The sequence below is a fragment of the Francisella sp. 19S2-4 genome (assembly GCF_036281795.1).
Classification (GTDB): domain Bacteria; phylum Pseudomonadota; class Gammaproteobacteria; order Francisellales; family Francisellaceae; genus Francisella.
Genome location: NZ_JAWUZH010000008.1, coordinates 1 through 56,463, shown reverse-complemented (window position 1 = coordinate 56,463; position 56,463 = coordinate 1). Strand labels below are relative to the sequence as shown.

Below are 56,463 nucleotides of genomic sequence, written 5' to 3'. Positions count from 1 at the left end.
AAATCAACTTTATCTGCTTGACCACTATAATAATCATAATAAGCTTGTAGCTCTTTTAACAATACATCTGTCGACCAGCCATCAAAAGCTATATGATGGATACTAATTAATAATCGATACTCTCCAGCCACATTGTAAATAACTACTCTTAAAGGATACTCTTCTCTTAAATTAAATATATTTTTAACATATTGATTAACTACTACTTTGAAGTGTTCTTCTTGAATTTCTTTTACTTGAATTAATAATTCATCATCTTTGACTACTTGAATCTCTTTATCCTGAGAGTATACAAATACACTCCTTAATATCTCATGTCTTTGAACTATTGCCTTTAAAGATCTCTTAAGTATTTCTATATCTACATCTCTAGTCAAAGACAATAATACTGGCCTATGATATCCATTACGTCCTTGTTCATACTGCTCTATAAACCACAATCTTTCTTGAGCATAAGATAACTGGTAGCTATCCAGACTATATTTAGGTATAAGTATTTGAGATATGTTAATATTAATAATATAATTTGATATTGATAATACGTTTTTATAACTAAAAATGTCCGCCAAACCAACGTTAACATTAAGTTCTTTACTTATCTTCTGAGATAACTTAATAGCCAATATACTGTTTCCACCTATCCTAAAGAAATTATCTTTCACTCCTACTCTATTTAGACTCAACACTTCTTGCCATATATTACATAACTTTGTTTCAAGCTCTGTAGTAGGTGCTTGATATGTATCTTCATTAACAAACTCAGGATCAGGTAATGCCTTACGATCTAACTTACCATTAGCTGTAAGTGGGAAACTCTCTAACTCAATTAGAGCATTAGGGATCATATATTCAGGCAATATTTTGGATAACGTTTCAAGCAAATCCTCTTCATTAAGAGTATTCAATATTTCTGCTATATAATAGCCTATTAAGTATTGCGATTTATTTTTTTTATTTTCTTTAGCTAATACTATAGACTGTCTAATTCCTTTGAGCTTATTAACTTGGGACTCGATCTCTTTTAGTTCTACCCTATACCCATTAACTTTAACCTGAAAATCATTTCTTTCTAAATACTCAATTTCGCCATTTCCCAACAGTCGTACTATATCACCCGTTTTATACATTTTGGAAAAACCATTTTCTATATCTTTCTTATCTGCAAAAGGATTAGGTATAAATTTCTCAGATGTCAATTGAGCATTACCAATATAGCCTTTTGCAAGACAAGGACCACTAATAAATAATTCTCCAGCTATTCCTTGAATACAAGGTTGTAAGTTTTTATTTAGTATAAACAGATGTATATTAGGCAATGCTGTCCCAATTGTAATTTTTTTTGTTTTTCCTAAGTCCGCATATGTAGCCCAAATAGTTGCTTCTGTAGGACCATACATATTTAATATTTTTGCTGATGTTGTTTTATGGATTTGCTGAAGCAAATATGATGGCATAGGTTCTCCACCAACTAAGACTTTTTCTAAACTTTTTATATTACTTAATTCTTGACTATTAAAGATCAAACTAGCTAGAGAAGGTGTACATTGTAAGTGTGTTACCTCATGCTTTTTAATAAGTTCTAATAGTGTTATATCCGTGTTTTCATTAGCAACTGCCAATTTACGCAGTTCATTTAAATGTTCCAGATTATTTATTACAATATCATCATCTATACCAAAATCAATAAGACAAGCAATCTCCGTAACACCAATACCTTTAAGCTTATCAATAAACTCAATAGAAGACTCTGGTGTTCCAAACAAACCATTCTCATAATAGTATCTTTGAAAAGCAATTTCTAGAAGTTCTTCTCTTTCTTCTTGACTAATATTATTTAAATCTTCATTTTTGATTTGTTTTAACAAGTTAATTGAACTAGAAAGATACTCTTTAAATGGACCTTTTACCTTAGATAATGAATATTTCTCATCATCTGAAATAAATGTATGTAACATAAGAGCAACTTTAAAATCTTTTTTATCATATCCCGAAGATTCTAATCCTTGGTAATATAATTCTATTCTCTCACTTAACTGCTCTAAAGATTGTCCAAGTAGATGTGTTAATATGTGAGCACCTTGTTCTCCTGCTTTACGAAAAGACTCAGGATTAAAAGCAACTGTTAACCATATTGGCAAATCTTTTTGTATTGGTCGAGGTAAGGTAGATATAGGTAAATATTCTCCATCAACCCCAGGAAACTCAATACTTTCCCCTCTCCATAATTTTTTAACAATATCTATTTTTTCTTCCAATATTTCTTTTCTATTATCAAAATTTTCTGGAGCTAATACAAAGTCATTTTTATTCCATCCAGTTGCAAATGATAATTCAACACGACCTTGAGAGATATTATCAATTATCGCCCAATCTTCCGCCACTCTAATTGGATCATGTAAAGGAAGTACACAGCTTCCTGTACGTATTTTAATATTAGAAGTTATTGATGATACAGCAGCACTGGTAATTGCTGGATTTGGATAAAGGCCACCAAATGCTCCAAAATGTCTTTCAGGAGTCCAAATAGCCGAAAAATTATTGTCATCAGCATATTTAGCTCCCTCTAGCAATAATCGATACTTATTTATATATTGATTATCTCTATCAGCATTATGATTCCCAAAATAGAATAAACTAAAGTCTATCTCCTTATTTGCATTCATAAGCTTATTATTTTTTCTGGCTCTTTTCCCTATTGATGGAGCAATTATTAGTTTAAATCCATTTACTAACGCACCAAAAATTTCTAAGATAGATATATCAAATGTTATATTAGTTACAGCTAACCAAGTTCCTTTCTTGCTAAATATATTTTCGATCCCAAATAAAAAATTAACTAGACTAGCATGTTCAATCATTACTCCTTTAGGTAAACCTGAAGTACCAGATGTATAAATAATATAAGCAAGCTGATCATCAGAAATTTTAACATTTAAGTTTCGTGGATCTTGATGACTATAATAATGAGAATCAATATTTAAATAATCTTTTTTTTCTAAAAAGAGACTACTATTAAAGGTATTATCAATAATTAACAAATCTATCTGAGCATCTCTTCGTATATGGTTTATTCTATCTTGAGGAAATGATGGATCCATTGGCACATATACAGCACCAATTTTAAAGGTAGCTAGCATACTTATAACCATATTCATTCCTCGGTCTAAGCAAATGCCAATTATTGGTTTACGACTACCTTTATAATTATAAGTTTTATTTTCAGAAAGTTTATCTAAAATAGCTCTTGCTAGCTGATTTGACTTATAATTTAAATCATGATAAGTTAAATTTTCTTCTTGATAGACTATTGCTATTTCCTCAGAAGAATTTATAACCTGCTCTTCAAACATATCTATGATAGTCTTAGACATAGGTTTCTTTAGTGGTGATGGATTTAATAGTTTTATCGACTTTTTCTGACTCTCACTTATTGATAAAAGTATATCTTTAAATGAGCAATATTCTTTTGAAATTACTTTCTGAAGAATATAATTAAAACTTTCAAAAAAGTCTTGTATCATATTTTCTGTGTAAAAACGCTCGCTAAACTCTATATGTGCAAATAATTTTTTGCTAATTTGTGTAACTGTTACTGAAAGAGGATACTTAACTTTTAGTGATTTAAATTTATCTGTAACTGGTAACTCATCATAGATATTGTTAGGAAGATTATGCATTGTAAAAGCAAAATCTTGTAAAATAATACGTTTATCTTCATCAACATATGCTAAAACATCATCAAATGAAATAGATGATAACGCTAACATATCATTAAGAATTCTCTGGTTTAAAGAAAGAAAATCAGAGATATTTATTTCTCTAACACCACATTCAAAAGGGAATGGTAACACATTTATAAATGGTCCTACCGATTCCATTACTTGAGGTACTCTTGTTGAGAGAGTGGTTGAAATAAAAATTCTATTTTTAGCATATATTTTAGATAACGTTAAAGCATAAATAGAAATTAATAAGTTAAATTCAGTAATATTAAAATTTCTGCTAAATTCTTTAATACCTTTAATTAATTTATCATCAAACTCAAAAACTACAGATTTTCCAGATACTACATTTATATTATTATCTAATTCTATTTTTACACTATCTTCTTCAAAAGCTAGTGCTTGTTGAATTCTAGAGTAGTATTCTGATGGATCACAATAAGACTTTTTAACTTGTTCATATAATACATAATCGTAATAGTGTATATTCTTATTTGATTGCTCTTCTACTTCTAAGATATCTTCCTCTGACGTATATTCTTTTACTTTTTTCTTAATGATGCTTAAAGATAAGACATCTTCAATAATATGATGATGCATAAAGCTAACATAAGTCTCATCTAATTTTTCACAATATCCTGCTTTAAAGGAAATAAGTTGATTATTCAATAAATCTAACTTTTCTGTCTCACACTTTTGCTTCCAGACTTCAATATCATTAAGCTTAATTTCTGAATAATCAATATTAAAACTCTTTATGGAAAAAAAAGACAATTCCATTGCTTCGTTAATACAACTACGAAGTATAGGAAAACTAGCTACAATATATTGAATAAAATGCTGCAACCGATGTAACTCTACCTTACCTTTAAAGGTAAACCACAATGGAATATTATATGTTGAACTATCTTGAAGTTTTACCACATGAGCAAAAATAGATTTTTGAATGTCTGACAGTTGATATTTAGATTCAGATAAACATATAAATAATTTCAATACTTCACTTTTGCTTAGATTATTCAAATTCAACAAATATTTTATTGCTTCGCTATTTTGTTTAACTTCTTCAAAAAAAATTTTTGAATTTTCTCCTCTTAAACCCAAGCGATTATCTTTCAAAAAAATTTGTCCACCAGATAATCTGACTTGATAAATTATTTTCGCTGCTTTTATTATATCCATAGAATATCCTCATTCTCATCGATGCTAATTTCTTTAAAACTAAAATTATCAACTAAACTAGCAATTGATTGATATGTAAATAGATCTGAAACCTGTATACTGACATTATAACTAGATTTTATTTGATTTATTAATCTAATACTTGTAAAAGAATTACCTCCAAGTTTAAGAAAACTATCACGTATCCCAACCTGCTTGAGTTCGAGGACTTCTTCCCATATTTGACAAAGCTGTTTTTCTAGCTCTGTTGTAGGTGAAACATAATTATCTTGATTTATCAATTCTGCTTTAGGTAACTTCTTATAGTTTACTTTTCCATTAGTAGTTAAAGGTAAATGATCTATAGTCAAATAAGTTTCAGGTATCATATATTTTGGAAGATAATTCTTAAGTTTTTTACTTATAAATTTTTCTAAATAAATTCGATCCGTATTAACTTCACTTAGTTGCTTTTGCTCTTGTGAAATACCACCTATAGCTACCATATACACTGACGAATCAGTTAAATTAAAACCTAATACTGTACTGCCTATATTTTGCTGATAGAGATTAGTAGTTATCTCTTGAGCCATATAACCTGCCTGTATATATGACTCTAGATTCTTATCTGCTTCAAATATTAGTATTCCACTTGAGTTTGTAAGAATACTACCTAACTCAGATATCTGTAACATTATCGGTTGAAAATTTAAATCATAACTATCGAACTTGTTACCATCATTAGCTACCTTTTTAATATTTAATTTGTTGGCCATACATTGTTGACCTAAAGTTACTTTAACAAGTTTATGATAATCTCCTTCTTGTCTATCTTGTATTTCATAAGCTACTGGATATTTCTCATTTAATAGCTGTAATATATGACCTAGTTCTAGATAAGCTAGCCTCAATGTCTCATCTTTATATAGAGGCTTCATCGCATTAATATATAAGTTAAATTTTATTGAAAAACCTTTAACCTTTCTTTTTCTATAAAGCTGTAAAGCATGTTCTATTGGATGATAATAATATACACCCTCATCTATACCTTCTATATATCCTTTAGGTATATTTACAAATGCTCTTATAGCATATGCACTTCCTCCTGATGGATATAGATATTTAGGTAATATTCTATCTTCTAATTGAATACCATTAAGCGGTGACAATAATTCTGTTAATTGCTCATGAGTAAGGGTTGTTGGTATTGATCTTTGATTACATTTCTTTTGTATTTGTATATCTAAACTACTAATATCAATTTTATGATCAAATTTACGATAACTCTTACGTAGTTTATATCTATCAATATTTATAATTGGATTTAACTTATATATAGTTTTTAAACCTCTAAGAATACCTTTCTGTTCTAATTTAAATGCTTGATAATCTATTTCATTATCTTTCTTTTTAAATTTCTCTGAAACTAAATACCCTACAAGTTGATTATCTTGTATTGTTACTAAAGCATTTTCTACTCCAGGTAACTTGGCTAGCTTTGATGATATCTCATCTAACTCAACCCTATAGCCATTTAGCTTAACCTGACCATCTTTCCTACCCTCAAATACTATATAGCTATCCCTATTCCACTTACCAAGATCTCCTGTCTTATATAGCCTTCCAAGTTCGGGGTGATCTATAAAGCTTGCTTTAGTCTTTTGTTCATCGTGCCAGTAACCTAATGCTACTCCTTGCCCTCCTATATAAATCTCTCCTATAACTCCTATAGGATTATGTTCTCCAAATTCATTTAATACATACATCTTCTGATTCGGCATAGATTGGCCATATGGGATAGATTTCCAACCTTGATCTATATTTTTGATCTCATACCATATACTCCATATACTTCCTTCTGTTGCCCCACCTAAACTCATTACTGTTATATTTGGGCATACTTCTTTTATCTGTTTAGGAAGATTTAATGGTATCCAATCACCACTCATTAATGTAACTTTCAATGAAGGTAATTGTTTATTACTATCTCTTACATAATCAACTAATAAGCTCATTAACTGTGGTACAGTATTCCATATAGTTATATTATGCTTGTCTATTAATTCATACCAATGGCTAGGATCTTTAGTCTTCTTCTGATCTGGGAACACTATTGTTCCACCAGCAGCTAATAAACCAAAGATATCATATACTGACAGATCAAAGCTTAACTCTGATAAAGCAAATATCTTACTTCTACTATAAATATTAAACTTCTCATTAACTGCTAATATAGTATTAACAGCTCCTCTATGAGATATGGTTACACCTTTAGGCTTACCTGTACTTCCTGAAGTAAATATCACATATGCTATATCATCTAGACTAGGTTTAGATAAGTTCTCTAGCTTAGTATTAGATTTATAATTGATAATATCTTCTATTATTAACCAATTATATTTAACCTCTATATCACTTCCTTTAATACAACCATTAAATTCAGTGTTAGACAATAATACTGTTTCTACATTACCCTCTGACAATACTTCATCACATCTACCTCTTGGCCAATCTACATGTAATGGTAAATAAGCCGAACCACTTTGCATAATTCCTAATGTAGAAACTACTTGCTGATAGCCTTTCTCACTTAATACTCCTATTAACCTACCTGACTCACATAATCCATGATCATATAGATATAAACTAATAGCATTTGTATATTCAGATATAGTCTTATAGTTATATTCCCCATCACAATCCACCACAGCTATAAATGATGGAGAAGCTTTTAATGAATCTGTAAATAGTCTTACTAAAGTAGACTCAACTTCTGGCTGAATATAACGGTTAGCTTGCTCTATTACTGACTTATCTAATTTAGGTAATTCTATCTTTGGCAAACTATCATTCCAGTCTGCCTCAGCTAAGCACTCTATTAAATCACAATAAGATTTGTGCATATATGAAATAACTTCAGGATCAAATAATTGTTCTACGTAATACCAATCAATAGAAATACCTTGTTTAGTTTCTCTAGCAATATTATCGATAATGCATTGAGACGTTTGAGCTGATTCATAATTTATACCTTCAAATTTATCATCAAGAAAATTATCCGGAAACATCTTATGACCTAATGCACTTGTAAATACATAAGGAGCAATTAGCTCATTAGGAGATAAACCACGATGCTTTCTAATATCTCTTATGACTTCGATACCTGAATAGCTACGATAATCTAGATCTTCCCACAGACTATTATGCACTTCTAATAAAATATTTTTTAATTTAGTTTCATTATCCAAAGAAAATCTAAAAAGCTCTAAAGTTGTGAAATCTCCAACAACTTTATCTATATCTTTATGAAAATACTCTCGATTAAATAATGTTAAATTTATTAAACAATCATTTTGCCCAGAAAATCTAGATAAAATAAAACTATAACAAAATAGTAAAACACTTGTAGCACTTATATTTAATTCTGCAGCCTTATTAGTCAAATTTAAAAAAATATCTTTTGAAATTTCTCTATTAAGATTAATAAAATTAATCTTTTTAATGTTATTGGGGTGATTTAATAATGGTAATTGAGGATATTTTGGTAAATCAGGTATTTTTTTTGCCCAATATTCTTTAGCATCATTATAGTATTTTGTATTTTTAAATTTAGAACAGAAATCTATATGGTTATCAAATGAAACTCCTAGTTCAGGAAGCTTACTACCATTATAAAAACTGTTTAAGTCATTAAATAGAATAGATAAACTATAAACATCCGTTATTATAGCATCAAAACCACAGTGTAAAATATATTTTCCAGATTCAGCTAAGCTATATTTGAAGTCAAACAAAGGATACTTACTAATATTAAAAACTTGGTGAGACATTTCCTCTCTTATAGTCAATGTACTTCCCTTATCAAGATGAAAAACAGGTACATCAAATAAAATTGACTGAGTACTCTCATTAATATTTATTACTGTTCTTAATTGTTGATGTCTATTAATAAGTTTATTTATTGCAAACTCAAGCCTTCTTACATCTATCTCATCAAAAGATAGTTCCATATATATATGAGTGGATATATTTCCTAAAGTTAATCCATCTACCCTTCCTAATAAATATGCACTCTGCACATCTGTAAGGGCAAAAGGTCTAGTATTTTTATCTTTTTCTGGTTTAAAATCAAAATCTTTCTTATTTAATTCTAGATTATCTCTCACATGTTGAGATAATTGCCCTAAAGTCACATGTTTAAACAAATCACTAGCCTTTAAAAATATCCCATATTTATTATTTATAGAAGAGACTATTTTAGTTACTAGTAATGAATTACCTCCAAGACTTAAGAAGTTACTATAACTATTTAGAATCTCAGGTTTTATTGGTAAAATTTTTAACCATATATCTCCTATGAACTTTTCAATCTTGTCATATGGATTAAACGTCGTATGATAAACAGAGTTAACTGTTACATTTAACAATTTTTCTCTATCCAACTTACCATTAGTTGTAAATGGAAAACACTCCATCTCGACCAATTCACTGGGTAACATATAATTTGGTAACGTATTTGATAATTGAGATAATATTTGTTCTTGTGTTAACCTACTCACTTTATCAGACACATAATAACCAACTAAGTATTTGGTTTCATTCTTATCTTTAGCTAATACACAGCTTTGTTTAATTCCTTCTATGCTAGATAATTGATTCTCTATCTCCTTCAACTCTATTCTATAGCCACGTATCTTAACCTGAAAATCGTTACGTCCTATATACTCAATATTTCCATCTGGAAACCACCTTACTAAATCTCCAGTCTTATATAACCGCGTATATCCATTCAACTTATCTTTTTCCGTAGCAAATGGATTAACAATAAATTTCTCAGCTGTCAACCCCGGACGGTTAAGATACCCTCTAGCCAATCCAGCTCCACCTATATATAACTCGCCTATTACTCCTATAGCAACAGGTTGCTTATTTGAATCTAAAATATATAGTTTTGTATTTGATAAAGCTTTACCTATTTGTTCAACCTCATTTAATTCTATAGTTTTATGAGATGCATATATAGTTACCTCTGTAGGACCATATATGTTATGTAATCTAACCTTATTAGACCAGTAATTCGCAACAGCTTTACTTAATGGTTCACCTGCATAAATAAAAGACTTTAACTTTGGGTAATCTTCTTGTGGTAATTGTGATAACAGTATCGGTGGCAAATAACAATAATTTATTTCATTATTGATAAGGTAATCTGATAGGTTATTAACGTTATTTATTGTTTCTTTTGATAATATATGTAACGTAGATCCTTGTATTAAGCTAATAAAAATCTCTGAAATAGATACGTCAAATACATATGAAGTAAATTGCGTTACTTTATCTTCTTTATTTAGTACATAAACTTCTTTCAAATATTCTAATACAGCATTAACTCCTTTATGTTCCAACATCACTCCTTTAGGTAGTCCAGTAGTCCCAGATGTATATATAACATATGCCAAATCTGTTGGATTGCTTTGTGGTAATAGATTTACTTTATCATCCTGACTATATACATAAACCTCTTCTTGAGCCTTAGCATTTACAACTAGATCAATTGATATAAAATCTATATTCCTATCTAACTCTACAGCTAACAGTCTTAATTTATCCTCTAGGTGAGACTGCGTAATAATTAAACTAGCATTTGTATCTATAAGGATATGTTTAAACCTTTCATCTGGATAATTCGGATCCATTGGAACATAAGCCCCTCCAGACTTCATTACTCCTAATATGCCTATAACCATATCCAAACTTCTCTCTAAACAAAGCGGAATCAGCGTATCCGGCTTAAGCTCATGGTTCGTAAACTCCTTATACTGCTTCCTTATATATCTAGCTAACTGATTCGCTCTTTCATTTAACTTCCCATAAGTTAGCTCTTCTCCCTCAAACATTAATGCTATATTATCCGGATTCTTTTCTACCTGCTCTTCAAATAACTGATAAACTGTCTTATCTTTTGGATAATATTTGTCGGTAGCATTCCAATCATAGATTAATTTCTTATATTCATTATCAGAGAGAGTAACTTTGAAATATTTATCTAAATTTACTGAATCATATTTAGATATATCCAAATCTTGAGATATTAATATCAAACTATCAATTATATCATCTATACTATGCCCTACCGATAATTTAAAACTATCTTTAGACCCTTGGTTAATATAAACACCTTGGTCTGATACTAATAAGAAATTATCTACTTTTTTTGATAAAATAGTTTTTGCTTTTAATAAAAATCTATAATTAAAATATATTGCCACATCGACCTTCTGATCATTCATGGACTCAATAACAGTATGTCCAAAATCAATGATCTCTACTTTTAGCTCTTCATAATATTGATTGTTTTTATCAATGAATATAGATAGTTCTCTCATAATATTTTATATCCAATTCCTTTGTTTAAATCCCTCAGACGTATAATCATCTATAACTTCTGTTTTATGTAATATAGTTAGGATATTCTTTAACATAGGATGCTCTTTATTTAGTTTAAAGCTTGCATAAGTATCTTTAATTGCTTCCTCTATCTCTTGATCAGTCAAATTAATTGATTTTAATATTTTCCTATCAAATTCAACTTGTACATCCAAGTCAAGATATAACTCTATAAATTCTGCTAATACTTCACCTATGTTTTGTTTAAATTCTTCATTTAAATTAGACCATACATAACAAAGTAATTTAAAGAATATTCCTGAGTGACGAGTTTCATCTAATAAATGATCTTTTATTATCTTCTGAAAATATGGATGCGTTTCTTCTTTATCAGTCATAGTGACTATTTCTTTAGTTAATGTGTTTTCAGCTAAACAAACACATATGAACTCAAAAACACTATGATATTTTATATCTAACTTTTTCTTTATAGCAGAAATTGCTTTCTCTATTTCTATTGTCTGAGGTAAAGGAAGTGGGTTAATTCCTGTCTCCTCTCTAATTTGAATTATAGAGTCAAATGCTACATAAGCATGATAAGCTTCATCAACCATAATAGTATATAAATTAATTTTTTGTTCTTCATCAAAACTAACTCCTTCTATTTTATCTGATATAGCTTTCAATATAGTTTCATTAACTACTCTTGTTTCTATAGAAGCAATATCATTTGAGTACTTATATAAGGATTGAATTAATAAAAATTCAATTGCTTTCTCTCCCTTTAATATAATACTAGGGTGTATAGCCAAAGGTGCTCTTGATAATGGATAATAGTAACCTGTAGCAACTTTGTCATAAACTACCCTTGGACGGCTTCTAACTGTAGCTCTTCTTTCCCATTTCTCCTGTAATAAATTCATTATATTAAACCTCTCATTTAAAAAATTGAACATATAACAAAAAAGCAGCTAATAAAGCCGATATTCCTGCTGATATTAATATTATTGATTCATACGTTAAGGCTAGGTATCCAATAAAAAATGATGATAAAAACCACATCATCGAATATATTTGCCCTAGGACGCCCATTGCTTTACCCTGTTCTTTTTTAACTATACACTCTGAATAAATAGATGTATATCCAGTAGTAGCAAATGGCATAAATATATGAAGCACTAATGACGATATCCATATTACAGGCTTAACATTTATACTTATAAAAGCATCTATATAGACTGATACTCCTTGTATAATTAGCATGATTGCAATTATTGATATACTTGTTATAATTAATTTACTGATTTTCATATATTTAGATAATAATGGTTGTATAACTAACACATTCAATGCCAACCCGATACACATCACACTAAAGAATATTCCAATATCGCTAATATTATACCTAAATGTATAAGCTAGAAACAATGATATCGATTGTATAAAAAGTCCTATAGAAAATTGAAATAAACTATAGCTTATAGTCAGTAAGTTTAAAGATTTATTAATAAAAATATAGTTTATAGCTCTGAACAGCTCTTTAAATACCTTTCTCTCTTTTTGATTAGTTGAATATATCTCATTAAATGATATATACATAAAAATTAGATTAAAAAGAGATAAACACAAAGCTATCGCAAAAGGAATGGTTAAAGACAGTAACCCTACTAAGATTGTAGAACTACTTCCAATTATTGGACCTAACACAAATCCAGATATAAAAGCTAATATAGGCCATCTAAAATTATTCATTTTTGATTTAATACCACAACTCAAATCAGCTATTACAGCATTTGCTATTACATAAGTACCTGAACAAAACCCCATTACCAACCTAGATAATAAAAATATATATGGATCTCTTACCAATATAGCTAAACATGATAATAGGTCGCTTATACATATACCCGCCAAACCTAATATCATTATTTTTTTTCTACCATACTGATCAGATAATGATCCCAATAATGGCATACCAAAAAAACTAGCTAATGGAAATAATCCAAAAGATAAACCATAGAGCATATTACCTGATAGAAAACTATCTTCTTTAACTAGTCCATACTGAGTATTAAAAAATAATTCTGGCATTATTGGAAATATTAAACCTGCTCCTATAGCATCTACGAATATTAACAAACATAAAATAAAAAGAAGTTTTTTATTCATAAAATTTCTTAATAGTAAGTATATTTAAGGTTATTTTATAATTATTACTGGATTGATAAGTAAATTTAGAAATCACAATAAAATAAAAAAATAATAAAGTAATAATTATTAGTTTATTATTTTTTATAATCGAAATACAGAATTAAATATATTAGATTATGACAAACTCAAACCAACTCCAAACATTATCAGTCAGATTAAACTGACGTTTCTGTCCATTAGTCGAAACGGTTGCAGATTTTATTGATTTTATAGCTTTTTCAACCATTTGAGCTTTAGCTTGATCTGGCATTACATATCTAACTTTGCTTATCTGATTAGCTTTTATCATTTTTAGATATTGCACAATTATCTGCTGATAGCGATATTTACTTTTTATAGTTCGCTCAGCCTCTATAGCTATCTTTTGATTATCTTGTGTAATGATAATAGCATCTGGTCGTTTGACATTTTTACCACCAAACCATTCATCAGTTAGCCATCTACCACTGATATATTTATGGTTTTGTTTAATAGCTTGTAAATGTATCTGCTGACATAGAAATTTATGCAATAACTGACTATGTTTAAGTTTGCTTATTTCAAAACCTCTTCTATCAAGATGATTAGCTTCAGCCATACCTTGTGAAGTTATACCGACTATCTTATAGGTTTTATTAGGTTCTTCTACACTTGGTAGATTTATCTCTCTAGCAAAACCTAGTTTTTCTAGTCTTTTGATAAATCCACCAATACCTTGAGATGAAGTAATTCCAGAGACTTCTTTTAGGATTTGTCTATTGGTATACACTTCATCAGCTAAGAAATCTAAAGCTAGCATTACTCTGATTTGCCCTTGCTCAATCAGATCTTTTCTTCCTCTAGTCTCAATCATAAAGCCCCCATAATATCATTACTCTCTTCTTGAATAGGTCTAGAATTACTTGAGCTATAAGGCTCTGCTTGTATAAGAGTAGGATATTCAGTATCATTTGGATATCTAAGTACATCTGTTTGTACTAGTTTAGCTTCCCCTTGTCCAATAAAAATACCGACTTTAGCAGGTAGGTTTTCTAAAAGAGTTGAACTAAATACACTAGTCTTTTGTGAGGTTTGAATAGTTTCAGCTATTTGATCTAACTCTTTTAAGGCTTCATTTCTTTTTATATGCTGTCTTTCAACTTTGATGATTTTTTCACCAGTCATTTTACTAGCTTTAGCTGATATTTCTTCATGTGGCTGTTGGTAAATAAGCTTTAATGAGTTTATCTTAACAGCCGTCATAACTGCTTTACCATTAACATCAGAATCTATATCTTCTAGAGATTCGAAACTGGTCATATTCATTAGCATAGTACAACCTTTCTTCCTTATTTGTTCTATAGCCGATTTAACAGATTTATTTACAAATTCTGCGAACTCATCCACAAACAAAAAGACATGTTTAGAATTATTTGGATCTCTATTTTTAATTATCTGTAGAATCCTTATAAAGAAAGCTTTACATAAATAAGTTATTTCATCATCTGCTGACATTTCTGGGCATGATATATAAATAACATCTCCATCCTCAATAGCATCAGCTATTGATAGGCTATTTTGAACCTTAAACATTTCAATGTTAGCAAAGTTAAGAAATTCTTTTACAAACTGCGGTAAATTACCATTATCATCTTTTAAAGCTTCTTCGCCATACTTATCAAATACTTTTTTGTGCAAATCATACATACAGCTAACACCATCTAGCTCTTTCTCATAGTAGTTTTGTCTAGCATCTCTAGAGAATTGAGCATAATAGTTACCATCTGTATCCTTAATTTTTAAAGAAGGAAACAGCAAGTTAGTTAGCTCTTTAAACTCATACGGACTACAACCTTGTAATAGGTCTATTTGTGGTCTGTTATAGTCCTTAAAATTAATCCAGTGAAATCTTTTACCCATTTTTTCAGCGTTATGCTTTAGATTTTTCATAACATGCTCATCATTGTTAGGATCAAAAGCTATTACTGGATAACCTTTATTAATCATTTGCACCAAAAAAGACTGCGAGAATACACCTTTGCCTGACGAACTAGCTCCTACCACCGAAAAATGTGGTAATTCTCTATCAATGATTTTTCTATCATCGATATAAATTGGCTTAGCTTTATTATCTATATCTCTAGCTATAAAAGTACGATGATTTTGGAAATACTTACTTGGATCAAAGCTTTTAAGATTATCAAGCTTATAATTTAATTCATCAAGCTCATCTTTTGAGCTGGTTAATCCTTCACTCCTTTTATTACTAGAAGCTATATTAGAGATATAATCACTAAATACTGGCTCAATCTTTCTAGGATATACAGTTTTAGATAAAACTATATGAACTATTGCAACTATAGCTAGTGTCATATAGAAATATACTAAGTTAGCCCATATATAATCCTCTAGCAAAGAGTAAGCTTTTATATATGGATATTGATTTGTTAAAGTAGCAACTCTATCAAATATATTTCCGTAGAAATTCATAAAATTCATTACTTTAGAGATATAAACAGCTATTACCCAGCCAACTCCAATCAAAAAGCATGAAAAGACAAATATAAATAATGCTTTGATGCTTAATCTTAAACTTTGAACTCCAAAGGTTTGTTGCTGAGATTTAAGCATTGTATAGCCAATGTAATATGCAACGCTTAAAAATGGGAAAAATATTACCGCTCGCCAAAGCCAACCATAGTCGGAGTGAAATCCAAAGCATCCTGATACTCTCTCCAAAATTGCAAATAACCCTTGTAAGTTTTGACTGCTTGCTGATATTAAAATCGCTATAGCTGAAATTACTGGTAATAAAATCAGCATGAATGGTAATAGCTGTATATTGATACTATTTTTGTTTGTACTTTTATATGTATGTTGTTTCATTTTTTTAACTCCTAATCTGAAACGCTAGTAGATTTAGATGACCGCTGGGTTTTTACATTAGCGTTTCTAAGTATTAAATTATGCGAAGCATTACGCCTTGCCCACCGTCGGCCCGATAGGGTTGACCAACGTGTTTTGCCAGCTTCAGCGTGATGGAACTTAGACTAGCAAACTTGTTACTGTGCCCTTAGCCTGCGACAGGGTGCTTTGCTCGGCTTTAGTCCATCGTGTGAAACTCGTTGGTCAAGCGTAGCGCAGACGGTGGGCTGAGCATTCCCCAAATTGTTGGGGAAGCGGCGAAGAGTTAATCAATTATCGGCTCTGTCTAACGCCCAGCAATGCTTGTATAAGCATAAAGGGCGGACGATATTGAGAAACTCTAGCCTTTGGGGTTTATTTAATAGCTTGATAAATTAGCTTGATTATTTACTTACTTTGACAAAAGTAATAAGTCATCTAAAAACTCACCCAAAGTTAATGCTTTGCCGTTGTGTTTTATTTCTGATTTATCTAGCTATTTCGGCTCAAATACCTATTAAATGCATCTTCAAAATCTGAACGCTTATAACCTTTTTTTCGGTTATAATCTCGTCTAAGAGTAGAAGAGTAAATCTCAAATCCTGCTAGCATTTTAGCAAGAGCATTTGCATTTATAGGTTTACCATGGAGCCAACTAGCCCAAGGTCTTTCTTCCATTTGTATGAGATGTGAAATTAGTTCAGCTGTAAAAATACGCGCGTAATTTGTGACTTCAAATATTTCTGCTATATCTTCGAGTAGCTGTATTTGATTAGTCTTCTCATCTCGATTAAATGTAATGACCTTGTAAGCCTTGATACATTTATCAAGCCAATCACTATTTAAATTCTCCGCAATACAAAATAGTGGATGCCAATTATCCATAGCACGATCATTTTCAATACGCGGTAAAGATACTTTGGTAAAGCGAATATCATCTTGATGATCAGTTCCCCACTTTAAAAGTTTAGAGCGAATTTCTAAACATTGATCCTTAAAGTTTACTGGTAAACGATCTACAATTTCGTGGATAGTTTTTCTACGAAGTCGTACCTCAATAGATCTATCCATAACTGTCCCTTGTAATGGTTTTATAGATGCAAAAACCTTAGGTGACCATGTAGAAAATTTCTTAGAATCATAATTATCACCAACGGTTCGAATAATTACAGCTCTATTTTTTGCATGACCAGAGTTAATAATTCCTATCATGTCATCGTTCCTACCAGATACAAAAGTATCAGCTTCATCAATAAGTAAAGTTGGTTGATATTTTTCTATTAGTCGAAAAATAGCTGCTGGCGTAATGTTGCTAGTTAATAGTGACTTATTAGCTAGTGCCTCAATTAGATCAAGAGTTGAGCTTTTGCCACATCTGCGTTCTGGACTTGTAATAGACAAATTCGGAAATATTCTAAATGAATTGAATACATAGGTTCCCATTATCCATAAAGTAATAGCTGTATTACCACCTTCAGGTAAAAATACATATCTATCAAATATACTCTCAATTTGATCAGCTAGCTCAACTCCACAGACAGATCCATCAAAACAATCAATACTCTCAACAATATCATCATTTTCTTTTCTTGCTAATGTTTTGATTTTTTCTACTTGTTTAGTTACAAAAGAAGGCTTCACATTGAGTTCCTTTGCTTTCTCTTCATATATTCGCTCATACTGAAGGTCATCAAGCTTAGCTAACTCTTCAAATATAATCTGAGCATCTTTAATATTAGTTATCATATTAAGCATCGTCTCTTTGTTTAATCTTTTCATCGAGCCACTCAACTACTTCAGACTCAAGCCAAGCTACTGAGTTCTCTCCAAGCCTTATCTGTTTTGGAAACATGCCTCTAGACATATAATCGTAAATCGTAGATCGTGATAATCTTGTTAATTCTATTACAGCTCGTAATTTTATTATTTTCTTCATTTAATGGTTTTGTCACATAAGTTAGAATAATGTGTATACCGACATGTATCGATGAATTAAGGCTTGTCACGGTGTCACGCTTTTAAAGTGATAAAATTGCACTCATATATTTTTTAGAAAAATATTCCTTATCTGTAATATTTAAGGATAAATATATGAAAAATATATATAATAATACCGTACGGTAATAAATATTATCTTTCTTGAGTTTATAATATAGATTCTTACCGATAGGGAATATGATATGCAAAAAAATATATTTGATAGTAAAGACTTAGGTTTATTAATCAGGAAAGCTAGAAAAGAGCAAGGTTTAACTCAAACTGATCTTGCTGGTATTTCTGGATTAGGGACTAGATTTATAGGTGAAGTTGAAAATGGTAAAAGTACGGCTCATATTGGAAAAGTTATACAACTTGCTAGTAGTTTAGGCTTGGTAATTTCTGTTGGATGTGATTGGATGGAGGATTGATAATGTCTAACCAACTAAATGTATTTTTAAAAGACATACATATTGGATATCTAAAAAAACAAGATTCAAAACTAAGCTTTAGCTATTCAAAAGAATATTTAGATTTAGAAAATGCTCAACCTATATCCATAAGTATTCCTTTATCCGTAAACGAGTATAAGCATGATGTAGTTCACCCATTTTTTTCTGGATTATTACCTGATGAGCCTGCTAGATCAAGATTAGCAAAATATTTACATATCTCTAATAAAAATACTTTTGAGCTTCTCAAAGCTATTGGTGGCGAGTGTGCTGGCGCTATATCAGTATATGATGAACATCCATCAGTTGATAACCATACAGATAATGATTATCGTATTTTAAAGGATGATGAAGCTTATAGGCTTTTTAATGAACTTAAAGTTCGTCCTTTGCTTATTGGTGAAGATGATTTTAGAATCTCTGGGGCTGGTGCTCAAGATAAAATGATGATTGCTTTCGTAGAGAATCAAGTTGCTATTCCTTTACACAATACTCCATCTACTCATATTATTAAACCAGCAATTGATGAGCTAGATGATACTGTCTTTAATGAATTTTTTTGTATGCGATTGGCTAGTGCTATAAGGTTAAACACTTCAAAGCCAGATATTATTTGGTTAGAAAATAATCCTTTTTATATAGTAGAGAGATATGATAGAGAAGTCCCACCTGACGGAAAAATTATTAGACTTCATCAAGAAGATTTTTGTCAAGCTTTGGATATTGAACCAGATATTAAATATCAAAATGAAGGTGGGCCTTCACTTATCGACTGTTTTGAATTAATAAATACTCTTATCAAACATGGCAAGATGTCGCTAACTAATAAGATAGCTCTGTTTGATGCTAGTATTTTCAATTTTTTAATAGGAAATGGTGATGCTCATGCAAAAAACTTTTCACTATTATATAAAAATTCGAAAATAGAGCTTGCTCCTTTATATGATATTTTATCAACTATAATTTATGGTCAACCATATCAAAAGGCTAAAATGTCAATGAAGGTCAATAGTAAATATAAGTTTTGTCAAATACAGAAAAGACACTTTGTAGAGCTAGGTAAATCTATTGGTTTTAAAGAAGCATATTGTATAAAAAGAATACAAAATATGACTAGTAAAATATTACCTATTGCAAAACAACTTCAACAAGACTTAAATACTGATAATAAATACAAATCTGAAATTTATCAAAATATTATAGGGCTTATAGAAAAAACATCTAAACAAATAAGCTAATTCAATATAGTGGTATACAAAGCATGGTATACAAAAAATTTCATAAAGCTCAAAGTATTGCAAATAAAGAATTTTATCTTGTTGTTAAAATCCAGTTGCGAGTACCAGAGTTTCAATACTTCCCTATCCTATATACCTAACAATACTAGAAATTATCATCAAAATGCATATAAGGTTATAAGCATCTAAATTTTAATAAAATAATGTTACAAAAAATTACATATATAAAATATTCTAGATAACTCTGCATATTACTATCATAAAAAACTCTATTAAGAAAGTTGAAATGATCGATAGTAATAAAATGTTAGCGATTGGTTTTGCACTATCTATGACTGTGCGTTCTAAAATAAAATATTCAGCAAATATGAACAAGAATAAGCAATTATTTAATAATTTAGAATTAGAAAATCTATGTTATAAAAAATTATCTGAGAATTTTTCTGTAGAAAGAAATTTAGCAAATGGAAGTTATAAAAGCAGTGCTAAATCTGCTTTTAACACAAAAATTGGAAATTGTGGTGAATTAAGCAATGCTGTTATTTATTTAGGAGGCTTAATTAATATTAAAGATATTAAAGAGAATATTTATCTAAATAAGCTATACTTTAATTCTGATCATGCTTTAGTTTTATTACATCAGTCATCAGAATGCTATGATATAGGATTTGCTACTTTAGATAAAATTGTTAATTTAAAGAATCTTGAAGGTTTAGAAAATGCTATTTTAATAGATCCATGGATTTATTCTGCGGTTAAGGTTCAAAATGTTGATACTCTATTGGAACAAGCTAGAAATTATGCAGTGATAGATAATTACCTTGGAAGAGTAAATATTTGTAACGAAATTAAAACAACAGTTTCAATGAAGGTATATAATGCCAATAAATTTGCTAAACTAATTGATAAGTTTAATAAGTATTATCAAGATGAATTACAACAACATTGCTTAACTAATATTAGAGCTATAAGTTTAGATGATGTTAAAAACAATTTAGAGCTAAAAAATAATAAAATAAAGTTAAAATATTTAACTGGCATGAGGGATTTTTATATAGAATTACTAGCTCATTCATCTAAATATTATATATTCTTTGATTATGGTAATAGAAAGAATAATTGTATAAAAGCTGTAGTTGATTATATAAATCAATATATAAAATCAAATAATTATCCTGGAGATTATAAATTAATAAAAATATTTCAAAGAGTGCTCACAATAATCCCAATTGTAAGATCAACAGATACTCCACCAACTTATTTATCTGAAAATAATATACCTATAACAAAATCAGCAGATTTTATCATAAATCTACCAATGTATAAAAAGTTCTCTTTTGAGGATATTGATGAAATAAGCACACAACTAAGACAGATAGGAGTTGCTAAAATATTGGAAGGTGGTAATAGAGGAGCTTATAAAAAAATGTTAGAAATAATAAAGAATTGCAATCCGAACTTTAAGCTAGTGGGTTTATATACAAATAAAGATGGTTATTATAATTTAGTTCATCAGGAATTATTAGATTTAAAAATTGAAGTTTAATATTAACTAACTGTTCAAATAATGACTCCAAATTTAATAGGCTTTAGTTTTTAAACTAAATATTTTACTACTAAATAAACCAAAGGATGTATTTAAATAACTATCAATATCTAAATATTTTATATTAATTTTGCCTTGACTACCTTTAATATTATTCCTATATTTTTCTAATTCTTTTACTTGATCCTCATTTAAAAAGTATTTGTAGTGCCCTCCTACATGCCGTTTAACTCGTTTGAGCTTAAGTTTTTTTGCATAATTAAAAAGCATTTGTTTACTTAATCCAGTTTTAGTTTCTAATTCTGCGAAACTAATTAGTTTGTTTTCCATTTTCTCCCCTATCCTCTAATCAAGTAATAGTTTATTTTAATAGGCTTTTATATCTTTAAATAGTTTTGTTAGTAAACAATTAATATTTATTAATAGAAATATTTTTACAATAAGTAACAAATGTTTCTAAAATATTATTATTTTGTAATTACTTGTATCTTATTAAAATAAAAACACTGTATTTTGAATAAATAATTTATTTCCAAATGATGTAAGAGTTGTAACAAAAAGTAATTAAAATCATTTTTATATCTCAATCGAGATTATTGTCCTTACTATTTTATGATTATCAAAATTAAATATTAAATACTTAAGTATGGATAATCTTATTGAGCTTCAAACATAGCATTATATGTTTTTTCTAGATCATCATATTTTGAAATATCAATATCACTATTACAATCAACTAACATTAAAAATAAATAGATAAGTGTTTTTTCAATTGATGAGCAATTTCTCTCTAATTTATATAATGTTTCTTTAACAAAACTTTTATTAAGTCTTTCGATAGCACCACTTTGATCACCATAATAAAAAGTATTTTGCAAAATTTGTAGAACCTCTATCTCATTTTGACTAAGAGCTATTCTATTAAATCTTTCAAGTGACTTATCGCCTCTACAACCATAAATTTGAACTTCAAGATAATTATTTGATTCTTTAGCTATATCAATATTCATAATTTATCTCCATTTTTACCAAAGATATTGTTTATGGTAATTAGTGATTATTTCTAAAATATTATTATTTTGTAATTATTTGTATTCTCGCAAATATTAAAATTGCTGATCATATAGCGTACTGTATAAGTTTTAGTTATACAGTATTAGTGCATTAAATTTAAAATTAGGAATAGAAATGTATAAAGTATTTGAAATTTTTTACAAATTTTTACAAGTAAGAAATAATACCTAAAAGTTTTTAATTAATTATCTAATAAATATATAAATTAAAGGATTTTGAAAATGAATCTCTTAGAGTTACAAAAAGCTTTGGGCTATAAAGTAAGCGAAGGTGGCATGTGTTATGGTATAGCATATATGGCTATACAGGCTATTATTAGAAATCAGTTAGGTACTTATATAGAGCGTATTAATCTTTTAGATTCATTAATAAAATTTCAAGGAGGTAATGAAAAAGAAGCTATAGATAAATTAGTTAATGATATAAAACAAGCTGAACTTAAAAGAGCAGATAAACAAACTAGACAAATATTAGCCCCTCATGAAAATAAATTGTTAGATATACTAGCATGGCTTGATGGTGTTCAAATCTATCACGGACTAGATTTTAAATCTATTGGTAAGAGTAAGTACTATGTTAACTATCAAGATTATCAGAGATCTACTAATTTTTTTGGAAGTAATGACGAAGGGTATCAAAAAATATTCTTACAATCAAAGGATGTTTGTCTATTAACTAGAAAAAAAATATACGAGATTTATAATAAAATTACAAATTCTAATAAATCTATAGCTTTTTCAATAACACGACCTGGACATATTATAGCTATTGGAAAAAGTAAATCACATAATGATATATATCTAATAAATCATAACCATCACTCAATTATAAATAGCGTAGATCAAGCATTTAATCTAGTGTATAGATCTTGCTTTGAAGGAGTTATATCAGAAGATAAAGCTATTAGCATCTTAGAATTCTCCGATACTCCATCAACTAATATTAATAGCTATTTTAATTTTGATACTCTTAGTTTGACTGATAAAAACAAACAAGATTTATTATATATAGCTCTTCGAGAAGGACATACTCAGGCTGTTCAAAACTATACTAAATATATTCTAGAAAATCAAAAATATAAGTTATTAAACACAAATAATAAAGATGATTTTCCTGGATTATATGTAGCTATGCAAAATGGTCATATTGAAACAGTTAAAGCCTATATTGAAATAATTGCTCAATCACATATTAATTCGCAAGATAAGCAAAAGCTTCTACTTGCAGAAGGATGTGGTATTTCTGGATTATGTATAGCTATGCAAAATGGCCATGTTGAAACAGTTGAAGCCTACATTGAAATAATTGCTCAATCACATATTAATGCGCAAGATAAGCAAAAGCTTTTACTTGCAGAAAGATGTGGTTTTTCAGGATTATATATAGTTATGCAAAATGGTCATGCTGAAATGATTAAAGCTTATATTGAAACAATAATAAATATAAATAGTTGTTTTGGCATAGATAAGTATGAGTTAATTTCTGCTTGCACTGATATTAGCTGTACTCCTGGATTGTACTCTATTTTAGAAGAAAATGGGCATGCAAAAAGTATTGAAGCTTATATTGAAGCTATAGATAGTATTAATGATGCTTCTATAAATAAATTTAAACAACAAATATTATCAGCTGAAGATACTACTAATAGCACGCCAGGATTATTTATGGCTTTAGCAAAAGGTCATACTGATGCAGTTGAAGCTTATATTAAAGCAGTTATTAATCTAAAAGATCGATGTATAAATAAGCAAGATCTTTTAGCAGCAAAAGATAATAGTACTCCTGGATTATATATAGCTTTAGAGAATGGTCATGCAAAAGTTATTAAGGCTTATATTGAAACTATAGCAAGTACAAATTGTCAATCAATAAATAAATATGAGCTAATTGAAGCAAAATCTGAAGAAGTTTCTGGATTATACATGGCTTTAGATAATGGCCATGCTGAAGCTGTTAAATCATATATACAAACAGTTTCAAAAATAAATACTTTTAACTATGAAGAAAAAGCTAAACTATTTGCTGCTAAATCAAACTATGGAACCCCAGGCTTACAAAATCCGATAAATGCTATAATAAAATATGAGTCAAAAATAGAAGCTATATCTAACTACCTAAAAGAAGTTAAAGGAAATGATATCAGCACTGAATGTGCAAATATTATTATGAATGACTATACACGTGCAAAACAAATGAAATATATGCTATTAAAATGGGCTTCTGAATACCAGCCTTCTGTTTCTAAAAATAGAAATGACTATCCTCTACTTATTAAATTATTATCTTATAATCGATCATCTAGATTTAAAAGAGAAGTTACTACATCGATGAAAGAATTTATGAGCTACAAAAATTGGTACTAATGATCTAAGTTTTTAATTTAAAAAATTATCTATTAGGTAAACAACGAAATCTTTTACAAACTTTTACAAGTAGGAAATAATATCTAAAAATCTTTTATTTATTATTTAATAAAATAAGAAATCAAAGGATTTTTGAAATGAATATAAATATATTAAAACTACTAAAAGCTTTGGGCTATCCAATAGTTAGTGAGGGTATGTGTCTTGGTATAGCATATATGGCCATACAAGCTATTATTAGAAATAAAATAGATGACTATATTATACGCATTAATTTAATAAATGATTATATCAATAGAAATGATAATGAAAATGATGCTATAAAGGCATTAGTTAATGATATAGATGTGGCATATAATAAAAGAGCAAATATACAAACTAGACATCTGTTAACCTATGATGAAAATAAATTGTTAGATATACTAGCATGGCTTGAGGGTGTTCAAATTTATAATGGACTAACTTTTAGATATTTTGATGATCATCATAGATATTCAACGAATAATTATAAAAAACATACTGAATTTTTTAATAGTCAATTTGATAGATCTAATATAAATTTAAATTCAGATCAATATGGTAACATATTTTTGCAATCAAAAGATTCTTGTTTTTTGACTGAAGAAAAAATAACTGAGATTTTATCTAAAATTAAAAATTCTAAACAATCAATTGCCTTTTCAATATCAACTGCAGACCATACTATAGCAATTGGTAAATCTAAAAGTGTGAGAGAGATTTTTTTAATAAGTCATGATATTTTTATTAAAGTAAACGATAATAATAAATTTACAATACCGCATTTTTGCCAGTCTCAAGATAATGATTCTATAGCTGTTAGTATATTAGAATTTTCAAATAACCGTTTACAAGATCAAAAAAATAATTTTATTCAAGATATTTCAAAATTATCAGATACCCAAATAAAAAACTTAGTCTATATAGCTCTTCAAGATGACCATTCAATTGCTGTTAAAGCTTATATAAAAGCGATATTAGAAAAAAATATTAACATTAATCAAAAAATAGAATTACTTGCTGCTAAATCTTCTAGTCAATTTCCAGGTCTATTTGTTGCTTTACAAAACGGACATAGTGAAACAATTGATGCATATATACAAAGTATTATGAACTCTAATATTCCAAATGTTAATAAGGTTGAATTATTAGCTGCTAAAAACATTAACCGTACACCTGGGATATTTATTGCCTTAGAGAATGGATATCGTGAAACAATTGATGCATATATGCAAAGTATTATGAACTCTAATATTCCAAATGTTAATAAGGTTGAATTATTAGCTGCTAAAGATATTAACTATAAGCCTGGCTTGTTTGTTGCTTTACAGAATAGGCATAATCAAATAGTTGATACTTACTTGAAAATAAATCTTCCAAATCTTTCTAATCGTATTGTCTACGGTTTTTCCCAAAATATGTTAATGAAAGAGCTTTTATTAAAATGGGCTTTAGAATATAAACCTAATGAAATAAAGTATAAAGTAGAATATCCTCTTCTTATTCAAATACTATCTTATAATCGTTTTATCTTTGCAAAAAATCCTACAGAATCTATGCAAAAGCTTAATAATTATACGAATTGGAGATAGGTATGAGTGACTATTTATATATTTTGCTAATATTGATCTAATAATGACAAAATTTCAAAATCATGCTCAATTTTTTTACTACAATTATCTGCTAATAAGACAACTTTTCGAACATCATGAAAGTTATATGCTTTGTTTATACTATTTCTTTGGCTCTTATCTAGTATTAACTTATAGTAACTTGACTCCAACTTTACTAAAACTCTATTAAAATGGTTATCAGAAAACTTATGACTATATAATAATACTGCTTTAGTATAAATATATTTATCTACAAACTCCTGCTGTGCTGTATTTACTACACCAATATTGTTTAACAAATACATATATTGATCAGTTCCTGTAGTAAGTAGAGCCATATCGTGTAGTAGCCCATCACAACCTGAAAGTCTTGGGTTTATCTCAATTAATTCTATTGTGCCATCATTTTTTAGGATGATTTCAGTGTGGTCAATCGAGTTTTTAATCTCAAAACAATCCATAACTTTGCAAATATAATTTGAAATTTTTTGATACTCTAATGTAAAGGGACTAACCTGATCTACTCCAGTTACGACAACTTCTTGATAGTTACCAATATATTTTATATATTTATAAATACCAATAATATCATGTTTACCATCAATATTTACACTGTCAACTACATATTCATCTCCTTCTATGAACTCTTGAATAAGATATGAATCAAACTCTCTGTTTGATACACTATGACAGCTATTAATTAAAGATTCTGAAATATCTGCTTCTGAATTTAGGATAAGAACCCCTTCTTTACCCGAACCATATTTATTAGGTTTTATAATAACAGGGAATTTTAGATCTTTAATATATGGAATTTTTTTAGAGTAATTATCTTTTGTAAGTAGGACTTGGCGCTGATTTGATAATCCTGCCTTTCTTAAAATTTCAATAGTTTGATATTTATTTGTCCTATATTTTGATACAGCACCATTAGACTTATTTGGTAAAAAAAAAGATATTAATTTATTAGTCAGTATACTAGAATCATCTGTACCATTTAGAATAGCTTTTATATTTAAATTCTCTTTATTTATTTTATTGATTAAGAATTTTCTTAGTATGCTAAAAGATGGTTGCAGATAATATATCTCATGATAACCTAGACTTTCAATTTGTTTTAATTTTTTGTGTCTAGTATTCGTTATTATTACAACTACTTTAGCATTTGATTCTGATACTCTTTTAAAGATGTAATCACAAGAAATAAAGGGATCTATTAGAATAATAGTATTCATAATCTACAAAGTTCTGTTATTTTTTATAAAAGTTGGTAAAGTTAAGAAGATAGTGATTAAAGCTGCTAATATATAGTTTTTAAGAGTTTCTTCTTTGATATATTGATTATGGCCAAACTCAGATAAAATCAATGTCAAAAGTGGTATTGACGCACATATGATAGAGTGAATCTTTGCTCCTGATTTTTCTATTCCTTTTTGGTTAAAATATAAAGGTACTATAAATGATAAAACTATAACTACCAATAAGAAAGTCACAGTATGGGCATTAAAAAATATACTCATAAATTCTGAATAATTTTTAGGATAAAAAATAATAATAAAAGTACAGATAAGGATAATTCCATAAGATCTAACACATAATACCATTGATGTTGAGAACTGTGTTTTTAGAGAGTAGGATTTTGCTTGAATTCTATATATATATGATGAAATTCCACCAACTAATGCTATGGATATACCATATATTACACTCCTACTAGTAAACGCACCTATGTATAGATATATAGATATAATTAATATGGCAAATAAACTTACTCCCGAAATTAAAGACATCTTATTTCTATTTGTAGAATACTCTCCAACTAAAGCTATAACAGATGGAACTATAAAATAAATAACCATATAAATATACGGATCTATAATTGATAATCCAATAAATGTTGAAATCCAAAGAATTCCTGCACTTATATTTATAGCTATGCTGGCTTGGTATGTTTTTAAAAAACTTGCATATATCGTTCCAAGTTTACCAAAATTTATTAAGTGAAAAAAAAAGGTAGATGTTACAACACAAATTAATAACACTACTAATGGATCTAACTTCGTCACTAGCTGATTTATATAAATAGCTGATAGTGCTGTTGAAACACAATATATAAAAGATGGATTAAGTATCTTTTTTCTCATTTTTGACATTATCTGAATTGAATATGCGTCAGATAATACGTATCGAAAGTAACTAAGATATCTCCTATTTGTAAATAATTTGTAACTTGATAATGAAACTAATAAAAATTCCATAAAAGTAAAACCTTCTTGAAACAAGTGTTTATTACATTTTTTAACAAATGTGAAACATTATAGATAACTTTATTAGCTATCTTTAAATAAATTAAAACCTAAGGAGCTATATTACTGTGACAACTGATTTTGAAAAAAATGAGAATACCAATAAAAATTTACTAAAGAAATTATGCTTTGAAGCATCAAAGCATGTTAATTATAAGTTTTTAGGAGGAGGAACTAAAGTTACAATTGATACTGAGAACTACACAGTACCACACAATATAAGTACGATTATTAACAATATGCTTAAAGATAATAATATTAAACGAGCATCAACAGAGTTTAAAACAGAGCTATATCGGCAGTTTACATATAATATTAGACCAGGGTATAGTATTAATCGATCTGATTGGACTAGCAAACTATACTCTAATCCAATTAGAACTATTGATGAAATCAAAACTTTATATTTATCAGATAGTTTTACTGGAAACTTTACTTTCTCTCGGGATGAAAGAGTTTTTTACGCAGATCTAAATAGGTCATGGAGTATAAAAGTAATCAAAAACAGCGAAATAATACTTAACTCAGAGGAAATAAAATCTAATGGTAATAATTTTGAAGAAGATATATTGAATGCTGTCAATAATTTAATAAGTAAGCGTATTATTTCAGATGATGAGATTAATACTATATATGGAGTTAATCATGATCTTATGTTTGACATTCTTAATACTTATAAAAATAAACAATATAATAATACATCTCTTACTCCTGATTATCGATCTATAAATAGATTAAAATGCTTTCTTTTTTTTGAAGGTCCCATGAAAAGCTCATCTGTAGATGTAGTATTAAATCTTGATAACAAACTTATGGCTATAAATATTTCTACACAAAAAATTTTTGATTTTAATACAAAAGAAGCTTTAGAAACTTTAGCATTACCAAATAATAACAATAATAAAACTTTGAAAATGGTTTTTGGGAATGATTACGAAGCTACTCTTTCTAATAGCTTAAATTTCAATATACAAGCAAATATAACCTTCAATTTAAATGATTCAAAATTTACTTGTATTGCATCTTTATATTAACAATTTTTAAAACTTCTTCCTAACAGGCATTTTATTAAATATTTTTGTAAATATTGCTTTAGTGATATTTTTTAACTCTATGCATGCAAATGCTACGATAAATGAACCAAAAAATACCCCTCCTACTATACAAAATATTGGTACAGATCCTATTATCATAATATCATCTCCTTTTATTTAGTAGTTATTTTTATTCTGTCTTGGCTTCGTCTTCTATAGTATCTATTTCTTGTGCATCTTGATCTTGCTGTAAGTATCTTGATTTTGGAATTATCTTTTTATCTAAGAAAATTTCAAAATCTTTCATTAAAATTTCTTTGATCTCTTCTTTGTTAATATCATCATCACTTGCCTCAGCAGATTTAATAAATCCAACTAGTTCATCAAAAATCTTTAAGATTGGATCTGAAATTTCATCAGTCATTTTTGGCAAAATTACACCTAATTGTATTTTAAAAGAAATATCTTCCATTTTTATTCTCCTACTTGTTCTTAAATTATTTGTTTTAAACATTAGCTATTTATTAAATTTATCCATTATTTATTGGGTTTGGATATATCGTCTAAATAACTATATTCAAATAATACTCATGGAAAATAACTAAGATATTTCGGATTTGTAAAAGTTTGTAATTTTTATATTTAACTATCAATTGATTATACAAATACTAGACTAAATGTGTAAGATAAAATATTTAATAAGTATTATTTTGGGAATTATAAATTACAAAATTAGTAATAAAGGTTTTTAATAAAACTTTACTATTTTATAAATATTAGTTTAACTTATTTCCTAAATCTCTTATCCTTGCAACAAAAAACTCAAATATCTCTTTAGCCTTGTTAGTATTGATAGATCCAAGTTTACCAATTCTATTAATCTCTGCATTCATGTTGAATTCAGCATTTTCATCCATTTTATTAGCTCGTTGCTTAATACTGCTTTTTATTCGATTAAGATCATCACGATTTTCCTTATTTACGAGTTTACTTAAGATCTGCGATACTAAATCATTATTAGTTGTAGTATTACTACGATCTGATACTAGAGCTCTAATTTCATGTCCTGCACGTAAAGTAATACTATTGACACTAGTTGGTCTAAATCTTAATCTTTCTAAAATAGTTACTAACAAGTTAATATTCGAATTGTTTAATATTCTTGCTAAATCATCTATTTTAAATTTAGAAGCTTCTAATTTCATACTTTGCCATTTAGTAATAATATAATCATGATCGATTTTGCCATAATATGATCTACCATAGAAATTAAACTTACCATAATTATATATATGAAAATCATTTTCTATAAATAGACAAACACAAATTAAAAGAGATGCCAAACCTTTTGTTTGATCTTGATCACTGAGTGTCATTTTTGCAAACTCTTTAAAATTATCTAAACCTACTGAACATATACCAATTAATTGATTATTATTATCAAATACAAGTCTTGAGTCTGAAGCTCTTTCACCGATTAAAAATCTCCAAAGTTTTGAATATACTACTTCTGCTAAAGCATCGTTTTTTTCATCATCTGAAGATATATATTTAAGAAAATAAAACTTTGTCCTATCACCTGCCACTTTTTTATATCTATGAACATCATGTGCTGAAACACCTAGTTTCTCATCAAAACTACCCAAGTCTGTTATATGTAATGTTAAATCACTATTAGAATCTTCTTCAGTCCCTCCAAAAATACTACTTCTAAAAATACCGCTTCTAAGATTACAGCTACCTAAGTCGAAGAATAGTGATTGTTGCTGATTAGGTGAATTGTAAACAGAATTTATATAGTATCTTAGTGAACTCTTTGTATTATTACCACCAGCTAATAATTTTGCATCTGTATACATTTCAGCAGTTACAATTTTAAATTCCTCTTTTTTAGGATTTTGGGAATTTACATAAGCTAATTGATCAGCTAGAAATATATAGTTCTTAGTATTTAAATAAGACTTTAATAAAGCATCTAATTTCATATTGTGCCACGCTATATCGCACCAACGCCCTAAAGTTTCTGCTCTATAAATACCTTCAGCACCATGATGATGTAATAACTGCCAATTAAATATATTCGCTTTACTAGCTTTTTCTATATACACATTGATAGTATCAGTAATTATATTAATATCAATTTGATCATCCAACATATCAACTATTTCCTTTATATTTGACTCATAAGAGGAAAATATAATAAATATGTAACAAAGATATTTCTTATATGTTTTAAAATGTAAAACTAGAAAATATTTGGAGGCATTACAATATAGGCAAACTATTTAGTTAAAAAATTAATATGATAATACTGGTTTTCTTAATTTAATATTTACCAGAGGTATTATAAATAGTAATAGTATTAGTACTATATAATTACTATTAAACCAAATATTTATCCATTCAGATGAGATTGTTCCAAATAGAAATGTCACATAACCTAGAGATAGAATTATATTAAATCTATGATATTTATTTTTTGCTATATATTTAGTAATAATTAGAAAAAATAAAAATGGACAATACCAATTATAATTAACAATAAGTAGTTCTCTTAGGATAGAACTATTACCAAAAATTAAGATTAACAAAATATTTAAAAATAATAGTATACTCGAGCAAAAAAATATTAAATTAAATTTTTCTTTAGTTACATATGCAGATACTAAGATTATTAATATAAACAATATTGGATATATTATTACCTGAAAAAAGAAAAAGTAATTAAGATCCTGCTTATTACTAAATGATAAATCATGTAGTATATATTGCTGTATAAATCCACTTATAACTCCACATATTAGTAAATAAATAAATAACTTTATTATAGAGTATTCTTTCAAAATATTTATCAAATATACAAAAATTCTTATAGAAAAATTCTTATAACTTACTCCTATTTCTTTTGGTTCTTTTATTGTAATAAAATAATATATTAATAGTAATATAAGAAATAAGATTGAAGAACTATATATAATTATCTCCCCTCTTAAAACTGGATCCTTAACTAATACCAACTCTGTTAATAACATTACTAATTTTGATAAAGGAAAAAAACTACAAAAAACCCCAATAATTAAGAGTTTGTTTTTGACTCTTAGGATAGCTTTATATAATAGTATTATTATATTTGTATATATTATAGCAACACAGATATTTGAAAATACTTCTTTTAAGAATGTGTCAGAATAAAAAAATTCACCATGAATAATATAAATAATAAAACCAATAATAAAACCAAATTTTATTATTTGATTAATTTTTTTATGTGAGGAGAAACATAATATTGGTGCTATAAATAACATAGCGGGTAATACCCCACCTATTAGATAAAAATATCTAAAATACCTATAAGAATTTTCAAAAATTACAGGGCGATGACTAGATATCTCTGGAACTATACTTATAATAATTTGGGATACTAGCGCCATTAATACTAATATAGTAGTTTTAAATTGGTAACTTGACATTCGCAATTACTCCATGAGGATCGTAATGATTAGCTAAACTTACAACCCCATTATGGTTTGTGATAATCTCGTGAACTATAGTTAATCCAAGACCATTACCCTGTTTCATATTGTTAACTTGATAAAAAGGTCTAAAGATATTCTTTATTTCACTCTCCTTTATACCTACACCATAATCTTTGATATCTACTTCTATAAAACATTCCTTTTTTGTGATATTCACAGTAACTTCATCACTGTATTTTTTTGCGTTTGAAATTAAATTTTCAAAAGCTCTATATAGTGCTAATCTTCTTCCTTTAATATAAATCTTATCCTCTGTATTGACATTCATAGTTATGTTTTTATATTTGCTGATTACTCCTATTATTAAGTCAGTGAAATTAAACTGTTCAACCATCTCATGACTAAACATGTCATCTTTTATTTCAAATAAAAGTTGCTGACATAATTTTTCAAGTAGTTCAAGATCTTCTAAATTATCATCATCATTAACTAATCCTAACTCATGTCTAAGCTTTAATCGAGCTACAGGAGATTTAAGATCATGAGCAATCATAGATAACATTTTTGTTCGTAATTTTAGTGCTTTGAATAATCTATGCTGAATAAAATTAATAGAATTACTAAACCGCCCTAGTAATCTAATACCATTTGTCTTGACCTCTTTCTCTATCAAAGACATACCAAGTTCATAAGCATTATTTTCTAATTTTCTAGTAGGAATAATTATTTTTAACAAAATCCAACAAAAAATACCGATAATAATTAGAATAATTCCAGTTACTAAGTTAGAAAATAATAATATATTTTGTCTTGGAAATGATGGTTTAATAATATAGTTCAGCCAAGCACCATTATTTTTAATAGAAATACAACTCCATAGGTAAATTTTAATATGTTTTTTTTGATTATATACATTAATAAAATCTTTTTGACCTATTTGAAAACTACATAACGGTTTTTTTGTAAATTTGGCAAACACATCATTAAACTTAAAATTTAAAAATATACTACCTTCTAAGTTTTCTCCTTGATAACTCGAAAGCATCTTAATAGCATTAATATTTTCAACATAAGCTTTAATAATATTTTTATGGGTATTATTTATTGATTGCGCTGACATGAAGTATGAAGCTATAGTAATCTGTATTATAAGTAGCATTAATACCAATAAAAATAATAATCTAAAAAATTTATTTTTTAATACTATTTTTATTGTTGATTTCATAAACTATTTTTAAATGTAACTTCCTGAGTCCACATGTATCCAGAACCATGTATTGTTTTTATAGCATTATTAATTCCAGCATCTTTTAGAATTTTTCTTAATCTTGAAATCTGAATATCTATTGACCTGTCAAAGTTTTCTAATGACCTATTTTGTGTTTGTTCCATTAGAAGCTCTCTTGAAAGAACAATATTAGAATTTTCTAAAAAATATTTAAGAACTCTATAAACCCCTGTCGTTATTGGTATCATTTCACCATTATGTTTTAATGTTTGTGTATTTACATCAAGTATACAATCACAAAATACATAATTAGCAGTTTTTTTATTTACAGATATTTGATCTTGTTTATGAGACCTTCTAATTACATTTTTAATTCTTGAATATAACACCATAGGATTGAAAGGCTTAATCACATAATCATCGGCACCTACCTCTAATGCAACTATAGTATTAATATCTTCTTGAGATGAAGTTACCATTAATATAGGCACATCAGAGAACTCTCGAATCTTCTTACATGTTTCAATGCCACATATTCCTTGCATGTGAATATCTAATGTGACAACATCAAAATTATTATGATTTGTACTTAAAATCTCTAGAGCCTCTTCTCCTGAATGAGCGACTTTTATATTGTAATTATATTTACTAAAAAATATCTCTAACATAGAGCAAATTTTTTTATCATCATCAACTATTAGAATATTCATAATAAGCTCCTTAGTACTTGATATTTATTATTATACATCAAATCTTGATTTATATCATTTTATCCATAATCATAAGAAATAATATAAAATAACAATATTTCGACAATTATTTAATCTTTCTATATAGAAGCGATATAGTTTTATTTTAAATACAATTTTAATCATTATTCATATTTAAATTTTAAAACACATAAATTATTTAATAGAATAGAAAAATTAGCTATGAACACGTTAGATATACTTGAGATTGAGGGTTATGCATTATATTAAATTTTAAGCATAATATTCTCTCATTTACTACCGCTTGCCACTGATTTCCTAATGGTATAATTTCAAAAACAGCCTCGGCATCTGGGAAACTATCTAATAATATCTCTGACTCAATAGGTTTTAATTCAATACCTGGTAAAGATTTTAATAATATACTTTCTGCCTTAGAAGGAGCAAAGCCTTTGACTAAAATTTTTCTATCAAGAGATGCTGCTAAAACTCCACTATTATAAACAAGATACTTTGATTCAGATGTAAAGAAATCATCATTTAATATGCCTGTTTGATATACCCCTTGCTTATAAGACAATTCATATATACTAGAGCTTTTTAATTCAGTTTCTTCGCAGTTATTTAGTAATTCTAATAACTTGTTACAGTCTTGTAAAGGTTGCTTAGAAGGCTCATAAAGACTTGTTTTGTTATATATAACTATTGAAACACATTGATATAGCTGATATATATAGTTTCGTAACTCAGATATCGAAATGCTACAATTATCTATATTTTGTAAATTCAGCCAAAATTCAATCTCAGATAACTTAAGGTTAACTGACTGGTATTTATCATATAAAGTTTTATTTATACATATTGTATGAAGCTTATCTTTAATGTCAGATAATTTTTCAATTGCTAATTTCAAAAATGGTTTAGCAAAAATATATGGTAAATATATACACTTTGGTATATAAGTTGTATCAATACTCCATTTTTGCTCATCTTCACTATAGATTAATTCAAATAGTTTTACTGAATAATCTGTATTAGTTACTAAAGTATCACTTAAGTAAAACTCAAAATATTCAACTTCAATATCTTGTTGATTAATACTTTTATGCTGTATGTTAGGATCATTTTTTAAAGTTAAATATAAGCTTAATTTACCATTTTCTGTGATTTTATCGGGATCTAATTCGTATGCGTGGCATATTGCATTGAAATCTAATAATGCAAAAATTTGACCTGGCATAAAGATGGCTAACTTTTTGATTTTTAAAATATTATATAATAGTGCTTTATCATCTATAATGACATCAAGCACACCATCGCTATAGCTGTGAGCCAGGCTATTTACATGCCCACTTAATTGATGCATATATTTTTGTTGTGAAATAAAATGCTCAGGTAATAAAACCTGACCCATACTCCAGTGTACTTGACTCATTATAAAATCCTTAAGCGCCTGCTGCTGCTGAGTTATTTGCCATTATATTTGAAACAAATTTAGCATTACTATCAATGCTTGATGCTGTTATCGAAACAGTAAAATTATCACTAGCACGTATATTATTTAAAGTTATCAATCCAATAGCATTTGAACTGCTATTTCCTCCACCTATTTCCACAATTGATGGTGCGCTTGTTGATGTAAATGTAATTGGTTGTTGAAATGTTAAAATATCCCCCCAATTACCAGCTGTAGTTCCACTAGCAGGTTGGAAATAGAACTGTCCTGTAACTAAAGAATCTGTAGCAATTGTTGCTTCAATTGTTACCATTTCACGATTTCCAGCGGCTTGACTATATGCATTTGCAATAGCATCAAGGCTTGCTTTTGTAACAGCAAAAGTTATAGAGTTAGATGCAGTTGTCCCTAAAGTAGCACTAGCAACAGAAAGATTCTCTAAAGTTGCTACAATACTTGTATTTGCCTCTGTAGCTCCTCCAGGATACATAGCAGCAAAATTAACTAGTGTAACAGGTTGACCTGCTATTTTGATAGCAAAGCTGCTTCCTAGAAGGAATTTTGGCTCCATTGCAAAATCTGGGTGTGTTGATTGAGCGTTTTGCAATGAGTTCGCATTTACACTAAATATGTTATTTACATTTGAAACATAATTACTTACTTGTCTCATAGTTTTTCTCCTTTTATGATTATTTTATTCCTTAAGCTAGTCTTGTATCTAACTTAAGGGTTACATCCATACCTTCAAATTTAATATGAGGTAGAACTTCTATATTGCAGTTATACCAGCCAGCCATTCCTTGAGATTTACTGACATTGACATTAGCTGCTTTAAATGGATAATAAGATGCTGTTAAAACATTTGGGTTTGATACAGTAGTTACATACTTACTAATCCAAGTATTTAATTTTTTACTTATAATAGTCTCATCTGCTTCTGAACCAATATCATCACGAGCCATGCATTTAACATAGTGTGCAATCTTACAAATCGAAAATGTATATGGTAATTTTGTAATAAGCTGACTATTCTCACTATCATTAGGATCTTCAAACTCTTCACTACTTTTAAGCGATTGAGCACTAAAGAAACAAGCATTTGAAGTTTTCTTTTCATAAACTAAACTGATAAACCCTGCTTTAGCTAGACTATATTCCTTATGATCTGGTATCAAGAAGTTAACAGGAAGTACAAAAGCATTGCTATCGCGTTCATTAAAGTTATAAATTGGTAATCCTTCGACCATTCCACCACTTGTTGGTCCACAAATGGACTGGCACCATCCTGTTATTTCATATGATCTAGCTAAGTTTTTAGCAAACAATACAGAGGCATTGCCCCATAAACAACTTTGATCTGGTGCAGTTAGACTAACTTCTTCTTTAAAATTATTTAAAGGTCCTTTACCTGCAGGATTATTGACAGGGTCATAAGGAGCTCTTAGCATAAAGTTAGGCATTGTGAGACCTATATATCCTGCTGCTCTAGTCTTTCTAAAAGCATTCCAGCGGCCAAATCTAGGATGTGCCATAAGGCCATCTATATCTTTAATCTCACTCAAATCATGATATGTTTGGCAACCAAATAACTTTGGAGAAGCAGCAGCAATAAATGGCGCATGAGAAGCTTCTGCAATTCTACCCATGACTGTAAGCCACTCAATATCCTCTTGAGTTTTATCAAAGTCATATAATCCAATCAATGCTCCATATGGTTCACCACCAAACTGATCATACTCAGCCACATATACTTTCTTAAAGAAATCACTACCTGAGACATCTACACTATTATTTTCAAAATCTTCTGCTAACTCATCCTTATCAACATCTATAATCGATAGCTGAGTCTTTTTAAAGTCCATATTATTTGCGACTTCTTGAACAGATCTCCAACTAGTTTCTAAATGCTTGAAGTCCTGATGTGCTAAGACCTCAGATACTTGCTTATTAATCATATTATCAATCATTTCAGAAACTCTATGTATTAAGTTTTTATCAATGACAGATTCATCTTTTTTATTACTTAGTAATATAGATAGAGCTGTCATCAATCTAGACTCATAACTTGCTTGCAATTTACTATCACTTAACTGATCTTGTGATATTAATTGAAAATTTTCACTCTCTTGGAAACCAGCGGCTGAAAGAATATCTGCACATTTATATGCTTTATCCATAACTTCTGACATTTTTTAAACCCCTTTTTCTTGATCATTTAATTTATATGATTCAAGAAGAGGTAATTCTTCTTGAATCTTTTCTAAAGCTTGTGAACTATTAATACAATTATTTAGTAGATTTCTAAGTTTTCTATTATTATCAATAGTTGAGCTAAATTCTTGTATTAAAGCCTTAGCCTGAAGTAATGATGCTAGCTCAGGAATACGCTGAGCAATAGTATTAGGATCAAACACTTTCATAGAGTCAACATCCAAATCTACATTAATATCTTCAGCTCCCTCTCTAATATGATTTGGCACACTAATATTCAATTTGATACCCATAGGCTTCATAACTTCAGATAAATTAGGACTCGCTAACTCATAAACTTTACGATTACTTAAATCTTTTTGTCTCTCTTGTGAATTGCCTAATGATAAATCTCCTACTAATAATTGTCTAAATGGCAATTCCTTTTTCTTTTTGACACCATCAACCTCCATCTCATATGTAATTGTGATACGAGATTTTGGAATTGTTTGATTAATCTTCATCTAAACTCCCCTTACCTATTTTTGTTAAATGTTTAAGTTTTAAAAACTCACTTGAAGTTTCTAGACAATAAGATAACCCTCAGATGTATACAAAATATTTAGTATTTGTAAAACTTTGTAACTTTTATTTAATTAGTTGTAAAATGTTGATAATTATTGAATTTATTAGAATTTGTTTAGCTTTTTTAAAAGCAAAATTAACTTTAAAAAGTATTCTGCTCAGATTCATAATTTGTATATATCTGGTAGCATTCCTTAATCGCTTTAAAGTATGTGGATGTATTTTGATTTTTATTCTTAAGCTCCCTAGCATATTTAGATGAATTATAGAGATGAACACTACTACTTCTTTTATTGTAATACAGAGAACTTCTTGAATTTTCAATTGAACTCCTTTCATCAAATAAATATAACTCATTTTCTAATATAGCTTTTATACATTCAATTGTATTTGACATCTGAACATAATTTTTTGTATTTATTGCTCTTTCATTATGATGATGATTAGAGAAAATATTTATAAATCTATTGTTTATATAAGCATCTAATTTTCTTATTATTTGATTCTTAGTACTTTCGAAAGTATTTGTCATTTTATAAAACCCTACGTATTTAATGTATTTTTGATTGTAGTAACAAAATGTATCTAAAATGTTTAATAATCGTAAAATAATGTATTTTATAGATGTAGATGGTTCTAAAGTAGTAATTTTTCTCATAGTAAAAATTATGAATAATTTAAATAAATATCCATTGATGAGAATTTACAGCGAAATCTGAATCTAAGCTTAATGAATATGAAATAAAATATAAAGGTCCTAACTTATCTTCTATAATTTTTTTACAATCTTTAAAGTTTTTTTGACTTGGTTTAAAATGTCCACTTTCATTATTAATTTCAACTTCATAAGAATTTTCACCTGTTATTATCTCCCCTGCCATTAAGACTTTAAGATTTTTCTCTATTCCATAATTTGTAAAATAATTAGGGTCAAATTTACCAACATGAGCAAGAGTAGGATGTTTTCTAGAGCCTTTAGAATAACTTTCATCATCTTTAGTAATTCTTATTTCAAGATCAGAAGTAGCGTTAATATAGTAAATCACATAGATATAAGTTGTATGTGACTCAAGTATAATACTCTCATCTAATATAAAGCTATCCGTACCATTTTGTTTTATCGCTGATGCTACATTAGCTTCAATACTACGGTCGTAAAGATTATTATTCTCTAATGAGGAAGTATTTATTGCAGTCTCAATCAGAGTATCCTGATCTTGCCCATTAATTATTTTTTTACAATTAGAAATTATTTTATAGTAGCTTGATGTTTGATAGTTTGCACTACTAATTTTTTGTGAAAATTTAGAGCTACTATACTCATTAGTTCGCTTTTCTAAATCATACCCTGATAAATATTTTCCAGTTTCTAATAGGCTTATTTCATTATTTATTATCCATTTTATAGTTGTCGTATTTTCAGCTGCTTCAATATACTTTCTTGTATTTATAGCTCTTTCATTATGATGATGATTTGAAAAAATATTTAAAAATCTATTATTTATATAATGATCTAAATTTCGTATTATCTGCTTTTTTTTTTGATTAAAATCCATTTAGAATCTCCTTTTTAATAAAACTACAACCTTACTAATTCAATAATACTTAGCCTACACATGAGATTTTACCTCTAGAATAAATAACTTTTGACACTCTTCTATTATTTTATAATACCGTGATGGTTTAGTAGTAGCTATATTTTGAGACTCTTTTAAGCTATCGGTAACTTTGCAATATTCTAAATCAAGAGTTTTTTTCTCATTTTCAATGATAAATTTAATTGTTGCTGAACAACTTGCATTTTCTATACAAACTTTTGTATTAACTGCTCTTATATTATCTCCTTGATTAATAAAAACATTTAAAAAATTATTATCTATATAGCTATCTAACTTTTGTATTACTTGTGCTTTTAGTTTACTTAACTCCATTTAATCCCCTTTTTAGAATGACTTGCTGGAATAATAAACTGTAGATATATATAAAATATTTAATAATTGTAAAAATTTGTAACAAGTATATTAATGAACTTTTTTGAAAACTAATATTTTCTTATTATTGGTTACTGTAGAATATTCAAATGTCTTATCATAAACAAATCCTGATTTGATAAACATATCTATAATCTTTTCATTATTGTTGATATTAGCGTATCCTCCATAGTTAGTTTCATATATAGAATCTTTTATATGAACTGCATTAGCTGGATATTTATGATCCGCTAAAACATCGATATATACTCGACTTTTACTATCTACTAAACTCTTAAGTTTAGAAAGTAAAACATATATCTCAATATCTGAAAATTCATATATAAAACACCATAACATCAAGATAGAGTCAAATTTATCGGTAATATCAATATCTAATATAGATCCCTTAACTAATTTAACACTATCTTGAGAAAACTGCTTAACTAACTCATCATAATACCTAGTGTTTAACTCAACTCCAGTTATAGATAAGTTTTTATCTAAATCAAGCAGGTATCTAATAGATCTACCGTAGCCACTACCAATATCTAAGATTTTTGCTGACTTAAATATCTCTGTCTCTATACACTTAATATCAGGAGAAATATCTAAGTCAATATCAGAAGCTAATCTTTTTAACTGATCTATTGTCAAGTTATTGTATAATGCATATTGATTTGGCGAATTAATTTTTAACATATTATCATTTTAATCCCCTTTACTATATCTACTTAATAAAAAAACTTTGAATTTTTTGCTTAGCATATTACCATCTCAATCCTCCTTATTTTTTTGTTAATAAAATGTTTCTTAGTTATAAAGATAACTAACAAATGTATCTAAGATATTTAAGGATTGTAATAATTTGAAACAGAGATTTTTTAGCTAAAAAATAAACTTACGCTAGTCTTTTGAAACTGATATAAAGAATTGATATTAAAGATGCTATATAATAATGTAAATTCTGTATTATGAAATATAAGATAATATGAAAATTGAGAGAATTTCTTGGTCTAGTGGCCTAGAGCTATTAGAGAAGATAAAATTTGATTCTAACCTCTTAAAAGCTCTAAAAAATATTGATAAAAATTACCAATTTGATTTCTATTTAGGCAATTATAAATATGGAGAGCTTATCTTAGATAAAGGTAGCCTTATACTTGATAAAGTCATTTATTCGGACTATTTAAAAGACTTAAATTATAATCAAAGTTCAAATCCAGCAGGAATAATTATAAAAGGAGCTCTTGAGCTATTCTATGAACATAAAGATAGGATAATACCCTATACTATAGCTAAAAAAGGCGATTTATTTGGTTCTTGGTTATTATTAGATAATATTGATAATAGCTTTCAACCAATATTTAACTGGAGCCTCTCTGCTGGCGCAAGAAGTGTATATATGCTACCCAAAATAAGCAGAAATAGAAACCATGATAGATTGTGTAAACAGTTGAATATTAGTATAAATAAACCTACGGATCTAAAAGAACATTGGCATATCTTTAAAGAAATAGCTTATGCTAAAAATAGTAGTTGGGAGTATCAAGTATTATATTTTCCTAAAGAAATAATATACTTTATCAATTCTACTGCGTGGAAATATTTCAAAAGCCAGTTGATCTCTATAATGTGGAATAACTCTAGTTATATGAGAAATCTAGTTTTCTGGAATAGCATTTATAGTATTATTACATCCTTAATTAAGGATATAACATTTCAAGATATTAGCACAATCAAACATTTAATAGGTATTAGTATAGGTGAAAATCTTGGGTTTTGTCCTGCTACAGATAATATTCTTATTCCTCTTAATGATATAACAGAGGCATATTCAAATAACTATAATCTAAAAGAGTTAGGCTATGAAGTTGATATTTTAGTACCAACAAAAGAAAATTTGATTAATACAAATTCAAATAATCAAATATATTATTCTCTACAATACCAAACAAATATTGAATACTTAGATCATAATACTGGATATCAAAGCCATACTAAATATATGGAGCATTTATCAAAAATGATAGATAAAGTAACAGCTATATTACCTAAAATTTCAAATTCAGAATATTCTCCTATAGAAAGAGTATTAAAAACAATAGAATTTTCTTTTTCTAATTTGAATTCAAACGATCTCATACTTAAAGATAAAAGATTTAATATGACAAAAGATAACTTTCCTATAGGAAACAACTTTCTAAGAAATTCAATTATTATACATAAAGCAAACTCTAACTGAGTATATATTGTAATTTAGATACTAAAAGTTTGTGATCTAAAAAATTAAGGGTTATACAATTAATATAATAAATATTATTGTAAATAATATAATCTTTGATTAGTTTTGCTTCCTAAAACAGAACTTCCTAGAGTAGATTTTCCTAGAACAGTTTTTTTATTTTCAAGCCACTCTTCATACCTAGTTATATCTAACTCAGAATGTATATAATCAATGTATTCGCACAACAACCTATATTTAGAAACATATTCGTTATAGTGCAAACCTGATTCCTCTACAGTATTCATAAATATCTCCATCTTTTGATGTAAATTTAATTATATTAATTATATGGTAAGTAACATAATATAGCATTATATTTTAGAGATCAATAACTATTTATTTTAAAATTATTAACAGTTTCAAATAAATATTTCTTTAAATTCATCAAACCTGCTAAACTAAAAAGTTTACTTGATTGTGTTTTTATAATTTATAAATGATTTCAAATATAAAAAATACAAATAATTTTAATGTTTCCATTTCTTTAGGCATTCATAATATTTAGTTACTCACTAATTACAAACATTTACAACTAAGAAATATTATAAAAATATTAATAAATTAATATTAGATCATTATAAAAATTAAAGGATTAATAATGCCTGATAATATCTTTCAAATAAAAGGCCCTATGAACTTACTTGAGTTACAAAAAGCTTTAGGCTATGAAATAAATAAAGGTGGTATGTGTTATGGTATAGCTTATATGGCTATTCAGGCTATTATAAGAAATGATTTTGATACTTATATTGATCGTATTAATTTATTAGATGAATATATGAGTAAACATAATAGTGAAGATGCCGCTATACAAAATTTAGTTTCTGATATAAAAGATGCTGAAGCAAAAAGAAAAAATAAACACAATTTGAATTCTAGAGATATAAAATTATTAAGTATAGTAGCATGGTTAGATGGTATTCAGATTTATCATGGATTAGACATAGTTTCATTAAGTACTCCTTGTTCATATATAGAGAAATTTAAACACAAACTAAATATAAATAATCCACCACCAATTTTTAGATATCAAAGCTATAATACTGGAACCAATTTATTTTCTGGAGATATCTATGAACCTGATAAAACATATCTAAAATCGAATAAATTATGTTTTTTAAATGAAAGTTCAATATATTCTCTTTTTGAAGAAATTAATAGCTCAAATGAGCCTATAGCTTTTTCAATAGGGACAGATAAACATATTATAGCTATTGGCAAAGGTATGAATACTAATATATATCTAATAAATCATAATAAACACAGAATTTTACAAAATAAAGAAGCTTTTTACAAATATATTAAATTTGCTTTTAATGAATCTATTCATGAAATAGATAAAAGTATTATAAGTATATCCAAATTTTCTAACGAAAAATGTAATAGCATTGATACAATTTACGATAAAAACTTACCTATCGAAAAAGTATTATTTTTAGCAATGTTGTATGGTAATACAAATGCTACAAAATACTATATAAAAAAGATACTAGATAGTAGGAAAATGAATAAAGTAGAACTTCTCGAAGCCAAAGGTAGAAATAAATATTCTCCTGGGTTTATATTTGCTTTGATGAATAGTCACTTAGATACTATCGAAGCCTATATTATAGCTATAGCTAATAGTGATATTATTAATTCTTATAAAATATCTCTACTAGCAGCTATAGATATTAATAACGAGCCAGGGCTATGGCATGCTTTATATTACAATAATATCGATGCTATTGGTATTTATCTCAAAACTATTAACAAAAATCACGCTTCAAATATAACAAAAGCTATTATGAATAGTTCTATAGATCAAAAAAAATTAAAAGACACACTTTTAAAATGGGCTCTTGAATATAAGCCCGAAATGCTTAAGCAAAGATCTGAATACCCTCTTCTTATAGAAATATTATCATATAATCGCTCTAATATTTTTAAAGTGTCTAAGACCACATCTATGAAAAAATTTTTTGATAACAGGATATATAAAATGTGGAATTAAAAAATAATTATGTAAATTTATTCTTTAAAATTACATAAATATAATTACTATTTATCCATTAAATTAAAATCTATACTTTATAACTAATTGAAAAATTTTCATTTACATCGCACTAAATTTTTTAATAATAGTTTATACAAATAATTAACCTAAATTAATTTGTGTACCATTTATATTAGTTTCTGTACTTTTTATATTAACTATTGAACTATTAATATCTATACTAGTACTATTTAAGGTTATACTTGAACCACCATTATTTAACGTTATATTATTAGCTGAGCCATCGATGGTTATTTTTAACTCATTTAAACTTATAACTATAGTTTGATTACTTGAGTCTAAAATAATAGATGCTGGATCTGAATTAAGAGTTAGAGTTTCTTGAGTAGTATTACAATTTACAGATACGATTTTACCATCATTACTTGCATTTAAAATAATACCATCCGTATTTTGAGTAATTGTATGTTGAATAGCCATTTTAATTCTCCATTATTCTGTATTTACCGTAAATTGTCCTGGCTCTACAATTTCTATAATACCGCCATAGATACAATTAAGTTTACATTGATTTGTTAGTGCTGGGATATTTCTTATTTTAACTTTTGAAGAACCTGGAGTCCACGATGCCGGGGTAACAGGTATACATGGAGCTGGGGTAAAAACCCCTAGTGCAGCGGCTGTTGCTGCTATCACCTCAGGGTTCGCCGGGCATGAGCACATCCCAAATGTTGGAATATTCTCAATAGGGATATTATCCTCAATAACTGCAGCTGGCAACTTACTAGCGTTAACCATATTATCTGGAATAACTACTAAACTAGTTGGTACTGCCCCAAAGCTACATTTCAGCTGAGCTCCTAAGCAAACTTGTGTTGACATAATATGCCTCCTTTTTATTTATAAGTAATTGATTATTAAATAACTAAATATTAAGGAAATAACAGGAGTTAGTTTAATAAAACTTAGTAATCTAGAAGATGCAGTCCTTAATTGGCTTTTAAATTTAAATGATTTTGATATCGAAATTTTACTTGGTGTATAATCTAAGATTAAAATCTTTAACTGTCTTAAATAAAGACTCCTCTCAAAGAAACTATCTGAATCATACATTCCTTTATAACCATGATTAAGCAAATAATAATACACCCAATAAATATTGGTATAAGCTTGTGATTTTTGCGATATTAAATACTCCAAATACTGATAATATACTTTACCAGCATCTAAAGTCTTGAATAAGCGAGTTTGTAACATCTCATAATCATATCCAGAGGATATCGCTATTATATTTAATCTTTCATCACAATATGCTGCTAAGGCAAATGTAATTAAGTGTGATTGACTATACTTACCTTCTTCACGATTTTTATCTACTAGTATAAGCTGTAGATCAAGAATATCCTTATATAATTGATCTACAAACTGGTAAAAATCTTTTTCATCCTTATTTGTATAAGTATCAATATCATTAATAATCTTATAAAACATAGTTCTCCACATTTATAAAACCTCCATCACATTATTTTTTGAAATATTTACCGTCTTGTCTTTCTGATTATTAGGGTTAATATAAAATTTCCAATTTCCTGAATTAGATTCTTTCTGAAATAAAAAGTAAATAGAAATACCATCTTTATCTGATTTTTCTATAGGTATAGTTTGTTTACCTTTTTCTGGATATATTAGAAAACTAGCATCATTACTACCTTTTTTAAGGTAGTTATCATATACAGTATTAACACTACTATCTAAATAATCATACATCGATTCTTGTTTGACTATTACATAAAAAGGCTGCTTACTATTACTTAATTTATTTGGATTAACTGTTAAGTTAAATGTTGAGCTAGCACAACCTGATAGCATTATGAATAATAGCAATACAAAAACTAATTTCATTATTTTAAAATAATTTTTTACTTTCACGCTAAAACTTTTCATTTTCTAAAACCTTATATGCAAAACTTCCTGATAAACTTCTCTTGTACAACACCTCTCCTAAGGTAAGTGTTTCTAAACCATTATCAATTACTAGCAAGATATCCTTAAAAAAAACATTAAGATCCTTTGTTAAGCTAAATAATTTTTTTGATACTACTTCACAAATTTCTATAAGCTTTTCTCTAGACTCTTGAGTTAACATTCGAAAAAGAATCTTGCCACTTATAATAGCTAATCTCTCTTGATAAACCTTTAATAAAGGCTGATTTAGCTTTGTAATGCCTAAAATACTTCCTTTAGTTTGATTAATATATTCTAAATCAACTATAACTCTATACTTACCTAATGATTGACGAATAAATTGTTCAATTACTGATATTAAATTATTATTATAATCATCTATGGAGAAAAATATTTCTCCATTTCTATAGATATGATTTTGATAAGTTAGTAGTTCTGGATAAAGAACATAATTATATAACATTAACCATTTTTCTAATATTTGGCTTTTAATATTTTCAACTGATGCAATATCTAGGCAAGATTTTAATATAGCTAAATTTTTAGTATCTTTTATTAATAGCCAAATATTAATCCAAATATTAACTATAGTCTTATCTACAGTAACTTTTTTGATAATATAGACAGCATTATCTTGGTTCCAATTAGCATACCAATGTTTCTTATAGCCTGGATAATTTTCATTTATATACCTTATACAATTCTTATAATTTCGTGGAAAAGCTATCATTGAAAACACCCTTTTATTTTAAAAATATGTTTAGTATTTTTTTGTAAAAATATTTCTAATTGCCTAAGATAAAATCTAACCCATTCATGATAGTTTTCTGGAACGCTTTTAAAATACAAGGATATTTGCATGTGTTGATCAATAAAAATATCATTTAACCATGGCTGAATTTTAACTAATGCTGAAATATCAGTAAATTTTAATAAACCTTGCCAATCTTCTAGCTTCCAATTATGAATATAAGGAGTTCTAAGAATTTTTAATAATGGCTCTATTAAATAACTATCATAAACATCCGTTGAATTAGTAATTAAACTTTTAACATCAAGTCTATATGTTGATATATTTTGGTTTAACCACTTGACACTAGTTTTATGATAATTATCCATTAATGCTTGATCTATCTGATAACTAATATATATATCTGCAAAAATAGTTTTGTTAAAAACTTGTGAAATCTGATTAAATTCTAAACCAACCTTACCATCTTTATAAATTACTTTATAATCTATAGGGGCGATTGGCTGCTTATCTGCATATACAGTCAAAACCTCATGAATAAAAAAATCAGAATCAAATTTTTCTTTGGTTTCTAACCAATATATTTCATAGTCTCCATCCATAATAAAGCTAGCACTAATAGTCTGATATTGATTAACAACAGGAATTATATTTGTGTGAAATAAGTCTTTTAATTTTTCTTGATATAGATCCTCTATACAAAAATCATCAATTAAGATTTTTATATTGTTAATTTTTTGTGAAAAGTGCTGAAATAAGTTTACATTAACTCTAAATTGTAATCTTGGATCCGATAAGTTTTGACGAAATCTATGGTTAGAATGTTGCATATAATCATAACCATAACTAACATCCACTTTTCTACTATATATAGAACCATCATCTAAATTAATCGTTAAATGAACACTTTTTGTTTTAGTTAATTTTTCAAATATATGGATAAGCTGTTCGATAGGAATGTGATCTGAATATAGCCAAAAACTAAAATTATTGTCTTGTAAACGAAAAGGTTTAGCTTTGGCTGCAAAAGTAAGTTCTATTCCATTATTTTGACTTTCAATATTTGTAACATCAAAAGGTAATATCCTTGTTGAAATTGGTGAGTATAAAATTTGTTGTTGCTTTGATAGATTTATCCTAACTTGTTGTTCTAAATCAATATAGTTACTATCATCTTCAAAATAACAATCTGATATTTTAATATAACATCCTTTAAAAGTAGGAGTTAACATATGAGGAAAATGAGCTTTTACCTTAGATGAATAAAGACATTTTGTATAGTTTCGAAAATCATTTTCCACCTGAGATTGTAATTGATTAAGAGCACTCATCATCTCTTTTATTGTAATATTTTTATTTAAAGATAGTTCGTCCATAAAAATTACCTACTACAAAATTTATTTATTTAACCAAATACTAGGATATTCAACATGAAATGAAACTTTTGTTTCATTTTTATTAAAACTCCAAGTAAAATTATTGTTATTTTGATCGGCAGATTTTAACAACTTCCAAAAAGACCAATAACCTTGCTTTGCGTGTTGAGATACTAAATTTTTGCTTTTATTATCTGTACTTAATATTGCAATTGATGAGATATTATCTAACCACCATTGAATTTTAAAAGTTTGCTTGATTCCACCAACTCCAATATCCGAAATAGTATTTTTATCGGATGATAAAATACCATCATAATAAGATATTTTTTTATCTTTAAAGAAATACCAAGAGCTTTCTGTATGATTATAATTAGGTAAAATATCCGAAGTACTAAGACAAACGTCTATAGTTTGTGGATTCCCATTAGTATCCCAAAGAAGATTTCTTAACTCCTGCATCTTTTTAAGTTGCTGAATTTGATCATTAGTAAGCCACTTATCAGCATGATAAGCTTTAATCAAAGCTGCTATTTTTGAGTAGGATTTCCAAAATGAGCCTTCTTTATCAGCTATATTAGTTAAATCTTTTGGACTTATTTCATTATTAGAGTTTGCGTCAAAAGGAAAAGAACTAAAAACTTTATTATATATTGGAGATAAGTTCTTATTCCAATAGTTTTGTATATACTCTTGTAAGAGTTTAGTTGTCACTTGATCACTAACTATAGCAGATTGTGAAATAACCATATTAAGTTTTGGTGTTAGTTCAACAGTTTTTAGAAAATCATCCATTTGTGTTTCAAAAGGATGTTTATCCTTTTGATAAAGAGCTATCAAAATCTCTGGATTTGATTTTATCACTTCTAAAAGTTTAATATTCTTTTCTATAAGCTTGTTATAATTATCAATACTTTTATAGAAGTTATTAATCCCTTTAAATCCATCATCCGATAAAAATGAGCTTTTTGTATCTAAAGTATTTTTTTGAATAATTAATAGCTGCGATACCAGTTCTGATGATCCTTTAATTTGCTTCAACTCTGATATTAAGAGATTAATATCATTAGAATTAATTTTAAGAAGATTATCTAAACTATTATAATAGTATTTTTTATAAGCTAGTTTATATTCAGTTAGTGACTCTTTAAACTCATCATATAAAGGATCAATATTTATTCCTATTGTAGTATATTTTTTGGCTGTAGCCGAAAAATTACTATCTAAAGCCTGTATATTGTTTTTATAGTATTTATAGCTATAGTATTTTTTAGATGATATATCTAAGTTTAATTTAAACTTATCGCTCACACTTTGTAGCATAAAACTAGCTAATTTTTTATCCCATGAGGTTTTAGCTACTTGCTGGATGCTTGTTTCAAGATTAGATAGTTCTTGAACCCTATCATTGATATTTTTTGTATTTACTATTTTTAAAATAGTATCTCTTAACTCTAAATATGTAATAAAATGATCTAGAACTATTTTTTGCTGTGCCGATAGTTTAAGATTTGTTTTATTACTACTTATTTGAACATCTAATTTATGATCTTTAGATACTTGAGCTAATAATGCTAGTTCTAAAGCTTGATTTGTAGCCTGCTTATTTAATGAAACTGCTAGCGGATCTTTTTCATTAAATATATTACTTGTAAAACTATCTGCATACTTAATAGTATTATCATAGTTTATCTGATTCAATGATAATTTATAAACTTTACTACTATTAGTTTTTTCATGTTTAACTTGTAACCATACAGCTAAAACATTTTGAGGAATCCGAGAAACTTTTGACCATAGCCATAAATTATTAGAAACTAGCTCTCTTTCAGTAGTATTACCCATTTCATTTTGAATAATATCTAATGCTAACTTCTGTATTGGAGCATCATTTTTTACTGATTTTTTAAGTATAACTTCACTATATATATACTTTCTCCAAAATGAATCAAGTTCTTTTTTTACAGCATTATGATAGGCTAAATCAACTATATAATTATTATAAAAAGCTTTATTCAAACTAGATTCATAATTTTTTATGTTAATCTCGTTTAAAGGCTCTTGATATCTAGAATTTGATGATATGTTACTAATTACATTTTTAATATTATTCTGATCTTGATACCACCCAAAAATATATCCTCCTATCACAAGTAGTATCAAGATAAAGCTAGCTATTTTTTTAACTTTTTTTATAAATTTTTCATTAATTAAGCTTTTATAAACATAAGCCTTATTAAGAGGAGTATTCCTTTTTAAAAGATTGACTCCAAAACCTTTGTAACTTGCTACCTTATAAGATACTTCAGCTTGCAATAAATTGATAAAATATTCTAATGCAATACATTTATATAAAAAACAATATAAATCCCTAATCTGTTCAGTAGTAAATGGTTGTTCACTTAAACCAAGTTGCTTATCTAAATGCTTTGTAGTAACTGAATTTAACCACGATATAGATGGCCTTTGATTTAACCAAAAATTATTAATATCTGCAATTCGTGTATATTCACACCAAGATTTATAAATATGACTATCTTCTTGCTCATTTATATTTATTATATAACTAAAGTTACTTGATAAATATTTAGCAATAGAATTAAAACAATAACTAACAGGCTCTACTAAATCATCTAATTTATTTTTTTGTGAATGTAGATCTACGTTTACTATAATTGAATTTATGCGTCCCCGAAAAACTTTGCTAAGCAAACCTTGAATATTTGTTTCACTTACTTTTGCTTGATATAGTGTTTGAGGATTAATACAAAGACTTAATTGTTTCATATTAAATTTAAAACAAATACCAAATTCACTATCAATTTTTATAGAATCATCTATTAATATATTTTTCTTGGCAAAGAATACTCTAATTTTTTGCCAAAAACTTAATGACTTATAAAACTCTATATACTCTTGATTTAGAATATTAATTTTAAATATTTTTGCAAAAAATCTATTTATCTTACCTAGACTTTTCTTATAAAAAAGAGACCTTTGAATAAGTTTTTTATACATTTTAATCATTAAAATAAATACTATAATAACTACAGCTACTATAATAAATATTGAAATATTGCTCTGTTTTAAAAATGCTAATTTCATTTTATTCCTCACTATAAATCAAAGACATCTGACTTTTATCAGATATAAATTGAGTTTTGTTATTTGATGTTTGTGAAAATATCTCTAAAGAACCCTCTGTCAATGTTTGATTTTCAGCTTGATGTACAATTCCAGCTAAATCATTAGCACCGAATGTCATTTTATTAATTTGAGAATTTTTATCAAAAGATTGATCTAACATACTATGCCACATAACTTTATCTATCTTGCCATTTTCTTGACTTAAACTAATAGCAACAGGTGTACCTCTACGTAAAGGCATAACAGCATGATCATGTAACACAAAATATGGTAGAGTTATATCAAAACATGTAGCTGATCCATTTAAAACTGAAGGTATACGAACTATATAGGAAATCTCTTGAGAACTATGATCATGCATTAAAAAAGCAGTTTGATCTGCTGTGAAATTCTTATTAATATCTACTTGAGAATCAGGTTCATTTGCCGCCACAACAGAATATATTGTATCTTCACCAGAGATAGCACTATCAATCCAGCCATAGATATTTAAATCTTTAGTAATCTTATTAAAATCTGGAAAAGATGGTGCTAAATCATTAGTGGAGCATACTTGTATTGATATATTAAGACCATGATTTAATTGATAGTCTAAGCTAGAAACATTTTCAGTTGTTGCAGATTTTGTATATTCTGATGTCTGGCCAGCATATATTGCTATTCTATTATAATTTTTAAATGATATCTTTGAACTACATATTACTAGATTTCCAGTATATTGTGGCAAAATTTGTTGATATTCTTGTGGTAAGCAAAATATATTTTTTGGTAATATAGTAAAATCTGCAGGAAAGTAGCATAATTCCAAATTTGTATATTTCAATTTTTTTTCTATATTATTAATTTCATTTGTATAAAAACTTTGAGCATACCCAAACTGTGATGATGGTACAGGATATTCAAATATAAAATCTTTTGATGCTAATATATTTTGGCTAGATGCATATAAATTAACAACAGGAGGACTATTCTGATCTGCCCAATGTTGATTAATTAAATTGACGTTACTAAAACTATAGTTTCCTATCTGATTTACAATTTTTCTAATTATACCTACAGGTAGTTCAATATTTGTAGTGTCTGTGGTTCCAGGTTCAGCTAAATTAATAATACTATAGCTTGGATCTATACTTGAATAATCATAAGCTAACTGTAGTTGATAATGTCTCAATGTGGAAAAAAAGAAATCATAAAAACTATGACTAGGGTAATCACAATTTACACATATAAAGTTATACTTATTATTAAAAATATCAATATCATTTTGAGTATAACTAACTAAACCATTGAAATTTGTAAATATATCGTGAAATACATCAGCATAAGTAGACTGAGGATATATCTTAACTGGATAGTGTTGTTTGGCTATAAATGCAAAAATATCAGTGAATAATATTTTACATGATAAGTAATGTACTCCATACGTAAAGCTAGATATATTACTTACTTGATCTATTAACTCTATTGCATTATCTTTTGTAAGATCAATATAACCTCTAATACTCCAACAATTTTGTGTATTTGGATTAGGCTGACTATTATCTGGCTCAAGATCTTCTTGATATTTTAATTCAATTGCAAATTTATTCTGATAATTAGCTAAATTACTCCACAAACTTTCTTCATCAGGATTATATGGAACATTAAAAATAAGTTCTCCACTAAAACCATATTGTTTAAGATCAAGATTTAAATCACGAATTTGGCTTGTATGTAAGTATTTTACGTTTTCAGTATTTAATGATAGGTCATCATTTAGAAGAATTAAGCTAACTTGCAATCTCCCATTAATAGTGTAATCATTCATTTGCTTACTTGCAAACCATGTATCATATAACTGTGCAAACTTAAGATCTTCTATACTCTTAGGAGCACTATAATTAAATATTGATTTTAACTCTTCTATAGTACTCGTATTTAAGTCATTAAATTTAATCTTACCAGTCAATATGCCATCAAATTTACTAGCCATAATTCACCAACCTAATTTACTTTGTCATTCATTTTAGTCATATCAACTATAAGTAATCTTCTTGCTCTCTTACATTTACACCAGTATTAATCTCTTGTATTAATATATCTTTAACTCTTACTAATGAATCATCCGTACAAAAGCCATCAGGGTCACTATTGAACATTTGAGATAGCATTGACCATAATGGATGACTAGAGAGGCTTAATTGGTGCATTAAATGATCATAAACATTGGCAGTATCTTTTAAATATGGATAAAAAGTTTCAGGAAAATATTTAATAGGATCAAACTCTTTTAAAGCTGAACTAATTATTTGGTATACAACAGCTGCTTTAAGCCAAGATTGATCACTTACAAGTTTTTGATAAATCTTAATATTTTTTAATAACTTATCCCATTCGCAACTTGGATTTAAGCTAAATATTTCTGGATTATCTTTTTTAATTTCTACTACATCAACACTTATATCATCACAAGCTTGTTCATCGTTACATTTTTCTATCTCTTCTAGAACCTGAAATGTCATACAGGTATCTTTAAGCTGATAAATTTGGCTTATATTTATGGATGAAAAACTCTCTTTAATAAATGTTATATATTCTTCGAAAGCATCATTTAAGGAAGATTTATTACCCTCAAAATAAGCATTAGGATTTTGTCTTGTAAACTTAGCACATGTAAGCATATTTGTATGAAGCCATTCGACTATAGAGCTATATGCCTTGATACGAATCTTATTCTCATCAACTTTGCCTAAAAAAAATTGATGTATCTTAATTAAATCAATAACAATTTCTGCATTAATATCAAAATTTGTAGATTCATACCAATATCCAAACTTAGCATAAATAGCATAACGTGGATCCAGACATCCTTTATTAATTTGTTCTAAAGATTGATCCTTGGCACTTAAATACTCCTCTCGTTCCAAAGCTTGATATATTGGCTCAAAATCATCTACTTGTGCTCTATAATAAGAATCCTGAGTTTCTATATTTTTTATAATCTCAAACATTTTTTCTTACCCTTTTTTATATTAACTTTAAAATATATTTGAGATATTAATGTATGGAATTATCTTAAATATTTACAATATGTAACATTTTGTAACTTGTATATAAGTTGATTTGATTTATGATAAATATAGTTAGTACCTAACTAAAACAATATTTATAATTTAGTTTTTTAATACTTTAAAAAAAACTCCTTTAGAATATCGTTATGTTCAGAGCTAATAATTATAACCTTTAGTTCTTTAATAACCTTTTGATACGTTGTTACCATTTAGTTAGATAATATTTGGGGCTGTCCTAGATAACTAAGTTATGTTAGGATGGTTTTGATGAGAAAAAGTAGATTAAGTTCATACAAACAAGATAAATTAATA

At 27.6% G+C, this 56,463-nt stretch carries 44 protein-coding genes; 8 read left to right on the top strand and 36 right to left on the bottom strand.

The annotated features are described in order from the left end of the window. The 8 genes from R8535_RS03170 to R8535_RS03135 form a co-directional block, all read right to left on the bottom strand. Positions 1 to 4,904, bottom strand: a 4,904-nt coding sequence (locus R8535_RS03170) for a MupA/Atu3671 family FMN-dependent luciferase-like monooxygenase (protein ID WP_329496503.1), incomplete at its 3' end; no start/stop codon positions are given. Continuing rightward, positions 4,895 to 11,269, bottom strand: coding sequence for a non-ribosomal peptide synthetase (locus tag R8535_RS03165; RefSeq protein WP_329496501.1), 6,375 nt, complete (start codon positions 11,267 to 11,269; stop codon positions 4,895 to 4,897). The genes R8535_RS03170 and R8535_RS03165, both read right to left, overlap by 10 nt. A 6-nt stretch (positions 11,270 to 11,275) precedes the next feature. Further along, entirely contained in the window at positions 11,276 to 12,193 is a 918-nt protein-coding gene (locus tag R8535_RS03160) for a diiron oxygenase (protein WP_329496499.1), read from the bottom strand. A gap of 13 nt (positions 12,194 to 12,206) precedes the next feature. Next, positions 12,207 to 13,439: an MFS transporter gene (locus R8535_RS03155; RefSeq protein ID WP_329496498.1), complete on the bottom strand. Its 1,233-nt coding sequence runs from the start codon at positions 13,437 to 13,439 to the stop codon at positions 12,207 to 12,209. 151 nt (positions 13,440 to 13,590) lie between these two features. Beyond that, positions 13,591 to 14,313 (bottom strand): TriL protein, encoded by a 723-nt coding sequence (locus R8535_RS03150; protein WP_329496496.1) that lies wholly within the window; start codon positions 14,311 to 14,313, stop codon positions 13,591 to 13,593. Beyond that, positions 14,310 to 16,325: a type IV secretion system DNA-binding domain-containing protein gene (locus R8535_RS03145; protein ID WP_329496494.1), complete on the bottom strand. Its 2,016-nt coding sequence runs from the start codon at positions 16,323 to 16,325 to the stop codon at positions 14,310 to 14,312. Before R8535_RS03145 ends, R8535_RS03150 begins: the two co-directional genes overlap by 4 nt. A gap of 510 nt (positions 16,326 to 16,835) precedes the next feature. After that, complete coding sequence (locus tag R8535_RS03140; RefSeq protein ID WP_329496493.1) at positions 16,836 to 18,122, bottom strand: DUF3631 domain-containing protein; 1,287 nt, start codon at positions 18,120 to 18,122, stop codon at positions 16,836 to 16,838. Then, positions 18,091 to 18,279 (bottom strand): helix-turn-helix transcriptional regulator, encoded by a 189-nt coding sequence (locus tag R8535_RS03135; RefSeq protein ID WP_329496491.1) that lies wholly within the window; start codon positions 18,277 to 18,279, stop codon positions 18,091 to 18,093. Before R8535_RS03135 ends, R8535_RS03140 begins: the two co-directional genes overlap by 32 nt. A 244-nt stretch (positions 18,280 to 18,523) precedes the next feature. Between R8535_RS03135 and R8535_RS03130 the strand changes: the two genes are divergently transcribed. The 3 genes from R8535_RS03130 to R8535_RS03120 all read left to right on the top strand — a co-directional run bounded on the left by R8535_RS03130 (position 18,524) and on the right by R8535_RS03120 (position 21,556). Then, on the top strand, positions 18,524 to 18,751 hold the full coding sequence (locus R8535_RS03130; RefSeq protein ID WP_329496489.1) for a helix-turn-helix transcriptional regulator: 228 nt from the start codon (positions 18,524 to 18,526) through the stop codon (positions 18,749 to 18,751). A gap of 2 nt (positions 18,752 to 18,753) precedes the next feature. Then, entirely contained in the window at positions 18,754 to 20,010 is a 1,257-nt protein-coding gene (locus R8535_RS03125) for a type II toxin-antitoxin system HipA family toxin (RefSeq protein WP_329496488.1), read from the top strand. 286 nt (positions 20,011 to 20,296) lie between these two features. Then, positions 20,297 to 21,556, top strand: coding sequence for a hypothetical protein (locus R8535_RS03120; RefSeq protein WP_329496487.1), 1,260 nt, complete (start codon positions 20,297 to 20,299; stop codon positions 21,554 to 21,556). A gap of 33 nt (positions 21,557 to 21,589) precedes the next feature. Here R8535_RS03120 and R8535_RS03115 read toward each other — a convergent pair whose 3' ends face one another. Both R8535_RS03115 and R8535_RS03110 read right to left on the bottom strand, forming a co-directional pair. After that, the gene (locus R8535_RS03115) at positions 21,590 to 21,886 is read right to left on the bottom strand and encodes a hypothetical protein (RefSeq protein WP_329496486.1); all 297 of its coding nucleotides are present in this window, start codon (positions 21,884 to 21,886) and stop codon (positions 21,590 to 21,592) included. A 326-nt stretch (positions 21,887 to 22,212) separates the two neighbouring features. Further along, positions 22,213 to 22,566: a hypothetical protein gene (locus R8535_RS03110; RefSeq protein WP_329496484.1), complete on the bottom strand. Its 354-nt coding sequence runs from the start codon at positions 22,564 to 22,566 to the stop codon at positions 22,213 to 22,215. A 285-nt stretch (positions 22,567 to 22,851) separates the two neighbouring features. Here R8535_RS03110 and R8535_RS03105 point away from each other — a divergent pair, with 285 nt between their 5' ends. Both R8535_RS03105 and R8535_RS03100 read left to right on the top strand, forming a co-directional pair. Continuing rightward, positions 22,852 to 24,993 (top strand): hypothetical protein, encoded by a 2,142-nt coding sequence (locus R8535_RS03105; RefSeq protein WP_329496482.1) that lies wholly within the window; start codon positions 22,852 to 22,854, stop codon positions 24,991 to 24,993. A gap of 137 nt (positions 24,994 to 25,130) precedes the next feature. Further along, positions 25,131 to 26,603 (top strand): ankyrin repeat domain-containing protein, encoded by a 1,473-nt coding sequence (locus R8535_RS03100; RefSeq protein ID WP_329496480.1) that lies wholly within the window; start codon positions 25,131 to 25,133, stop codon positions 26,601 to 26,603. A gap of 26 nt (positions 26,604 to 26,629) precedes the next feature. On the opposite strand, the gene R8535_RS03095 is transcribed toward R8535_RS03100, so the two are convergent. Then, positions 26,630 to 27,859, bottom strand: coding sequence for an ATP-grasp domain-containing protein (locus tag R8535_RS03095; RefSeq protein WP_329496479.1), 1,230 nt, complete (start codon positions 27,857 to 27,859; stop codon positions 26,630 to 26,632). Positions 27,860 to 27,862: 3 nt separating this feature from the next. After that, entirely contained in the window at positions 27,863 to 28,768 is a 906-nt protein-coding gene (locus tag R8535_RS03090) for a hypothetical protein (protein ID WP_329496477.1), read from the bottom strand. 230 nt (positions 28,769 to 28,998) lie between these two features. On the opposite strand from R8535_RS03090, the gene R8535_RS03085 reads away from it, so the two are divergent. After that, on the top strand, positions 28,999 to 29,964 hold the full coding sequence (locus tag R8535_RS03085) for a hypothetical protein (protein WP_329496476.1): 966 nt from the start codon (positions 28,999 to 29,001) through the stop codon (positions 29,962 to 29,964). A 6-nt stretch (positions 29,965 to 29,970) separates the two neighbouring features. On the opposite strand, the gene R8535_RS03080 is transcribed toward R8535_RS03085, so the two are convergent. From R8535_RS03080 to R8535_RS03015, 14 genes are all read right to left on the bottom strand, one after another. Continuing rightward, a complete protein-coding gene (locus R8535_RS03080; RefSeq protein ID WP_329496474.1) occupies positions 29,971 to 30,123 on the bottom strand; it encodes a hypothetical protein in 153 nt (50 codons plus the stop codon). A gap of 31 nt (positions 30,124 to 30,154) precedes the next feature. Then, on the bottom strand, positions 30,155 to 30,436 hold the full coding sequence (locus R8535_RS03075) for a hypothetical protein (protein WP_329496472.1): 282 nt from the start codon (positions 30,434 to 30,436) through the stop codon (positions 30,155 to 30,157). Between the two features lie 304 nt (positions 30,437 to 30,740). After that, positions 30,741 to 32,120, bottom strand: coding sequence for a hypothetical protein (locus R8535_RS03070; protein WP_329496470.1), 1,380 nt, complete (start codon positions 32,118 to 32,120; stop codon positions 30,741 to 30,743). A 141-nt stretch (positions 32,121 to 32,261) separates the two neighbouring features. After that, on the bottom strand, positions 32,262 to 33,434 hold the full coding sequence (locus R8535_RS03065) for a hypothetical protein (RefSeq protein WP_329496468.1): 1,173 nt from the start codon (positions 33,432 to 33,434) through the stop codon (positions 32,262 to 32,264). After that, complete coding sequence (locus R8535_RS03060) at positions 33,415 to 34,560, bottom strand: sensor histidine kinase (protein ID WP_329496466.1); 1,146 nt, start codon at positions 34,558 to 34,560, stop codon at positions 33,415 to 33,417. The genes R8535_RS03065 and R8535_RS03060 overlap by 20 nt, the downstream gene beginning before the upstream one ends. 101 nt (positions 34,561 to 34,661) lie before the next feature. Further along, positions 34,662 to 35,378: a response regulator transcription factor gene (locus R8535_RS03055; RefSeq protein ID WP_329496463.1), complete on the bottom strand. Its 717-nt coding sequence runs from the start codon at positions 35,376 to 35,378 to the stop codon at positions 34,662 to 34,664. Between the two features lie 220 nt (positions 35,379 to 35,598). Next, positions 35,599 to 36,813: a type VI secretion system baseplate subunit TssK gene (gene tssK / locus R8535_RS03050; RefSeq protein WP_329496461.1), complete on the bottom strand. Its 1,215-nt coding sequence runs from the start codon at positions 36,811 to 36,813 to the stop codon at positions 35,599 to 35,601. A gap of 10 nt (positions 36,814 to 36,823) precedes the next feature. Continuing rightward, entirely contained in the window at positions 36,824 to 37,504 is a 681-nt protein-coding gene (locus R8535_RS03045; RefSeq protein WP_329496460.1) for a hypothetical protein, read from the bottom strand. Positions 37,505 to 37,535: 31 nt separating this feature from the next. Then, positions 37,536 to 39,023 carry a type VI secretion system contractile sheath large subunit gene (gene tssC, locus R8535_RS03040; protein WP_329496458.1) on the bottom strand — a complete coding sequence of 496 codons (1,488 nt, stop codon included), beginning with the start codon at positions 39,021 to 39,023 and terminating at the stop codon, positions 37,536 to 37,538. A 3-nt stretch (positions 39,024 to 39,026) separates the two neighbouring features. Further along, positions 39,027 to 39,548, bottom strand: a complete 522-nt coding sequence (tssB, locus tag R8535_RS03035) for a type VI secretion system contractile sheath small subunit (RefSeq protein WP_329496456.1) — start codon at positions 39,546 to 39,548, stop codon at positions 39,027 to 39,029. Between the two features lie 203 nt (positions 39,549 to 39,751). Further along, the gene (locus R8535_RS03030) at positions 39,752 to 40,141 is read right to left on the bottom strand and encodes a hypothetical protein (RefSeq protein WP_329496455.1); all 390 of its coding nucleotides are present in this window, start codon (positions 40,139 to 40,141) and stop codon (positions 39,752 to 39,754) included. A gap of 145 nt (positions 40,142 to 40,286) precedes the next feature. Then, a complete protein-coding gene (locus tag R8535_RS03025) occupies positions 40,287 to 41,165 on the bottom strand; it encodes a hypothetical protein (RefSeq protein ID WP_329496454.1) in 879 nt (292 codons plus the stop codon). Positions 41,166 to 41,219: 54 nt separating this feature from the next. Then, positions 41,220 to 41,540: a hypothetical protein gene (locus R8535_RS03020; protein ID WP_329496452.1), complete on the bottom strand. Its 321-nt coding sequence runs from the start codon at positions 41,538 to 41,540 to the stop codon at positions 41,220 to 41,222. A gap of 90 nt (positions 41,541 to 41,630) precedes the next feature. Next, positions 41,631 to 42,281 (bottom strand): class I SAM-dependent methyltransferase, encoded by a 651-nt coding sequence (locus R8535_RS03015; RefSeq protein WP_329496451.1) that lies wholly within the window; start codon positions 42,279 to 42,281, stop codon positions 41,631 to 41,633. A 289-nt stretch (positions 42,282 to 42,570) separates the two neighbouring features. On the opposite strand from R8535_RS03015, the gene R8535_RS03010 reads away from it, so the two are divergent. Beyond that, positions 42,571 to 43,824 carry a hypothetical protein gene (locus tag R8535_RS03010; RefSeq protein WP_329496450.1) on the top strand — a complete coding sequence of 418 codons (1,254 nt, stop codon included), beginning with the start codon at positions 42,571 to 42,573 and terminating at the stop codon, positions 43,822 to 43,824. Between the two features lie 74 nt (positions 43,825 to 43,898). On the opposite strand, the gene R8535_RS03005 is transcribed toward R8535_RS03010, so the two are convergent. Continuing rightward, positions 43,899 to 44,111: a hypothetical protein gene (locus R8535_RS03005; protein ID WP_329496448.1), complete on the bottom strand. Its 213-nt coding sequence runs from the start codon at positions 44,109 to 44,111 to the stop codon at positions 43,899 to 43,901. A gap of 353 nt (positions 44,112 to 44,464) precedes the next feature. Between R8535_RS03005 and R8535_RS03000 the strand changes: the two genes are divergently transcribed. Next, positions 44,465 to 45,859, top strand: a complete 1,395-nt coding sequence (locus R8535_RS03000; RefSeq protein ID WP_329496446.1) for a hypothetical protein — start codon at positions 44,465 to 44,467, stop codon at positions 45,857 to 45,859. A 144-nt stretch (positions 45,860 to 46,003) separates the two neighbouring features. On the opposite strand, the gene R8535_RS02995 is transcribed toward R8535_RS03000, so the two are convergent. The 9 genes from R8535_RS02995 to R8535_RS02955 are packed head-to-tail and all read right to left on the bottom strand — an operon-like array spanning position 46,004 to position 56,091. Continuing rightward, on the bottom strand, positions 46,004 to 46,342 hold the full coding sequence (locus tag R8535_RS02995) for a hypothetical protein (RefSeq protein WP_329496444.1): 339 nt from the start codon (positions 46,340 to 46,342) through the stop codon (positions 46,004 to 46,006). A 12-nt stretch (positions 46,343 to 46,354) separates the two neighbouring features. Beyond that, positions 46,355 to 46,744 (bottom strand): DUF4280 domain-containing protein, encoded by a 390-nt coding sequence (locus R8535_RS02990; protein ID WP_329496442.1) that lies wholly within the window; start codon positions 46,742 to 46,744, stop codon positions 46,355 to 46,357. Positions 46,745 to 46,762: 18 nt separating this feature from the next. Continuing rightward, positions 46,763 to 47,353, bottom strand: coding sequence for a DotU family type IV/VI secretion system protein (locus tag R8535_RS02985; protein ID WP_329499475.1), 591 nt, complete (start codon positions 47,351 to 47,353; stop codon positions 46,763 to 46,765). A 12-nt stretch (positions 47,354 to 47,365) separates the two neighbouring features. Continuing rightward, positions 47,366 to 47,806 carry a type VI secretion system lipoprotein IglE gene (gene iglE, locus R8535_RS02980; protein WP_329496438.1) on the bottom strand — a complete coding sequence of 147 codons (441 nt, stop codon included), beginning with the start codon at positions 47,804 to 47,806 and terminating at the stop codon, positions 47,366 to 47,368. Further along, positions 47,793 to 48,557, bottom strand: coding sequence for a hypothetical protein (locus R8535_RS02975; RefSeq protein ID WP_329496436.1), 765 nt, complete (start codon positions 48,555 to 48,557; stop codon positions 47,793 to 47,795). The genes iglE and R8535_RS02975 overlap by 14 nt, the downstream gene beginning before the upstream one ends. Next, entirely contained in the window at positions 48,554 to 49,954 is a 1,401-nt protein-coding gene (iglH, locus tag R8535_RS02970; protein ID WP_329496435.1) for a type VI secretion system baseplate subunit TssF/IglH, read from the bottom strand. The genes R8535_RS02975 and iglH overlap by 4 nt, the downstream gene beginning before the upstream one ends. A 21-nt stretch (positions 49,955 to 49,975) precedes the next feature. After that, on the bottom strand, positions 49,976 to 53,059 hold the full coding sequence (locus tag R8535_RS02965) for a hypothetical protein (RefSeq protein WP_329496433.1): 3,084 nt from the start codon (positions 53,057 to 53,059) through the stop codon (positions 49,976 to 49,978). 1 nt (position 53,060) lies between these two features. Next, positions 53,061 to 55,073, bottom strand: coding sequence for a hypothetical protein (locus tag R8535_RS02960; RefSeq protein WP_329496432.1), 2,013 nt, complete (start codon positions 55,071 to 55,073; stop codon positions 53,061 to 53,063). Between the two features lie 46 nt (positions 55,074 to 55,119). Beyond that, positions 55,120 to 56,091, bottom strand: coding sequence for a type VI secretion system protein IglI family protein (locus R8535_RS02955; protein WP_329496430.1), 972 nt, complete (start codon positions 56,089 to 56,091; stop codon positions 55,120 to 55,122). Between the last annotated feature and the right edge of the window lie 372 nt (positions 56,092 to 56,463).

Coding starts and splice junctions, on each gene's coding strand:
- R8535_RS03165 (WP_329496501.1), bottom strand. CDS start 11,269: ATGAGAGAACTATCTATATTCATTGATAAAAACAATCAATATTATGAA.
- R8535_RS03160 (WP_329496499.1), bottom strand. CDS start 12,193: ATGAATTTATTACAGGAGAAATGGGAAAGAAGAGCTACAGTTAGAAGC.
- R8535_RS03155 (WP_329496498.1), bottom strand. CDS start 13,439: ATGAATAAAAAACTTCTTTTTATTTTATGTTTGTTAATATTCGTAGAT.
- R8535_RS03150 (WP_329496496.1), bottom strand. CDS start 14,313: ATGATTGAGACTAGAGGAAGAAAAGATCTGATTGAGCAAGGGCAAATC.
- R8535_RS03145 (WP_329496494.1), bottom strand. CDS start 16,325: ATGAAACAACATACATATAAAAGTACAAACAAAAATAGTATCAATATA.
- R8535_RS03140 (WP_329496493.1), bottom strand. CDS start 18,122: ATGAAAAGATTAAACAAAGAGACGATGCTTAATATGATAACTAATATT.
- R8535_RS03135 (WP_329496491.1), bottom strand. CDS start 18,279: ATGAAGAAAATAATAAAATTACGAGCTGTAATAGAATTAACAAGATTA.
- R8535_RS03130 (WP_329496489.1), top strand. CDS start 18,524: ATGCAAAAAAATATATTTGATAGTAAAGACTTAGGTTTATTAATCAGG.
- R8535_RS03125 (WP_329496488.1), top strand. CDS start 18,754: ATGTCTAACCAACTAAATGTATTTTTAAAAGACATACATATTGGATAT.
- R8535_RS03120 (WP_329496487.1), top strand. CDS start 20,297: ATGATCGATAGTAATAAAATGTTAGCGATTGGTTTTGCACTATCTATG.
- R8535_RS03115 (WP_329496486.1), bottom strand. CDS start 21,886: ATGGAAAACAAACTAATTAGTTTCGCAGAATTAGAAACTAAAACTGGA.
- R8535_RS03110 (WP_329496484.1), bottom strand. CDS start 22,566: ATGAATATTGATATAGCTAAAGAATCAAATAATTATCTTGAAGTTCAA.
- R8535_RS03105 (WP_329496482.1), top strand. CDS start 22,852: ATGAATCTCTTAGAGTTACAAAAAGCTTTGGGCTATAAAGTAAGCGAA.
- R8535_RS03100 (WP_329496480.1), top strand. CDS start 25,131: ATGAATATAAATATATTAAAACTACTAAAAGCTTTGGGCTATCCAATA.
- R8535_RS03095 (WP_329496479.1), bottom strand. CDS start 27,859: ATGAATACTATTATTCTAATAGATCCCTTTATTTCTTGTGATTACATC.
- R8535_RS03090 (WP_329496477.1), bottom strand. CDS start 28,768: ATGAGAAAAAAGATACTTAATCCATCTTTTATATATTGTGTTTCAACA.
- R8535_RS03080 (WP_329496474.1), bottom strand. CDS start 30,123: ATGATAATAGGATCTGTACCAATATTTTGTATAGTAGGAGGGGTATTT.
- R8535_RS03075 (WP_329496472.1), bottom strand. CDS start 30,436: ATGGAAGATATTTCTTTTAAAATACAATTAGGTGTAATTTTGCCAAAA.
- R8535_RS03070 (WP_329496470.1), bottom strand. CDS start 32,120: ATGTTGGATGATCAAATTGATATTAATATAATTACTGATACTATCAAT.
- R8535_RS03065 (WP_329496468.1), bottom strand. CDS start 33,434: ATGTCAAGTTACCAATTTAAAACTACTATATTAGTATTAATGGCGCTA.
- R8535_RS03060 (WP_329496466.1), bottom strand. CDS start 34,560: ATGTCAGCGCAATCAATAAATAATACCCATAAAAATATTATTAAAGCT.
- R8535_RS03055 (WP_329496463.1), bottom strand. CDS start 35,378: ATGAATATTCTAATAGTTGATGATGATAAAAAAATTTGCTCTATGTTA.
- tssK (WP_329496461.1), bottom strand. CDS start 36,813: ATGAGTCAAGTACACTGGAGTATGGGTCAGGTTTTATTACCTGAGCAT.
- R8535_RS03045 (WP_329496460.1), bottom strand. CDS start 37,504: ATGAGACAAGTAAGTAATTATGTTTCAAATGTAAATAACATATTTAGT.
- tssC (WP_329496458.1), bottom strand. CDS start 39,023: ATGTCAGAAGTTATGGATAAAGCATATAAATGTGCAGATATTCTTTCA.
- tssB (WP_329496456.1), bottom strand. CDS start 39,548: ATGAAGATTAATCAAACAATTCCAAAATCTCGTATCACAATTACATAT.
- R8535_RS03030 (WP_329496455.1), bottom strand. CDS start 40,141: ATGACAAATACTTTCGAAAGTACTAAGAATCAAATAATAAGAAAATTA.
- R8535_RS03025 (WP_329496454.1), bottom strand. CDS start 41,165: ATGGATTTTAATCAAAAAAAAAAGCAGATAATACGAAATTTAGATCAT.
- R8535_RS03020 (WP_329496452.1), bottom strand. CDS start 41,540: ATGGAGTTAAGTAAACTAAAAGCACAAGTAATACAAAAGTTAGATAGC.
- R8535_RS03015 (WP_329496451.1), bottom strand. CDS start 42,281: ATGTTAAAAATTAATTCGCCAAATCAATATGCATTATACAATAACTTG.
- R8535_RS03010 (WP_329496450.1), top strand. CDS start 42,571: ATGAAAATTGAGAGAATTTCTTGGTCTAGTGGCCTAGAGCTATTAGAG.
- R8535_RS03005 (WP_329496448.1), bottom strand. CDS start 44,111: ATGAATACTGTAGAGGAATCAGGTTTGCACTATAACGAATATGTTTCT.
- R8535_RS03000 (WP_329496446.1), top strand. CDS start 44,465: ATGCCTGATAATATCTTTCAAATAAAAGGCCCTATGAACTTACTTGAG.
- R8535_RS02995 (WP_329496444.1), bottom strand. CDS start 46,342: ATGGCTATTCAACATACAATTACTCAAAATACGGATGGTATTATTTTA.
- R8535_RS02990 (WP_329496442.1), bottom strand. CDS start 46,744: ATGTCAACACAAGTTTGCTTAGGAGCTCAGCTGAAATGTAGCTTTGGG.
- R8535_RS02985 (WP_329499475.1), bottom strand. CDS start 47,353: ATGTTTTATAAGATTATTAATGATATTGATACTTATACAAATAAGGAT.
- iglE (WP_329496438.1), bottom strand. CDS start 47,806: ATGAAAAGTTTTAGCGTGAAAGTAAAAAATTATTTTAAAATAATGAAA.
- R8535_RS02975 (WP_329496436.1), bottom strand. CDS start 48,557: ATGATAGCTTTTCCACGAAATTATAAGAATTGTATAAGGTATATAAAT.
- iglH (WP_329496435.1), bottom strand. CDS start 49,954: ATGGACGAACTATCTTTAAATAAAAATATTACAATAAAAGAGATGATG.
- R8535_RS02965 (WP_329496433.1), bottom strand. CDS start 53,059: ATGAAATTAGCATTTTTAAAACAGAGCAATATTTCAATATTTATTATA.
- R8535_RS02960 (WP_329496432.1), bottom strand. CDS start 55,073: ATGGCTAGTAAATTTGATGGCATATTGACTGGTAAGATTAAATTTAAT.
- R8535_RS02955 (WP_329496430.1), bottom strand. CDS start 56,091: ATGTTTGAGATTATAAAAAATATAGAAACTCAGGATTCTTATTATAGA.